Below are 56812 nucleotides of genomic sequence, written 5' to 3'. Positions count from 1 at the left end.
CCTGTTCATCGTGCCCAAGTGCCTGCCGAACGAAGACGGCTCCGCTGGCGAGCGCAATGCGGTGTCCTGCGGTTCCATCGAGCACAAGATGGGTATCCACGGTAACGCCACTTGCGTAATGAACTTTGACGGCGCCAAGGGCTGGCTGATCGGGCCGGAGAACAAGGGCCTGAACTGCATGTTCACGTTTATGAACACTGCCCGTATCGGTACTGCCATCCAGGGTCTGGGTGCCGCCGAGCTGGGCTTCCAGGGCTCCCTGGCCTACGCCAAAGAGCGTCTGGCGATGCGCTCCCTGAGCGGTCCGAAGAACCCGGAAGGCATTGCTGACCCGATCATCGTGCACCCGGACGTGCGTCGCATGCTGCTGACCCAGAAGGCCGTTGCCGAGGGCGCCCGCGCGCTGATCTACCTGACCGCGCAGCAGGCCGACATTGTTCACAGCGGCAAGACCGACGAAGAGCGTCGTGCAGCGGACGAGGCACTGGGCTTCCTGACCCCGATCGCCAAGGCGTTCCTGACCGAAATCGGTTACGAGGCAGCCAACCTGGGCATGCAGGTGTTCGGTGGCCACGGCTTCATCGCCGAATGGGGCATGGAGCAGAACGTTCGTGACGCCCGTATCGGCATGATCTACGAGGGCACCACCGGCATCCAGGCGCTGGACCTGCTGGGCCGTAAGGTACTGATGACCCAGGGCGAGTCTCTGCGCGGCTTCACCAAGCAGGTGCACCTGTTCTGCAAGGAAAACGCCGAAAACGAACAGCTGAAGGAATTCATCGAGCCGCTGGCCGCCATGAACAAGGAGTGGGGCGAGCTGACCACCAAGATCGGTATGTCGGCGATGAAGAACCGCGAGGAAGTGGGTGCGGCGTCTGTCGATTACTTGATGTACTCCGGCTACGCCGTGTTTGCCTACCTGTGGGCCCGTATGGCCAAGGTAGCGCTGGACCGGATGGTTGAGGGCACCTCCGAGGAGATGTTCTACAACGCCAAGGTGCAGACCGCGCGCTTCTACTTCAAGCGCATGCTGCCGAAGGCCCGGGGCCATGCCGAGAGCATGCTCGCTGGTGCCGACAGCCTGATGGATATGCCTGAGGAAGCCTTCGCCATCTAAGGCGCGGGCACCGAAGGACAGTTCAGAAGGACACAAAGCCCGCGCTCTCCGGAGGCGGGCTTTCTTCATGAGTTAGGGTTCGCTTTTAGGGTAGAATAGGCGCCCATAAAAATAATCTTCAGCGGACACATAGCCCGAACAGGTGTCATCGGTTGCACAGCGATCGACAGGTCACCTGAACTGACTGACAGAATTTTTTGGAGAGTTTCGATGGCTGATTATCAGGCACCCCTGCGTGACATGCGCTTCGTTCTTAACGAAGTATTCGATGCCCCGGCACTGTGGGCCTCTCTGCCCAAGGTTGCCGAGAATGTTGACCCGGAAACCGCCGATGCCATTCTGGAAGAGGCAGGCAAGATCAGCGGTGGCGTACTGGCGCCTCTGAATCGCGAGGGCGATGAGCAGGGTTGTAAGTGGAACAACGGCGAAGTGTCCACTCCCGAGGGCTTCAAGGAGGCCTACCAGACCATCCTTGAAGGCGGCTGGAACGGCCTTGGCGGCAACCCCGAATTTGGTGGTATGGGCATGCCGAAAACCCTGGTGGCCCAGTTTGAGGAAATGATGCAGGGCGCCAACATGGCCTTTGGCCTGGCTCCGATGCTGACCGCCGGCGCCTGTCTGGCCCTGGACGCCCACGGCAGCCAGGAGCTGAAGGAAAAATACCTGCCCAACATGTACTCCGGCGTCTGGTCCGGTGCCATGGACCTGACCGAGCCGCACGCGGGTACCGACCTGGGCATCATCCGCACCAAGGCCGAGCCCAACAGCGATGGTTCCTTCAACGTCACCGGTACCAAGATCTTCATCACCTGGGGCGAGCACGACATGGCGGAGAACATTATCCACCTGGTGCTGGCCAAGCTGCCGGACGCACCCAAGGGGCCGAAGGGGATCTCCCTGTTCCTGGTGCCCAAGTTTCTGGTAAACGACGACGGCAGCCTGGGTGAGCGCAACAGCTTCAGCTGCGGCTCCATCGAGAAGAAGATGGGCATCAAGGGTTCTGCCACCTGCGTCATGAACTTCGATGGCGCCAAGGGTTGGCTGGTTGGTGAGGAAAACAAGGGCCTCGCTGCCATGTTCACCATGATGAACTACGAGCGTCTGGGTGTTGGCATCCAGGGCATTGGCGCCGCTGAAGCCTCCCTGCAGAGCGCCCGGGAATACGCGCTGGACCGTATCCAGAGCCGTGCGCCGACCGGTGCCCAGCAGCCCGAGAAGGCGGCAGATCCGATCCTGGTACATCCGGACGTGCGTCGCATGCTGCTGACCATGAAGAGTTATGTAGAAGGCGGTCGTGCCTTCTCCACATACGTGGCCCAGTGGCTGGATATTTCCAAGTACGCCGAGGATGACGAGCGCCGCAAGCATGCCGAGGGCATGGTGGCGCTGCTGACGCCGGTGGCCAAGGCCTTCCTGACCGACCGCGGTCTGGAAACCTGTATCCTCGGTCAGCAGGTATTCGGTGGCCACGGCTTTATTCGCGAGTGGGGCCAGGAGCAACTGGTTCGTGACTGCCGTATCACCCAGATCTACGAGGGTACCAACGGTATCCAGGCGCTGGACCTGATGGGCCGGAAGGTGGTTGGCAGCCAGGGTAAGCTTTATGAACTGTTCGCCCAGGACGTGGCCAACTTCCTCGAGGAAAACAGCGCTGACGAGCACCTGCGTCCGTTCCTGGAACCATTGGCGGCGGCCGTTGAGCGTCTGGACGACGTAACCGAGCACGTCATCAAGCAGGCCGGGGACAACCCCAACGCCATTGGTGCCGCCTCTGTGGACTACCTCGATCTGTTCGGTCTGACAGCACTTGGCTACATGTGGGCGAAGATGGTTAAAGCGGCGGCTCCCCAGGCCGAGTCGGACACCTCCGGGTTCTACAGTGGCAAGCTCAAGACAGCGCGGTTCTACTTCGATCGACTGTTGCCGAAGACTGTCTCTCTCGCGGAGGGTATCCGCAGTGGCAGTGAGTCCATGATGGCGCTGACCGCCGAAGAGTTCTGAGGCTGAACGCAGAGCTCTGACGCAAAAAAAACAGGCCTTCGGGCCTGTTTTTTTGTCTGACCGTTATATCGGCCGGCCGCTGGGTGGCACGCCGGAGCCCGGTTGCTCAGAGTTGTTCCATGCGCCCGGGATCGGTAATGAACGGGTTATCGTTGCCCTGGATCTCGGCAATTCGACGGTGGCGCGTCAGCTCGCCGTCATCGGGAGGGTCCAGTCGGTTCCAGCCCTTGAACAGGGCAGTGGAGCCAAGCCAGGGCAGGTCGTACGTATCGACCATGTAGGCAACAGTGCGGGCGACATCACCCTTTACCCGAACCGGTGGCTCGAAGAACTGTGCGCTCTGGCGAATGCCGCATTCATCGGGCTTCGCGCCTTCACCCAGATCCTCATACCGTGCGTTACGCCGGCCCATTTCAGTGCGGCTGCGTACCGGAATCATGTTATGGAGATCCGAGGCAATCTGCCGGTACCGGTTGTCCTGCTCGCACTGCCGTGACGTTCCGCAGTTCAGGGCGCTGCGCACGTCGGCCAACGGGTAAACATAACCGTCGGTGAGAACGAAACCCTTGCTGGTGAACGCCTGGTCGCAGAAGAACGACCGGCCACCGTCCGCGTAAAGGTTGCCCCAGAAGTGCTCGGAAACCACCGTTTCGGGATCGCTGAACCGGATGTTCTGGCCGATCACCAGTGTGGTGGTCAGCAGCAGGCCGAGTGTTGTGAGAAGCAGTAAGATTCGTTTCATACGCCTTTTATACCTCGCAGTGTGCACAAACGCCCTGGCATATAGGGCCTTACTGGTCACAATCTGATCAGGTGGTCAAAACTATGACGGTTTGTTCACTAATACTGTGAAGTATGACACAGAGACTCCGGGGCATAGAGTCTCTGTGGTAGAGATTTGTGGCGTAGTGTTAACGAGTTAACAGTTTTACTTCAGTTTGTTGCGAATGTTCTGGTATCCGGTTTTAAGATCCTCGCCGAGCTTTTTTGCCGTCTGACGAGCCTCCTGCGAAGCGTCTTCGGCATCGTGCAACACCTGGTCAATCTTGGTCCGGAAACGATCCCAGTCCTGTTCAAGATCATCCCATTCGTCCTTCACGTCTTCCCGGGCCAGATGCAGCTGGACGCGCGCTTCGTCCCGGTACTGTTTCACCTTTTCCGACAGCTTTTTGAGTTCTTCCTGCAGACTCATTGCATGCACCTCCTTGGAGTGTTGGTCCGATTACAATGCAGCCAATTGCAAAAAACTGTCAAGGGGGAGTATGGGCCACAGGAAGCGCCACATGAAGGGAGTTTGATCCAGATCAGGAACGGGCAGCCAGCAAGGCCGCCATGTCTCGCAGGTAGTGCCAGGGCGGCAATGCATCGAAGCCTTTGGCGGCCCGGTCAATCTGACTGCAGAGGGCGATGGCCTCGTGCAACTGCCTCCGGTTCAGCCGGCGGGCTGCTTGCTCGAGGGCTCGCGCCCGCTGGGGCTGGAAAACGCCGCGTTTTTTCAGAAATGCCGCAGGATTGTCGGCCTGGTTGGCCGGAGACTTCATTTCCAGCAGCAGGTTGAGGTCGCGGCCAAGGACCGTCAGCAGACCCAGCGGATTTTCGCCTTCCTGCTGCAGCACGGTGATCATCTTGCTGGCGTGAGGGGCGCGACCGCTGATCAGTTCGGTCACCAGCTCGAAACCGTTGAAGCGGGAGCTGTCCTGCACCGCCTGCTCGACCGTTTCCTCATCAATGGTGGTGCCGTTGGCCAGCAACGAAAGTCTGTCCAGCTCCTGGCTGGCCGCCAGCAGGTTGCCTTCCAGTCGCTCGGCCATGATTGCCAGGGCACCACGGGTAAGGTTCAGGCCCTGGTTGGCGGCTCTTTGCTGCAGCCAGCCCTGAAACTTGTCGGCATCCACCGGCCAGACCGGCACATGCACACCCTTGCCCTGAAGTTCCTTGTACCACTTGCGGCGGGTTTCGGCGGCATCCAGGCGGGTGCTGATCAGCAGCAGGATAATGTCTTCCGGCGGATCCGGAAGTACCTGCTCGAGGACAGCGCGGCCGTCGCCCAACTTGCCGGTTGGCAGGTGGATTTCGATGCGCCGCTTTTCCGCGAACAGAGACATGGCGCTGAATTCGTCGGCGACGGCGTTCCAGTCCAGTTGATGGTCGGCATGAAAGGTCAACCGGTCATGGAAGCCGGCATCCCGGGCGGCCTTGCGTACCAGGTCACAGGATTCCTGAACCAGCAGAGGCTCGTCGCCGGACACAAGGTAGACCGGCGCCAGGCCTTTTTTCAGCAATTGTGGCAACTGCGCCGGCGTGGTCTTCATGGCTCGCCCGGGGCTGCAGCGCTCTTGTCCTGGCTGCTCTGGTAGTCCTGACGGATGGCTTCTATGCGCTCCGAAGTCAACGGGGCAAGGCGGAAGATGATCTGTTGGGCCAGGCGGTCGTCCATCTGCTGGCGGAGGGTTTCCTCTTCACGCTGCTTGGCCAGCACGTTGGTTTCGTCGTAACGGTAGCTCTCGGTGGTATTGAGCTCTGTAGTTGCCACGAGAGGAACGCCGTCTGCGCTGACAACTTCCAGATCCACAGCGTGGCGCAGCGTGTATTCTGCGGCAGCGGCCTGGGCCGTGATGGCCGAGGCGCGCCGGTCTGATTCAAAATTGCTCAGGCGAAGCACGTAGTCGGCGGCCTCGCGATCGGTGAGCTGCACCTGCCCCAGCGTAAGCTGTTCCCGCACCGACTGGCACAGGGTGTCGGGAACATTGGCGGCGCAGATTACGGCCAGAGGCTGCAAGGCGGAGGAGACCGGCGGCGCACCACGGAGCTGGAAGCCACAGCCGGCTATCAGCATCGAGAGAGCCCCGGCCAGGGCCAGGCCTTTTATCGGGCCGGTCCAGCCTTGCATTGGCATATCAGTTGGCCACCACGTTCACCAGCTTGCCAGGAACGACAATCACCTTGCGCACCGTGGCCCCCTCAATGAATCGCATCACATTCTCGTTCTCGAGCGCGAGCTTCTCCAGATCGGCCTTGCTGATATCCGCCGGCACGTCTTCCTTGGCCCGCACCTTGCCGTTTACCTGCAGAACCACCTGGATCTGGCTGCGCACCATGGCGCTTTCGTCGGCTTTCGGCCAGTTGGCATCGACGACAGGCTCTTGGTGCCCCAGGGCCTGCCACAGGGTATGGCAAATATGCGGCACAATGGGGGACAGCACCAGAACTGCAGTGTCCAGGGCCTCCTGGCGCACGGCACGGGTCTGTGGCTCCTCGCCCTGAAGCTTGCTGACATCGTTCAGCAGCTCCATCACCGCGGCGATGGCGGTGTTGAAGGTCAGGCGACGGCTGATGTCATCGCTCACCTTGGCGATGGTTTCGTGGGTCTTGCGACGCAGGTCTTTCTGGGCATCGTTCAGGGCGGCGTTGTCCAGAGCAGGGGCGGCACCGCCGGCAGCGTGCTCATTCACCAGGCGCCAGAGACGCTTAAGGAACCGGTGGGCACCCTCCACGCCGCTGTCAGACCACTCCAGGGACTGCTCGGGGGGCGCGGCAAACATCATGAAAAGGCGCACGGTATCGGCGCCGTGCTGGTCGATGATTGCCTGCGGGTCAATGCCGTTGTTCTTGGACTTGGACATCTTGGTCACGCCGCCGGACACCACCGGCTCGCCGTCGGCCTTGTGCAGGGCGCGAATGGGCTGGCCTTTCTCGTCCCGCTCCACGGTGACGTCGGCAGGGGAAATCCACACCTTGCCGCCCTTGTCGTCCTCGCGGTAGAAAGTCTCGGCCAGCACCATGCCCTGGCACAGCAGGCGGTTGAACGGCTCGGAGCTGGTTACCAGCCCGACATCCCGCAGCAGCTTGTGGAAGAAGCGGGCGTAGAGCAGGTGCAGGATGGCGTGCTCAATGCCGCCGATGTACTGGTCCACTGGCAGCCAGTAGTTGGCGGCAGCCGGGTCCAGCATGCCCTTGTCGTAATTGGGGCTGCAGAACCGGGCGTAGTACCAGGACGATTCCATGAAGGTGTCGAAGGTGTCGGTTTCCAGGGTGGCCGGCTGACCGTTGAACTCCGCCTTGCACCACTCCGGATCGGCCTTGATGGGGGACTGCACGCCGTCCATCTGCACGTCCTCAGGCAGGCGCACAGGCAGCTTGTCATCGGGTACCGGCATCTCAGTGCCGTCTTCCAGGGTCATCATCGGAATGGGTGCGCCCCAGTAACGCTGGCGAGAAACGCCCCAGTCGCGCAGGCGGTAATTCACCGTGCGCTTGCCGATGTTCTGGCTCTCCAGATAGCTGGCAATTTCGTCGAAGGCTTCATCGCTGCTCAGGCCGCTGTACTTGCCGGACGATACCAGGATGCCTTTCTCGGTGAAGGCCTGTTCCTGCACATCAATCTCACGACCGTCGCTGGCCGCGATTACCTGCTTGATCGGCAGCTTGTACTTACGGGCAAACTCATGGTCACGCTCGTCGTGGCCGGGCACCGCCATCAGGGCGCCGGTGCCGTAATCCATCAATACAAAGTTCGCCACCCAGACCGGGATCTCTTCCTGGGTGAGCGGATGAACTGCCTTGAAGCCGGTGTCGATACCGCGCTTCTCCATGGTGGCCAGCTCCGCCTCGGCGACCTTGCTGTTGCGGCACTCATCCACAAACTCGGCGACATCGCGGTGGCGCTCGGCGGCTTCCTTGGCCAGCGGATGCTCGGCGGCAACGGCCATGTAACTCACGCCCATCAGCGTGTCCGGGCGGGTCGTATAGACGGTCAGGCCGGTGTCGCGATCCTTGAGCGGGAAGGTCAGTTCGGTGCCCACGGATTTGCCGATCCAGTTGCGCTGCATGGTCTTGACCTGTTCCGGCCAGTCTTCCAGCGCGTCCAGGTCGTTCAGCAACTCCTCGGCGTAGTCGGTGATGCGGATAAACCACTGGGGAATCTTCTTCTGCTCCACCAGCGCGCCGGAGCGCCAGCCCCGACCGTCCACCACCTGCTCGTTGGCGAGTACGGTCTGATCGACCGGATCCCAGTTCACCGTGGACATTTTCTTGTACACCAGCCCCTTCTCATACAGGCGGGCGAAGAACCACTGTTCCCAGCGGTAGTAATCCGGCTTGCAGGTGGCCAGTTCCCGATCCCAGTCGTAGCCGAAGCCCAGCTGCTTGAGCTGGTTCTTCATGTACTCGATGTTGGCGTAGGTCCACTTGGCAGGGGCGGTCTTGTTGGCAATGGCGGCATTCTCGGCAGGCAGGCCGAAGGCGTCCCAGCCCATGGGCTGCATCACGTTCTTGCCCTGCATGCGCTGGTAACGGGAAATCACATCGCCAATGGTGTAATTGCGGACGTGGCCCATGTGCAGCTTGCCGCTGGGGTAGGGGAACATGGACAGGCAGTAGTACTTGGGTTTGCCCGGCTCTTCTCGAACCGCAAAGGTCTTGTTCTTCTCCCAGAAATCGCGGGCATTCTGTTCTACATCACGGGGGGAGTATTGCTCGTCCATTCCTGCCATTACCAAAGTTACCCTGTATCAAAATGATGTTCGGAGCGGCCGCACATTCTAACGCACACGAGCGTTTACAGGTAGTCTGCCAATTTTCCGTTCTTGTGCCAGACTCTCGGTATGGGGGAAGCGCCGGTGGTGGATGTCTTCCCGGGACACGCCGTAAATACATCCTTGTAGGCTTGATCGCAGCATCCCTGCTGCTCACAGTCCCGGGAAGACATCCACCACCCGCGCCCGAGCATCGGCAATGTAGTCTGAACGTCCTATTCGGACGTTGGGGAGACGGGGTGCGGGCCGGCTTTCCGGGACTGTCTGCAGCATGGATGCTGCAGTCAAGCGTACAGGGACGTATTCACAGCGTGTCCCGGAAAGCCGGCCCGGACCACGGCTCCTGCACCTCAGCCCAGTAACAGTTGGGTAAGCCCGAACGGGCCATAAGGAGTCAACATGACAGAACCGGAAAGAAGCCATCTCTCAGGTAAGGCCCTGGAAGTGTATGACCGCATGCTGGAGCGTGTGCAAACGCGGCTGCGGGAATTCGAGAATACCTCATTGCAGACCCTGGAGGACGAGGTCCGCAAGGCTGTAGAGTTCGAGTACGAACTGGAGGAGATGACCCGGGAAGAAGCCGACCTGCTTGGTGAATACCTCAAGAGGGATCTGGAGCACTTGTTGAACTTCGTCGGTGAAACCGGCGAAGGGCTGGGGGAGTGGCTGCAGTTGGACATCGCCCTGCTGGAGCATCAACTGGCCGACAGCCTGCTTTCGGTTGCCGACAAGACCCTGATCGATACCCTGGAGCTGAAACAGAAGCTGGAAAACAAGGAAGTGGGCCAGTATATCTCGGGTGAAGTGGCCACGGCGGGCATGTTCCAGTGCCTGAATTGCGGGCACATGCGGTGCCTCACCGCCACCAGCCACCTGGAGCCCTGCGAGGCCTGCGGCTCACACTACTACGAGCGGGTTACGAGCCGCTGGCCGAAACAGGAGGAATAACGCGCTCGCGCACGAACACGATCAGGATCACGGCGAGAGTCAGTACCGGCCAGGAGCCGGTTTGCATATAGGGCGTGCTTCCGCTGGCGGTGAACACCTCACCGGTGAGCGTGGCGCGCTCGAACTGCGGGATGGTCTGCGTCAGCTCGCCCCGATGGTTGATGATCGCGGTCACGCCATTGTTGGTACCCCGGACCATGTAACGGCCGGTTTCCAGGGCGCGCATCCGGGCGATCTGCAGGTGCTGCAGCGGGCCGATGGAATCGCCGAACCAGCCGTCGTTGCTGATGGTCAGCAGGAGGCCCGAGCCTCGGGCGTTGAAGGCCACGAAATCCGGATAGGCCACCTCGTAGCAGATAAACGGCATCACCTTGACGCCATTGGCGAGCAGCGGGTCTTGCCATTCCGGGCCGCGGGTGAAATCGCTCATGGGCAGGTCGAAGAACCCAATCAGCCCTCGCAGCACACTCTGCAGCGGCACATACTCCCCGAAGGGCACCAGCTTCTGCTTGTGGTACATGCCTTCGCCATTGCCGATGGCCATGATGCTGTTGTGGAAGGTGAAATCCTCGATGCGGTCGCTGAAGCCGTACCAGGGAATGCCGGTGATCAGGGTACTGTTCTCGCCAAGCTGTTCATCGATGTGATCAATGATCTTGCCCGCCTGGTCCTGGGGAATCGGAATGGCCGTTTCTGGCCAGAGTATCAGGTCGGTGTTCCAGTGGTCCTCAGTCATGCCGAGGTAGGTGACGATCTGGTCTTTCAGAAACTCCGGGTCCCACTTGATCTGCTGGGGAATGTTGCCCTGCATGGCAGCGAAGCTTGTGGGCTCCGAGGCCAGCTCGGTCCACTGGATGCGGTTCATGGCGGGGGCTGCCAGCCAGGGAATCAGCGCCACGACAACCGTGATGCCCGCAGCCACGGGCCGCCGGTCCCGAATCAGCCACCAGACACCGTAAAGCGCTGCGCCGGAGACCGCAATCCAGAAGGTGATCCCATGCACGCCGGTCAACGGGGCGAGGCCAGCCAGCGGACCGTCGGTGTGGGCCGTGCCCAGGTAGAGCCAGGGAAATCCGGTCAGCAGCCAGCTCCGGAGCCAGTCTCCCAGAATCCAGATGGCCGGGAACAGGATAAGGCGGCGAACCGGGTTCTGCTTTGCCAGTTTGCCCCAGAACCAGAAGGCCAGGCCGTGGAACAGGGCCAGGCCGGCCACGAAAATCACCGTCAGCAACACCGCGATCGGGATCGCGGTGTTGCCGTGTTCACTAATGCTGACGTAGACCCAGCTGGCGCCGCTGGCAAACAGACCCAGTCCGGTAAACCAGCCGGCCCGGAAAAGCTTTTCCGGGGCCTGGGGCACCGTTACCAGCAGGATGAGCACCATGGAGACAGGCCCCAGCCACCACAGGTGAAAGGGCGAGAACGTCAACGTCTGCAGGGCGCCGGCCAGCAGAAGCGTGGCGGCACCCAGCCAGCCGTTCGATGACAGGGGTGTGCTCAGGGATTGACGCGTGGTTTCACTGCTCACTGCGGGTTACCTGCAACAGACGGATAACACGGTTGTCAGCGTTGGCAATGGCAAAATTCAAACCGCCAAACTCCACCGACTCGCCCCGTCTGGGCAGGTGTCCGAATTCCTTGAGTACCAGGCCGCCGATGGTGTCGAACTCCTCCTCATCCAGCTCGGTCTCGAAAAACTCGTTGAAGTCATCAATCGGAGTTACCGCCTTGACGGCGTAACTGCCATCACCCCGGGCCTTGATATTGGTTTCTTCGTCGAAATCGTGTTCGTCCTCGATCTCGCCGACGATCTGCTCGAGCACATCCTCAATGGTAATCAGACCAGCGGTGCCGCCATACTCATCCACCACGATGGCCATGTGGTTGCGGTTTTCCTTGAACTCCTTGAGCAGCTGGTTGAGACGCTTGCTTTCGGGCACAAAGTTGGGTGGTCGCAGGATCTCGCGGATGCGGTTCCAGTTCAGGTCGTTGTTCAGGGCGAGGGGAAGCAGATCTTTGGCGAGCAGGATGCCAATCACATCATCCTGGCTGTCACCAATTACCGGGAAGCGGCTGTGAGCGGATTCCATGATCTCTCCCAGGAATTCCTTGGGCTCCTGGGACGCTTTGACGGTGACCATCTGTGAGCGGGGAATCATGATTTCATCCACGCGCATGTCGATCACCTGCATCGCACCTTCGATAATGCTCATGGCATCGGTGTCGATGATATTCTGGGACTCAGCGTCCCGCAGGATTTCCAGCACGTCCTCGACGGACTCAGGCCCGCTGGAAAAGGCCTGTGATATACGATCCAGCCAGGACTTGCTGCCCTGACTGCGACTCGACTGATCGTCGCTCATGAGTCTTGTTCCGTTTCCTCTGCTTCGTAGGGGTTGCCATATCCAAGCTGCGCAAGCAGCCGGATTTCGAGGGCTTCCATGACCTCGGCATCTTCATCTTCAATGTGATCGTAGCCCTGGAGATGCAGCATGCCGTGGATCACCATGTGGGCCCAGTGGGCCTCCAGGGTTTTTTGCTGCTCCCGGGCCTCGCTTTCCACGACCGGTGCGCAAATCACCAGATCGCCGGCCAATGGCACCGTTATACCGGGTGGCGCCTCAAATGGGAAGGACAACACGTTGGTCGGGTAGTCCTTGCCCCGGTATTGATGGTTCAGCGCCTGGCTCTCTTCAGACCCGACAATACGGATCGTCACCTCGGACGGATCCTCTCCTTGCCAGGCTAACTGTGCCCAGTCACGAACCAGCTCTTCCCGGGGCACGCCACGGCCCTCGAACACAGGCTGGAAATCAACGGTCAAATTGCTCATTGGCCCGTTGCACTCGTATCGTCAAACGAATCATAGGCTTCCACAATTCGCTGAACCAGCGGATGACGCACTACGTCTTTGGCCTCAAACCGGGTAAACCCGATGCCCGGCACCTTGCTGAGCACGGTGGCCGCGTGAATCAACCCGGAATTCTGCCCCCGCGGCAGGTCCACCTGGGTGGTATCACCGGTGATCACCGCGGTGGAGCCAAAACCGATCCGGGTCAGGAACATCTTCATCTGTTCCCGGGTGGTGTTCTGGCTCTCATCCAGGATGATGAACGAATTGTTCAGGGTTCGCCCACGCATGAACGCCAGGGGCGCAATCTCGATCACACTCTTCTCGATCAGACGGGTGACCTGGTCAAAACCGAGCATCTCGTAAAGCGCGTCGTAAAGGGGCCGCAGGTACGGGTCCACCTTCTGGGCCAGATCCCCGGGCAGGAATCCCAGTTTCTCCCCGGCCTCCACGGCCGGCCGCACCAGCAGAATCCGCTTCACCTGCTCGTCTTTCAACGCCTCCACGGCACAGGCCACCGCGAGCCAGGTTTTGCCGGTACCGGCCGGGCCGATGCCGAAGTTGATGTCGTGGGTGCGTATGTTGTGCACATACTTCTGCTGATTCGCCCCGCGCGGCTTGGCGGTGAGCTTCGGCGTCTTGATCACGGTGACCGCGCCGTTGTAGGGCACATCCTCGGGGAGGCGCTCAAAGCCGGTTTCCCGGATGAAGAGATGCACGGTGTCTGGCGGAATATCGTCCGTGGCCTCGGTTTCCCGATACAGATGACGAATCACCTCCACGGCAGCCGCCACATGCTCGGTTTCCCCTTCCACCCGAAAATGATGGCCCCGACGGCCGACCTTCACCTGAAGGCGTTTCTCGATCATCTTCAGGTTGTCATCAAACTGGCCGCAAAGGGCTGCCAGCCGACGCTGGTCCACCGGGTGTAGATCAAATTGTCTGTGATCGTTGGCGTTCAAAAGTGCTCCGTTTTCGTTTACTCCGCGGGTTTTGGTTCCGGGAGTACGAGTTTCTGGATTGGGTTGGGGTGTTTGGCAGGTGGCGCTTCCCAAAAAGCGCCCGCAAGTACGTCCCTGTAGGGCTCGGTCGTGCCATCCCTGGCACTCCACGTTTTTGGGAAGCGCCACCTGCCAAACACCCGTCAGACTATTTGCAGGCCCGAACGTTAAAAAACAAGTAGGTCGGATTAGCCGGAGGCGTAATCCGACAGAGTTCCCAAGTTACGGGTTCATCGTTGGATTACGAATTCGTCTAATCCAACCTACAAACTCACCTGTGTCTTGCTTTTGCATGCAAGGGAGTAATCAGCGGAGAGTGGTGGGGCCTTCTTCCCAAAAATGTCTGTGGCCAGGGATGGCCACAGCCAAGCGCACATGGATGTGCTCGTAGCGGTTTTTGGGAAGAAGGCCCCACCACTCGCCATACTCCCAGACCGGACGAATTCCGAGCGAGGCCTAAAATAACTCTGAAGTCACAGGCACACCACGAAGAGAATTGGGATAAGCCTCGACAATCTCGACATCAATAAAGTGCCCAACCACCTCCGGATTCTCATGCCGGAAGTTCACAATCCGGTTGTTCTCCGTCCGCCCCGCATACTCGCCAGGGTCCTTCTTCGACAACCCGGTCACCAGAATCCGCTGGGTGGAGCCCACCATTTTGCGGCTGATGTCCATCACATTCTGGTTCAGCCGGTCCTGCAGGATGCTCAGGCGCTGCTTCTTGACCTCCATCGGCGTGTCGTCCGGCAGGTCCGACGCAGGCGTGCCCGGGCGGGCGCTGTAAACGAAGCTGAAGGACATGTCGAAGCCGATGTCGTTGATCAGCTTCATGGTGTCCTCGAAGTCCTTTTCGGTTTCGCCCGGGAAGCCAATGATGAAGTCCGAGGAGAAACTGATGTCCGGGCGGATCTTGCGCAGGCGGCGGAGTTTGGATTTGTACTCCAATGCCGTATGGCCACGCTTCATGGCGGCCAGGATGCGGTCGGAGCCGCTCTGGACCGGCAGGTGCAAGTGGCTGACCAGTTCCGGCACGCGCTCGTAGACCTCGATCAGGGCATCGGAGAACTCCACCGGGTGGCTGGTGGTGTAGCGGATGCGATCAATGCCGTCGATGGTGGCGATCAGTTCGATCAGCTCGGCCAGGTCCATGGTGTCGCCGTCGTGGGTCTCACCCCGGTAGGCGTTCACGTTCTGTCCCAGCAGGTTCACTTCGCGCACGCCCTGGCTGGCCAGGTGGGCCACTTCGGCAATCACGTCATCCGCCGGGCGGCTGACTTCCTCGCCGCGGGTGTAGGGCACCACGCAGAAGGTGCAGTATTTACTGCAGCCTTCCATGATGGATACAAACGCGGAGGGGCCGTCGGCGCCGGGCTCAGGCAGGTTGTCGAACTTCTCGATCTCCGGGAAGCTGACGTCCACCACGCCCACGCCATTACCCTTGGCGCGGACTTCGGTAATCATGTCCGGCAGGCGGTGCAGCGTTTGTGGGCCGAACACCATGTCCACGTAGGGTGCACGGTCGATGATGGCCTGGCCTTCCTGGGAGGCCACGCAGCCGCCAACGCCGATGATCAGGTCGGGTTTCTTGCTCTTGAGTCCTTTCCAGCGGCCAAGCTGGTGGAATACCTTCTCCTGGGCTTTTTCCCGGATGGAGCAGGTGTTCAGCAGCAGGATGTCGGCGTCATCGGGCGAGTCGGTCATTTCAACGCGCTCGCCGGTCTTGAGCAGGTCTGCCATGCGGGCAGAGTCATACTCGTTCATCTGACAGCCGTGGGTTTTGATGTACAGCTTCTTGGCCATGGGTCTCACGTGGTCTGGTGCGTAACGGGTGGATGGTGCGCCGGGTATCGGGTGCTTCTAGCGTAGGCGCCAGCAAAAAGGAACTGCGTATTATAACGGGGTGCTCATTCTTCAACCACCTCTGTCTCGGGTTGTTGCTAGCCTGGTTGTGTTACTATTCCGCGCCTCAGGCAAACTCTTACTATGAAAAACCAATGAATCCCGAACGTCTCGCCCGAATCAAACAGACCCTCGACACCCGGCAACCGGACCTGAGTGTCCTCACCGACCAGGTCCACAAACCGCGGAACCTGTCCGCCATCATCCGCTCCTGCGATGCCTTTGGTCTGGCCAACATGCACGTGGTGTGGCCCCGGGAGGGATTCCGCGCATTTCGAAAGACGGCTGGCGGCAGTTTTAACTGGGTGACCACGCACACCCATCGGAGCATGGATGACGCGATGGCGTCGCTGAAGGCGCAGGGGCACAAGCTTTATGCCGCCCAGCTTTCCGACCGGGCCATTGATTTCCGGGAGGCGGATTACACGGTGCCGTGCACGGTGATTATGGGGAATGAGGTGGATGGCGTCAGTGCCGATGCGGCGGCCCAGGCTGACGAGCACATCGTGATTCCGATGATGGGGATGGTGGAGTCGCTGAACGTGTCATCCGCCTGCGCGATCATCCTGTCGGAGGCCCAGAGGCAGCGGAAACTGGCGGGTCTGTTTGATCAACGGCGGTTGCCAGAGGACGAATACAATCGTCTGCTGTTCCGCTGGTGCCAGCCCACCGTCAAGCGCTATTGCGACGACCGGAATCTGCCGTACCCGCCGATTGATCCGGAAACCGGTGAATTGGTCGACGGGGTGGGCTGGATGCAGGAGGTGCGTAAGCTGCGGGCCAAAAAGCGCCAGAATCTCACTCCTCGCGAGCTTCCAGATACCGCTGAAGCTGCTCCCGCAGGGCCTTCGGAAGCCGGGTGATGGTCAGGGCGTCCTTGTCCCGGTCGTAGTACACCGCCTGGTTCACCAGGTCCGATGAGAAGGACACGCTCATGCCGCCGCCGGAGCCGGCGATGCGCACCAGCTTCTTCACCTTCCGGTGGTCCGGGTGCAGCACGCCGCTTTCCGGCAGTTCCGCGGTTTTCGAAGCGAATTCCTTGAACCGCTGCGGCTCGTTCTCATCCAGATAGCCGGACAGCGCCTCGATTTCCACCGGCTCGCCGAGGGCGTGCTGCTCCTTGCAGAATTCGTAGGCCTTGTTGCGCACCTCGCCTGCTTTCTCCGGCTCGGAAGACTTGGCGAAGGCTTCCACGGCGTCCAGGAAGGTGAGGGTCTCTTTTTCCACGTCCACCTGATTGGTGAACCCGCACAGGCGGATGAACAATTCGCCCGGCTCGCCGGTGCCGCGACCGTGCACCAGGGTGAGGTAATTTTCCGCCGGGTTGTTGCTGCGCCAGTCATCCAGTTCGATGCGTACCGCCAGGTTCAGGCGGGACAGGCTCAATACATCCGTGGCGTCCAGGGACTGTTTGCCATCGAACCGCAGGGCGCTGTCCGTCTCCAGAATAAACAGGTAGACCACCTCGGAATCCGCCAGGGCGTCGTGCACGATCATCAGGTGGCCGTCGAACTCTTCCTGGCTGCCGGTCAACAGCTCCTGCCATTGGCCGAACAGGCGATCGGTCATGGCGCCAAAGCTCTGCTTGTCTTCCAGATAGTCCTTGAGCCAGGCGCTGAACGGGCATTCGCCCAGGTCTTCGGAGAACCGGCCGTATTTCTTGCCCGGTTTGCTGTTGAACAGGCGCTTCATCTGCTTGTGCAGGCCCTCGTAATCGCCACCGGGCTCCTGCAGGGCCTCGCCGGCGACAAGGCGGGCGGGTTGGCCCGGCTGGTACTGGCTGGCGAAGGCAGTGCGGAGGTGTTTGATGGCCATTTTTGGCTCCTGTTCGTTGTTTCGTTTAACTCAGAGGGGCGGGATTTTGCCATGGATTGGTGTTGGATTCATTTGTAGCCTTCCGGTTTGGTGCAGGGCCGCGGGGCAGGTGCGTATTTTTCTTACGAAAAAACAACTCGCTGCGCTCAGACATCTTTTTTCTAGAGAAAAATACGCACCTACCCCACGTCCACGGGCATCTCTGCGGTCCGCTGTAAAGCGCGCTTTATTTTTCAGGGGCTTTTACTTTCGCATATCTCCGGGCTTTGCCGGTGTTGGGGTGGGGGTATCTTTTTCTGCCGGAAAAAGATGTCTGAGCGCAGCGAGTTGTTTTTCCAAAGAAAAAGATACCCCCACCCCGGCGCCAGCCACCAAGGTAGGGGTATCCCGTGTCGAGTCGAAACGTCCGACTCAGATCCGCTTGCTGCGAACCAGCTCCTGCACCAGTTTGCTCACGGCCTCGGGAATCTCCTGTTCGGTGTCGGCGGTGGCCGAGGCATTGGCGACATCGGAGCCGAGGCTCACGGCAATGGCAACCAGGCCATGGGAGGTGAGCAGCTGGGCGATGTTGCGACGCTCGTCGGCATCGCCGCTGTTCTCCTCGGTGATCACCACGGAGGTCTTGCCCTGGTCGAACAGGGCGCGCTCAACCGCCAGTGCCAGGGCCGGGGCCTGCTTGCCGTTGCAGGCAATGATGGCGGGCTTCTGGGCCAGGCGACGCTCGCGCTCCTCGGCGGTGACCGGATCCAGTGATTCGCTGCCGTCGGCCAGGCCGGCGACCATGCCTGCGCCGATGGTCACGTTGCTCAGACGGTCGATCACGATGAAGCTACCGGTTGCGTGATTACGCTGGTAGGCGTCAAACGCGATCGGCTGGTTCAGGGTCAGCTCGCACAGGCCGATTTCGTTGAGCTGGAGTTTGCTCGGGTTGGCCTGCTGTTCCAGGGTGTTCACATCCGTCTGGTGGTGAATCTTCTTGACCGTGCCCGAGGTAAAGGTCGGGCCCAGCTTGATGTCGTAGAGGCGACCGGTCTCCAGCGGCGCGTCGGTCATCCACACGATGTTGGCGTTGAAGCGGTTGGCCACTTCCGGCTCGTCCTCCACCTTGACCAGCATGTCGCCCCGGCTGACGTCGATCTCGTCGGTCAGCGTCAGGGTGATGGCCTGGTCGATGTAGGCTTCCTCGAGCTTGCCATCGTAGGTGACGATTTCCTTCACCGTGCTGGTGCGTCGTGAGGGCAGGGCCATGACCTTTTCGCCCGGGCGGATCACGCCGGAGGCGATGGTGCCGCAGAAGCCCCGGAAATTCAGGTTCGGACGGGTGACGTACTGCACCGGGAAGCGGAAGTGCTCCAGGTTCTTGTCGCGGCCCACTTCCACGGTTTCCAGGATTTCCATCAGAGGCTGGCCGGTGAACCAGGGCGTGTTCTCGCTCTTGTTCACCACGTTATCGCCTTCCAGGGCGGAGATCGGTACAAAACGGATGTCCTTCAGCCCCAGCTTGGCGGCGAACGCCAGGTAGTCGTCCTTGATTTCGTTGAAGCGCTCTTCACTGAAATCCACCAGGTCCATCTTGTTCACCGCCACCACGATGTGGCGAATGCCCAGCAGGGAGGCGATGTACGAGTGCCGGCGGGTCTGGGTCAGCACACCGTGGCGGGCGTCGATCATCAGGATCGCGACCTGCGCGGTGGAGGCGCCGGTGGCCATGTTGCGGGTGTACTGCTCGTGGCCCGGGGTATCTGCGATGATGAACTTGCGCTTGTCGGTGGAGAAGTAGCGGTAGGCCACATCAATGGTGATGCCCTGTTCCCGCTCCGCCTGCAGGCCGTCCACCAGCAAGGCAAGGTCCAGCTTCTCGCCGGTGGTGCCCATCTTGGCGCTGTCGGTCTTCAGGCTGGCCATGTGATCTTCATAGATCATCTTGGTGTCGTGCAGCAGGCGACCAATGAGCGTGCTCTTGCCGTCGTCCACGCTGCCGCAGGTGAGCAGGCGCAGGAGTTCCTTGTTTTCGTGCTGCTTCAGGTAGGCCTGAATATCTTCTGCAATCAGATCAGACTGGTGTGACATCTTAGAAATACCCTTCCCGCTTTTTCTGTTCCATGGAGCCGGCTGAATCGTGGTCGATGACCCGGCCCTGACGCTCGGAGCTCTTGGCCAGCAACATTTCCTGGATAATGTCCGGAAGTGTGGCCGCCTCGGATTCGATGGCGCCGGTCAGCGGGTAGCAGCCCAGGGTACGGAAGCGGACGGATTTCATCATGGGCTTCTCGCCTTCCTTAAGGGGCATGCGATCGTCGTCCACCATGATCAGCGTGCCATCGCGCTCCACCACGGGACGTTCGGCCGCGAAGTACAGGGGAACAATGTCGATGTTCTCGAGGTAGATGTACTGCCAGATGTCCAGCTCGGTCCAGTTGGAGAGCGGGAACACACGGATGCTCTCACCCTTGTTGATCTTGCCGTTGTATATGTTCCACAGCTCGGGCCGCTGGTTCTTCGGGTCCCAGCGGTGGTGTTCGTCGCGGAACGAGTACACACGCTCCTTGGCCCGGGACTTCTCTTCGTCACGGCGGGCACCGCCAAAGGCCGCGTCGAACTTGTACTTGTTCAGGGCCTGCTTCAGCGCCTGGGTCTTCATCACATCGGTGTGCTTGGCGCTGCCGTGAGTAAACGGGCCGATGCCCTGGGCCACGCCTTCCTGATTGGTGTGCACGATCAGGTCCAGGCCAAACTTCTCTGCCACATTGTCCCGGAACTTGATCATATCGCGGAACTTCCAGGTGGTGTCGATGTGCATCAGCGGAAAGGGCGGTTTGCCCGGGTAGAACGCCTTAAGGGCCAGGTGCAGCATTACTGCGGAGTCCTTGCCGATGGAGTAGAGCATCACCGGATTGTCGAACTCGGCTGCCACTTCCCGAATGATGTGGATGCTTTCGGCTTCCAGCTGTTTCAGATGCGTGAGGTTGTATGTGGTCATGGTTATCCATTGCCGCCGTGCGGGCCGTTATGGCTATGCGTGTGAATAGCGCAACTATACCAGAGGCGGCAAGGGCATAAGAAGGTGGCCAACTAGACATTGGCGTTATAACAATATAGCGCGCAACTGGCGCATGGCCGCGCAGATGGGAGTTGGAGGCGCTGGATCAGACTGGATTGCGGGAGTCGGCCAGCAGCTTGGAGACGTAGCGATCTACGTAATCGAAACCGTTGCCTTCGAATTCAGCGAACTGGATACCCACCTGGAATTCGTCCCGGGCGATTCGGCGCATGTGTACGATGTTGCCATCGGCGATGATGGACACAGGCTGCTTGGCCACCACCGGCACCGAAAAACGGGTTTTCACGGCAATCCAGTGGCCCGGCGCCGGTGCCCTCTGTTCGGGAATCAACTGCTTCACGATTTCCTGACTACAGGACACCATCACGCCCGTGCGCGAGAGGTTGGAAACCGAGCAGGTCAGGCAGCAGCCATCCGGTTTCTCGATGGTGATATCGGTGGCAACGTCCACCCTCTGTTGATTGCGCAGGTTCAGTTTCACGGCGACCGGTCTCATTTTCACTCTTTGAGCGTGTCTGGTTTCGAATGAGGCTGCCTTTCCCATAGTTCTCTTCCAGAAAAACACTTGAACGCACTATAAACGCATGAAAGTGTAGTTGTTTATTTTGTGATCAGCAAGAAGTCTGCCGTTAATTGTGGCAGTTTTATTAAATCTTTCTGAACAGGGTGTCACAAATTTTGATCCCTGTCGGTACAATTCGCGCATCTGGCCGGGCTGAGACCTGCTGCAGCCGCATCCTGCGTCGTGTAAAATCCCGGCTTTGACACTCTGTAGGGCGTGAAAAGCCCGGGGATACGCGCTTTCTATGACAGACACCACCCAAAGCCAGCCCACCGCATCAGGTAACGGCAAAGTCGGTTTCATCAGCCTTGGATGTCCCAAGGCGCTTGTGGACTCCGAGCGGATTCTCACCCAACTGCGGCTGGACGGTTACGATGTCGTGCCCACGTACGACGACGCCGACATCGTGGTGGTGAACACCTGTGGCTTTATCGACGCGGCCAAGCAGGAATCCCTGGACGCCATTGGCGAAGCCATCAACGAGAACGGCAAGGTGATCGTCACCGGTTGCATGGGCGTTGAAGCTGACAGGATTCGCGACACCCACCCGGGCGTGCTTGCCGTTTCAGGTCCCCATGCCTACGAGGAAGTGGTCGGCGCCGTCCACCAGTTTGTGCCTCCGAAGAAGCAACACGATCCTTTCACCGATCTGGTTCCGCCCCAGGGTATCAAACTGACACCCCGGCACTTCGCGTACCTGAAAATCTCAGAGGGCTGCAACCACCGCTGTACCTTTTGCATCATTCCCTCCATGCGCGGCGACCTGGTCAGCCGGCCCATCGGCGATGTCATGGACGAGGCAAAGCGGTTGGTGGATGCCGGTGTCAAAGAACTGCTGGTGATCTCCCAGGACACCTCCGCCTACGGGGTGGACACGAAGTACCGCACCGGCTTCTGGCAGGGGCGTCCCCTGAAGACCAAAATGCAGTCCCTGTGCGAGGCCCTGGGCGAACTGGGCGTATGGGTGCGCCTGCACTACGTGTATCCGTATCCCCACGTGGACGACGTTATTCCACTTATGGCCGAGGGCAAGATCCTGCCGTACCTGGACATCCCGTTCCAGCACGCGAGCCCGCGGGTGCTCAAGGCCATGAAACGCCCAGCCCACGACAGTAAGACCCTCGGGCGCATTCGCAAGTGGCGGGAAATCTGCCCCGAGCTGACCATCCGCTCCACCTTCATCGTCGGCTTCCCGGGCGAAACGGAGGAAGACTTCCAGTACCTGCTGGACTGGCTGGACGAAGCTCAGCTAGATCGCGTTGGCGCGTTCAAATACAGCGCCGTTGAGGGCGCCAAGGCCAACGAACTGGAAGGTGCGGTTCCGGAGGAGGTCAAAGAGGAACGCCTGGCCCGCTTTATGGCAAAACAGGCCGAGATCTCCGCGGCCCGCTTGCAGGCCAAGATCGGCAAGACCATCGAGGTGCTGATCGACGAGGTTGACGAGGAAGGCGCCATTGGCCGCTCCAAGGCGGATGCGCCTGAGATTGACGGCATGGTTTACCTCAACGACGAGACCGACCTGGTGCCTGGCGAAATCGTTCAGGCCGTGGTTGAACATGCCGATGAGCATGATCTTTGGGCTCGGCTTCTTTGATGGCTTTCGGCTTGGGCACCTAGCCTGTTGAATTCGGGGGTGAGCCTCGGCGGGAGGAGCCTTCCAAAAACCGCTACGAGCACCCGCAAACGGGTCCAGCCAGCAATCGTAGATTGCTGTCGCTCCGCGGCACGCGAAGCTTCGCTTCTAAAGCGTTTGCTCCGCCCATGTGCGCTTGGCGTCGGCCATCCTTGGCCGCCGACATTTTTGGAAGGCTCCTCCCGCCAAGGCTTTATGACTCTCGGGGGTAGGCAACAAGCGCCCACACTTGGCGCAGCCCAATCCGAAAAAAACGTCGGACCAGTAGGTCGGATTAGGCGAAGCCGTAATCCGACAAAGAAGTTAGCCACACCAACGATGTCGGATTACGCTCTGCTAATCCGACCTACGGTAGTTTCTTTCATGCGTTTTCCGGAGGGTATCAAGCCTTGGCAGGTGACTTCTCTCGAAAATGTCTGTGGCCAAGGATGGCCACAGTCAAGCGCACATGGGTGAGGCAGAGCGTTTATGAAGCGAAGCTTCATGCGATAGCCGAACGACAGCAATCTGTGATTGCTGGCTGGACCCCGCAGGGGTGCTCGTAGCGTTTTTCGGGAGAAGTCACCTGACAGGGCCGCCCCCGAACCAACCAAGCTAGGGCCGCAGCCAGAAACCACGACCCAAGCCAAAGGGGTCACCCCCCAAGCTTGCGAACGAGAATCTCGTTGAAGAGCTTCGGGTTGCCCTGGCCCTTGGAGGCCTTCATCAAAGGCCCCATGAACCCGCCGAGCATCTTCTTGCGCTTCTTCGGGTCTTCCTCATTCTGGTACTGCGCCACCTGATCCGGCATGCCGGCCAGAACTTCGTCCACCATGGCCTCCAGTGCTCCGGTGTCGGACACCTGCTTCAGGCCCTTGGCCTCGATGATGGCATCGACGTTGTCGTTCTCACCGGTCCACAGAGCTTCGAACACCTTCTTGGCGCCGGCGGAAGAGATGGTGTTGTCGGCAATGCGCACCACAAGGTCACCGAGTTGAGCGCCGGTGATGGGAGAGTCGGCCACAGATTTCTCTTCTGCATTCAGGCGGGCGGAGAATTCGCCCTGGATCCAGTTGGCTACCAGCTTGGCGTCTTTACCGTGGCTGGCGGCTTCCTCGAAGAACGTGGCCAGTTTCGAGTCGCCGCTGAGCAGGCCGGCGTCGTAGTCGTTCAGGCCGTACTGGTCCATGAACCGCGCCTTACGGGCGTCTGGCAACTCCGGCAGGCTGTTGCGGGCCTCTTCGATGAAGGAATCGTCGATTTCCACCGGCAGCAGGTCCGGGCAGGGGAAGTAGCGGTAGTCGTTGGCTTCTTCCTTGGTGCGCATGGACCGGGATTCGTCCCGATCACCGTTGTACAGGCGGGTTTCCTGGATGATGCGGCCGCCGTCTTCCAGAATGTCCATCTGCCGCTCCACTTCGTGGGCGATGGCCTGCTCCATAAACCGGAACGAGTTCAGGTTCTTGGTTTCGGTGCGCGTGCCCAGGGTGTCGGAGCCTTTGGGCTTCAGCGAGATGTTCACGTCAAAGCGCATGGAGCCCTGGGACATATCGCCGTCGCAGATGCCCAGCGAGGTCACGATGCTGTGCAGCTTCTTGGCAAAGGCCACCGCTTCCTCAGCGCTGTTCATGTCCGGCTCGGTGACCACCTCAATCAGCGGCGTGCCGGCCCGGTTCAGGTCGACGCCGGTCATGCCGTGAAAGTCCTCATGCAGGGATTTGCCGGCATCTTCTTCTAGGTGGGCGTGATGAATGCGCACCCGCTTGGTCTGTCCGTTCGGCAGATCAATGTCCACGAAGCCAGGGCCGACAATCGGGCGCTCCAGCTGGGTGGTCTGATAGCCCTTGGGCAGGTCCGGATAGAAGTAGTTCTTACGCTCGAACACCGACCGGCGCTCGATCTCGGCGTTCACGGCCAGGCCGAACATTACGGCGTAGCGGAAGGCCTGCTCGTTGGGCACCGGCAGCGTACCGGGCATGGCCAGGTCAACCGCGTTGGCCTGGGTGTTGGGCTCGGCGCCGTAGGCGGTGCTGGAGCCGGAAAAAATCTTGGTCTTGGTGGCGAGCTGAACGTGAATTTCCAGCCCGATCACAATGTCCCACTGCATACTCTTTCTCCTGTCCCGGGCTTATTGCGGTTCACGCTGGTGCCAGTCGGTCACCTGCTGGAATTGATGGGCGGCGTTCAGCAGGCGGGCTTCTGAGAAATAATCCCCGATGATCTGCAGGCCCACCGGCAGTCCGTCCACGAACCCCGCCGGTACCGACATGGCCGGAACGCCCGCCAGGTTAATGGCGATGGTAAACACGTCTTCCAGGTACATGGTCACCGGGTCGCTGGTCTTCTCGCCCTGGATAAAGGCGGGCGAGGGCGTGGTCGGGCTCATCAGCACGTCCACTTCCTTGAAGGCATTGATGAAATCCTGCTGGATCAGCCGACGAACCTTCTGGGCCTTGAGGTAGTAGGCATCGAAGTAGCCGGCGGACAGGGCATAGGTGCCCACCAGGATCCGACGCTTCACCTCGGCGCCAAAACCTTCGGCCCGGGTGCGGGTATAGAGATCCATCAGATCCCTGGGATCTTCACAGCGATAGCCGTAACGCACACCGTCGAAACGAGACAGGTTCGCTGAAGCCTCTGCCGGAGCGATGACGTAGTAGGCGGCAATGGCTAGTTTCGCGTTGGGCAGGGACACCTCTTTCACCGTGGCGCCCAGCTTCTCGTATTCCTTCACCGCATTACGAACCTGCTGCTCCATGGCAGGGCTCAACTGGTCGCTGAAGTACTCCTTCGGCAGGCCAATCTTCAGGCCCTTCAATGGCTCGTTCAGAGTAGCGGTGTAATCCGGCACTTCCCGGTCGATCGAGGTGGAGTCTTTCTGATCGAAACCGGCCATCACGTTCAGCATCAGCGCGTTGTCTTCCGCCGTGCGGGCCATGGTGCCGCCCTGGTCCAGGCTGGAGGCGAAGGCAATCATCCCGTACCGCGATACCCGCCCGTAGGTGGGCTTGAGCCCGGTAATGCCACACAGCGCCGCCGGCTGGCGGATAGAGCCGCCGGTATCGGTCGCGGTTGCGGCCGGCACCAGACGAGCGGCCACGGCTGCGGCGGAACCACCGGAAGAGCCGCCCGGCACTCGCTTCTCACCGGAAGACAGGCCCCAGGGGTTGGTTACGGCACCGAAGAAGCTGGACTCATTGGAAGAGCCCATGGCGAACTCATCCATATTGGTTTTGCCCAGGCACACCGCGCCGGCGTTGTGGAAATTCGCCGTTACCGTGGCGTCGTAGGGCGGTACGAAATTCTCGAGCATCTTCGAGCCGCAGGTGGTGCGAACGCCGTTGGTGCAGAAAATATCCTTGTGCGCGAACGGAATGCCGGTCCAGGGCGTGGCGTTACCTGCTGCCCGACGCTCATCCGCTGCCCTGGCTTCGGCCAGGGCCTGCTCTTCGGTGACGGTAATAAAGCTGTTGTACTTGCTGTCTTCCTGCTTGATGCGCTCAAGGAACTGCTGGGTCAGCTCCACGCTGGACACCTGGCCGCTCTCCAGGTCCCGGGAAAGCTCTGCTACGGATTTGTTATGCATGATGAATCCTGAAATCGCTGTTCGTCTGATCGCTCGCTACCGGCGAATTGCTCACTCAATAACCCGGGGAACCAGATACAGCCCGTTCTCCGTCGCCGGAGCAATGGCCTGGAACGATTCCCGCTGATTGGTCTCGGTAACCTCATCGGCCCGCAGCCGCTGGACCGCATTCAGCGGATGGGCCATGGGTTCCACCGACTCGGTATCCGCGGCCGCCAGTTGATCCACCAGATCCAGGATATTGCCCAGATCCTTCTCAAGCGCCGAGACCTGCTCCTCGTCCACACGGATGCGGGCGAGCACAGCGACTTTCTCAATGTCCTCACGGGAAATGGTCACGCATTGCCTCCCAGGTATATGAAATGTCGGTAATAAAGTAAGCCGGAATTTTGCACGGAATCCGGGGGCGGTTGGAAAAGGCTGTCCAAAACTGTTGAGGGCCATGGACGGCCCGAAACAAGCGCACAGGGATGTGCTTGTAGCGTGTTTTGGACAGCCTTTTCCAACCGCCCTTCCACCCAAATAAAATTAAAGGGCGATATGGTAACAGATTCGAACAATGGCGGGAGGCCCCAAACCACCCGCCAAATGTGTGAACGGTAAGGCGCGGGGCCCGATAGCGCCTTGCCTGTGGGGGTGCTCACTGCTAAAGTTGCCGCATCTTTTCTCTGCGACTGCAACTCTCAGGTTGAAACTACACGAATGTTGATTAAAAGACTCCGAGGCTTATTCTCAAGCGATCTGTCCATCGACCTGGGCACCGCCAACACCCTTATTTACGTTCGCGAACGCGGGATCGTGCTGAATGAGCCTTCGGTTGTGGCCATCCGCACCAACAACTCCCAGAAAATGGTGGCCGCCGTCGGCTCCGAAGCCAAACGCATGCTTGGTCGTACCCCAGGCAATATCACCGCCATCCGCCCCATGAAAGACGGCGTGATCGCGGATTTCGTGGTGACTGAAAAAATGCTCCAGCACTTTATCCATAAAGTGCACGAGAACAGCTTTATTACCCCGAGCCCCCGGGTTCTGGTATGCGTGCCGAGCAAGTCCACCCAGGTAGAGCGCAAGGCCATCCGTGAGTCGGCCCTGGGTGCTGGTGCCCGGGAAGTGTTCCTGATCGAAGAACCCATGGCGGCAGCCATCGGTGCCGGCCTGCCGGTGGAAGAAGCCAGCGGCTCCATGATTGTGGATATCGGCGGTGGCACCACCGAGATCGCCATTATCTCCCTCAACGGCATTGTCTACGCCGAGTCGGTCCGCGTGGGTGGTGACAAGTTCGACGAAGCGATTGTTACGTATGTGCGTCGCAACTACGGCAGCCTGATTGGTGATTCCACGGCCGAGCGCATCAAACACGAAATCGGCTGTGCCTACGAGGGCCTGGAAATCCGCGAAATAGACGTGCGCGGACGCAACTTGGCCGAGGGCGTGCCCCGGGCATTCACTCTCAATAGCGAAGAGATCCTGGACGCGCTCCAGGAATCCCTGGCGCAAATCGTACAAACCGTTAAGAGCGCGCTTGAGCAGTCGCCGCCCGAACTGGCCTCCGACATTGCCGAGCGCGGTATTGTCCTGACCGGTGGCGGCGCACTGCTGCGCGGGCTGGACAAGCTGATCAGCGAGGAAACCGGCCTGCCGGTGATTATTGCAGAAGACCCGCTGACCTGTGTTGCCCGTGGCGGCGGCAAGGCACTGGAAGTTATTGATCGGGGTGGCATCGGAATGTTCTCCCAGGAGGGATAATCCTGTGGGGAGGGCTCGCCATTAAAACCATCTTTGTCCAGGGGCCTGTTCCCGGTTTCAGACTCCTTCTTGTTGTTCTCGTATCGGCAGCCCTCGTGGTTGCCGATGCGCGTTTCGACAAGCTCTCAACCGTGCGCAGCACCATTGCCACGGGGCTGGCACCCGTGTACTGGCTTGGCAATGCGCCTTACGAGTTCACCGACTGGTTCGCCGGCCTGTTCGAGAACAAACAGGACCTCCAGGAAGAAAATGACGATCTGCGGGCCCGCCTGCTGATTCTGGAGCGCCGTGCCCTGAAATACGCCGCCCTGGCGTCTGAGAACAACGAACTGCGCCGGCTGATGAATTCCTCCGAAGTGCTCGACGACCGGGTGATTGTTGGTGAGGTTGTTGGTGTCTCTCCGGATCCGTTTTCCCACGAAGTGATTATCAACAAAGGCCGCAGTGACGGCGTCGCGCCCGGCCAGGCCATTCTCGATGCCCATGGCCTGATGGGGCAGGTGGTTCAGAGCAGTCAGATTACCTCCCGCGTGCTTCTGGTCTCTGACAGCAGCCATGCCGTGCCCGTGGAGGTGGTGCGAAACGGTTTGCGCGCCATCCTTCTTGGCACCGGCGACACCGACACCCTGGATCTGGTTCACGTGCCGGATACCGCGGACATTCGCGAGGGCGACCTGCTGGTCAGCTCTGGCCTGGGTGGCCGATTCCCAAGGGGCTATCCGGTTGCGGAAGTGAGCCGGATCACCAAGGAACCGGGCGAGCCCTTTGTCTCCATTGAAGCCACGCCCAAGGCTCAGCTCAATCAAAGCCGCCTGGTGCTGGTGGTGTTTCCACCGGAAGGTGTCGGCACGGACATTGAGTCTGCGGGCGACGACGCTCCGGCTTCCGGCGAGGAAGAAGCCGGCACTGGCGCGACCAACGAGGGAGGGCAGGGCTGATGCTGTCGGTAATCAGTTATCCGGTGTTCGTGCTTTCGGTCATTGTGGCCCTGGTGTTCAGTATTTCCCTGTTCCCCGTGGGCTGGTTCGAGTTCCGCCCGGAGTGGTTGGGGCTGGTGGTGTTCTACTGGACGTTCCGGGCACCGGCGCAGTTCGGTATCCTGCTGGCCTGGTGCCTGGGGCTGTTGCTCGATGTGCTTGAGGCGACGCCTCTGGGCGTCAATGCCATGGCCATGGCGTTGATCGCATTTCTGGTGCTGACCATTCACCAGCGCCTGCGCATGTACCCCATGCCACAGCAATGTCTCATGGTCTTCCTCCTGCTCGGCATCAACCAGATGTTGGTGCACTTTGTGAAACAGTTGCTCGGCGCCGAAGACGCGGGCTTCAGCTACCTCTGGCCGGCCCTGACCAGTGCCGTAGTCTGGCCGGTGTTCTGCGTGCTCCTGGACAACATCAACCGCAAGCTGGGTTAGTCATGCCTTCGATCATACTGGCCTCGGCCTCACCTCGCCGGGTCGTGCTGCTTGAACAAATCGGTCTGGCATTCTCGGTTCAGCCGGCCGACGTGGACGAAACACCGAAAAACGGCGAGCCGCCCGAGCAGTACGTGCAGCGGCTGGCCATGGATAAGGCACTGGCAGTGTCCGCATCGGAGCCGGATTGTCTGGTGCTGGGCTCCGATACCACGGTGGTGCTGGATGGCCGAATTCTGGGTAAGCCCGCCGATGCGAACGACGCCAGGGCCATGCTTGGCCGGCTCTCCGGCGCCACCCATCAGGTCATGACGGCCGTTGCCCTGGCGCGAAACGGGCGCAGCCAATGCCGCCTGGTGATCACTGAGGTGTGTTTTCGGGAACTGTCTGCCGCCGAAATTGACGCCTACATCGCCACCGGCGAGCCCATGGACAAGGCCGGCGGTTATGGGATTCAGGGGCTTGGTGGTATTTTTATCAATGAACTCCGGGGTAGCTACAGTTCGGTGGTTGGTCTGCCTCTGCAGGAAACAGCCGCCTTGCTGGAAGACGCCGGTTACCCGGTGTGGAAAAACTGGCCGAGCAGTCTGGAGAGTTCTGGCTCATGAGTGAAGAGATTCTGATAAACGTTACCCCTGTGGAAACCCGCGTGGCGCTGGTGGAAAACGGTATGCTGCAGGAAGCCTACATCGAGCGTACCAGCCGCAAGGGCATTGTCGGGAATATCTACAAAGGCAAGGTGGTACGTGTGCTTCCGGGGATGGAAGCGGCGTTCGTCGATATTGGTCTGGAGCGGGCGGCGTTCATCCACGCCTCCGATGTGGTTCCGAGCCAGTCCAATGGCGATGAGGCCACCGATGCCCCGAAAACCGTACCCGATATCCGCAGCCTCCTGCGCGAGGGCCAGTCCCTGGTCGTTCAGGTTACCAAAGACCCCATCGGCACCAAGGGCGCGCGCCTGACCACTCAGCTGTCGATACCGTCCCGGTACCTGGTTTTCATGCCAGGGGTCAGCCATGTGGGCATTTCCCAGCGCATCGAGGATGAAAACGAACGTGCCCGGCTCAAGACGCTGGTTGAAGAGGCTGCGGCGGAGGATCCGGAGGTTCAGGGCGGTTACATCATCCGCACCGCGGCGGAGGCTGCCTCACCAGAAGACCTCATTGGTGACATGAAGTACCTGCACCGGCTGAGCGTCTCGATAAAGGAGCGCATCGCCAGAGTCCAGGCACCCTCGGTGGTGTACCAGGACCTGCCCCTGTTTATCCGCACCATTCGCGACCTGATTCGACCCCAGACAGAGAAAATTCGAATCGACAGCCGCGAGAGCCACCAGCGGGTGATGGAGTTTGTTCAGGAGTTTGTCACCGAATTCGCCGACAAGGTCGAATACTACCCGGGCGAGCGCCCGATTTTTGATCTTTACTCGGTGGAAGACGAGATCCAGAAAGCCCTGAGTCGCAAGGTGCAGCTCAAGTCCGGCGGTTATGTCATCATCGACCAGACCGAGGCCATGACGACGATTGATATCAACACGGGCGCGTTCGTGGGCCACCGAAATCTTGAGGAAACCATCTTCAAGACCAATCTGGAAGCGGCCAGGGCCATCAGCCGACAGCTTCGTCTGAGAAACCTCGGCGGTATCATCATCATCGACTTCATCGACATGGAAGACTCGGAGCACCAGCGCCAGGTGCACCGCATGCTGGAGAAAATGCTGGAGCGGGACCACGCCAAAACCAAGATTACCGGCGTTTCCGAACTTGGTCTGGTGGAAATGACCCGCAAGCGGACCACCGAGAGCCTGGGGCAGGTATTGTGCGAGCCTTGCCCGGTCTGCGATGGCCGGGGCTTCCTGAAGACCACAGAGACCGTCTGCTACGAGATTTTCCGGGAAATCCTTCGGGTGAACCGTGCCTATGATGCCGAAAGCTACCTGGTAATGGCTTCCCAGAGCGTGGTGGATCGCCTGCTGGACGAAGAATCCGACAACGTGGCGGACCTGGAGACTTTCATCAGCAAGACCATCCGGTTCCAGGTAGAGCCCTTTTACAGTCAGGAGCAGTACGATGTGGTCCTGCTCTGATTCCGGGGCGCCTGACCGGCTGGCCAGGTGAGGTTGAGGCGCACTGATGTCCTCCGCCGATCAACAGCCGCCCTATTCGGATAATCTTCCGGAAAGTCCGCCGGTGCGCCTGTTGGCACGCCTGGCGAGCCTGGTGTGGTGGCTGCTGCTGTTCCTGTTGGTCCTGCTTGCCCTCTATGCCGGGCTGGGCCGCCAACTGACCCAGAACATTGATCAGTTCCGGGACGACCTGGCCATGGAACTCTCCCGCCAGCTGGGCCATGAAGTCAACATTGGCGCCATTTCTTCCCGCTGGTACTGGCTGGACCCCGCCTTCACCGCAACAGATATACGTGTCAGTCATCCGGAAACCGGCATTCCGGTGGCCGATCTGCAGTATCTGAACATCCGCTTTGATGCCTTGGCCTCGCTCCTGCGCATGCGAATTGTCTTCGAGGATTTCGAGGCTGACGGACTGGAGCTGACGATCAACCAGGAGCGCTCCGGTGAAGTGGCCGTACGCGGCGCCGAGTTCCCTGAGCCGGTCAGCAATCAGTTGCAGGAGTGGCTGGAGCTGGCCGGCAACTGGCTGTCGGACCCCTACGTGAAGATTACCCGGGTCAGCCTTGGGATCCGCGATAACCAGGGCAACCTGAGACACCTGGACATTCCCCAGCTGGACCTGGATTACCGACGCGGGCTGTTCCACGCGTCCGGTCGGGCCCTGCAATCCGGAACCACGCAGCAGCTCGCCAGCTTTGCCCTCGTGGGCCAGCATTTTTTCCGGGGCGATTTTACCGGCCAGATCTATCTGGATGTGGCTTCCGGTCGGCTGTTCGATGGTCTCGTTGATGAGTATCAGTGGCGATCCTTGCGGGTGGAGGGGTTTGATCTGGGCGGCGAGGCCTGGCTGACGTTCCGGGGCGGTCAGTTGCAGCAGGTGACCGGCTCGGTCCAGACGCCATACCTGCAGCTGGGCGTGGGGCAGCAGTCCTTGGCCCCGCTGGAGGATATCCGGGCACAGTTTGGCTGGCGTCGCCATGACGATGCGTTGACCGATCAATCGCCGGCTGAGGCGTCCGGCCTTGTTCCGGGCGAGTGGCATCTCAAGCAATTGCAATGGCGATGGGACGGTGACGAGGTGACTCCTTTCAGCCTGCGCCTGGCACCCTCCGATGGCGGTATCACGGTCATCGCCGACGCCTTTCCCCTCGCGCCGACCCGCCGTCTGGTGGCCGCCCTGCCGATCCTGCCCGACATTGCCACCCGGGCGCTCAGAAACTACCGTCCCGGCGGCTTTCTCGATGACCTCGAGCTACACCTGCCCGATCAGGCACCCGCCCGTTTCCGGCTCTCTGGCCACCTGCGGGACGTACGGGCGAGGGCCTACGGAGGCGCGCCTGGAGTCAACGGGTTACAGGGCGATCTGGTGATGGATCGCTACGGTGGACGGGTCCGGGTGGCGGCGGGTGAGGGGCCGGTCTCCCTGGTGTTTCCCCAGCTGTTCCAGGGCCCCTGGTCGTTCCGGGCCTTTGAGGGTGAGGTGGGCTGGTCCCTAGAAGGTGATATTACCCGCGTGTATTCGGACGGTATCCGCATGTTGTACAGCGAGGACACCCGTCTGGATGGTGCGTTTGAGCTGAGGATGGACCAGCAGGGCGAAGACAATCTTGGGCTGAAGGTCGGCGTACAGAATGGCGAGGCCGGGATGCTGGCCGACTTTGTGCCCGCCCGGATCGTCAGTCCGGGCCTTTACGAATGGCTGACCACCGCCATTTCAGAGGCGAACATCACCTCAGGCACCTATTACGGTCACGGCCAGATCGGGTCAGACGCGCCTCCGGGGTCGTTCGTATCATCGATGGCCTACCGGTTTGAAGCGGCCTCGGTACGCTACCAGGAGGATTGGCCGGAAGTTACGGGGGCGAGCGGACAGGTCTATGTCCACAATGGCGATACACTGGTTGAGCTTGAGGCGGGATCTACCGGCGGCCTTACCCTCAAGCCAAGCCAGGTTCGGGTGATTCCCGAGAGCGGACAGACCCGTATCCGGGTAGACGCGTCGGCCTCGGTGCCCGGTGAAGCCGTGGATTTCTGGCTCAGGCAGAGCCCGCTGGGCGAGATGGCAGGTACCGAGGTGCGAAAACTCGACTTCGCCGGCCAGTATGCGCTCGATCTGGGGGTTGATTTGCCGCTGGACACCGACAGGCCACCTGTCGTGGACGCCCGGATTGAGGCGTCTGACGGTTCGGTCTCCTATGCCGCCGCTGGCCTGAAGTGGCAGAAGATACGCGGCAAGCTTGCTTATCACAGTGAACGCGGCTTCTCTGGTGGCCCTCTGAACGCCGCGTTTTTCGGCGATCCGGTTGCTATTTCCTTCAGCCGCGCCCGGAGCGGCGATGCCCTGACCATTCGCCAGTCGGGTGTTCTGCCGATGCCCGGTGTACTCGCCCGTGCCGGTCTTTCCGGCGATACCGGCTTTGGCCTGAAGGGAACTTTGCCCTACACCGCCGAACTGGAAGTGGGGGCTGAATCCAGTTCCGGGATCCGCGTGCGCTCAACGCTGGAAGGGCTGGCGGTGGACTGGCCGGAGCCCCTGTCCAAGCAGCCCGGGGAAATAGCACCGTTGCAGGCCACCATCAACCCATCGGCGCAGGGCGGCATCGGCATTGCCGGGGAATGGGAAAACCGCGCGGCGTTTGATCTGCTCTGGACCGATTCCGGGTTCGATCTGAGTCTGGACCGCCTTCACCTGGGAGCGGAAATCCTGAGGGACATCGAGATCAATGCGCTCGATCTGGGCGACCGTTGGGTGGTGGCCACGCAATCGCCAAGGGCCCGTGGCCGCCTGGTTTTCCCCGAAAGCGAGGATCCGGTGATCGCGGATTTTGAAATGCTGAGTCTGGTACGGGGCCCAAACACAGCCCCGGAGCCCCGGGAGGTGCTGACGCTGGAAGAGCAGCTGCGTGCTTTCCGCAAGCTGGATATGGGAAGCTGGCCAGATATCGACGTTACCATCGCCAATCTGCAAATGGATGAGGAATCCCTCGGGCAGTGGGCTTTCAGCCTCCGCCCAGAGCCCTACCGCCTGGAAGTGAGCGACATCGAGGGGCGCCTGAACTCCCTGACGCTGCTCGGTAATATGACCTGGAGCATCATTGGAGACAGGGAAACCAGCCGCTTCTCCGGATCAATTTCCGGTGGTGCGCTGGCCGATCTGAACGACCTGCTGGACGCCGAGATTCCGGTAAACAACGAGTCCACCACCATAGAACTGGATCTCGACTGGCCAGGGCGACCAGACCAGATTGCGGTACCGGATCTCAGCGGATCAGTCAGCCTGCGACTGGACCAGGGGGTGATTCTTGAGAGCAACAACACCGCCCAGCTGTTCCGGGTGTTCAACCTCCTGAACTCCGACACCCTCTGGCGGCGCCTGAAGCTCGATTTCTCCGATCTTTATGAGCGCGGCGTCGCATTCGACGCCATATCGGGCAAGGCGCAGATCATTAACGGCCTGATGACCATGGATCCGGAACTGCAGGTTGTGGGGCCTTCCGGGGCCTTCAAACTCAGTGGCAGCACCGACATGGCCAGCGAAGAGCTGGATATGCGCCTGGTGGTCGTGCTGCCGCTCACCCAGAACCTGCCGTTGGCAGCTCTGCTGATGGGCGCGGGCGCGCCGATTGGCGGTGCCCTGTTTGTACTCGACAAGATTCTGGGCGATCCTCTGAGCAGGCTGACCAGCGCAACCTACAGCGTTACGGGCACCTGGGAGGCGCCGGAAGTGGACCTGCAGCGGGTATTTGATACCGGCGGCTAATGAAGGAGGCTGTCATGACTGAAACTGTCGCCAATCGAGTTGCGGCCATCCAGATGGTCAGTACCCATGACATAGACGCCAACCTCGATGACGCACGGCGTTTGCTGGCTGAGGCGGCGGCCCAGGGTGCCTCGGTGGCGGTACTGCCGGAGAATTTTGCGATTCTGGCAACCCGCCAGATGCCGGATTGTGGCCGTCGGGAGGCGGGGCCAGACCCACAGATTCGCGCTTTTCTGGCGCAGCAGGCCCGCTCACTGGGGCTCTGGATTGTCGGCGGCTCCATGCCATTGGCGCAGCGACCTGATGGCTCGGACATTGCCGACCGGGTGCGGGCCACCTGTCTGGTATTCGATGATCAGGGCACGGAGGTTGCCCGATACGACAAGATTCACCTGTTCGACGCCATGGTGGAGGACGCCCATGGCCAGTACCGGGAATCAGACACCTTCGAGCCGGGCGATCAAGTGGTAACGGTTGATACCCCGGCTGGCAAGCTGGGGCTTGCCATCTGTTACGACCTGCGATTCCCGGAGCTGTTCCGGGCACTCAGGGCCAAGGGGGTGGACTGGATTTGCCTGCCGAGCGCGTTCACCTGGCAGACTGGCGATGCGCACTGGCACCCGTTGATCCGGGCCCGGGCCATCGAAAATCAGGTGTGGGTTGTGGCGCCGGGGCAGGGCGGCCAGAACAGCAGTCGCCGGCGCACCTATGGCCACAGTCTGATCTGTGATCCCTGGGGCCGGGTCGTTGCGGAAATTGGTGAAGGACCGGGCGTGGTGTCTGCGGAGCTGGACACAGCTCAGGTCGAGAACCTGCGCACCCGCATGCCGGTGTGGGAGCATCGGCGACTCAGCTGAGCGCCTCGGCATCGTCGATGCACTCGCGCAGATACCGGAACAGTTTTCGGGACTGGCCGGTGTTCTTCTGCTTCTCCACGTCCTTGCGGGCATTGCGCGCGAGATTACGCAGGTGCTGCAGATCGGCGCTCGGGCAATAGTTGAAAAACTCCCCGACCACCGAATCCCCCTCTGCGATGATCCGGTCACGCCAACGCTCGGCGAGGTGGTGGCGCCGGGTGTGCTCTTCACTCCCTGCATCGAAGGCGTCGATGGCTGTGGCAAGCGCCTCCGGATCGTCTTCCTGACGGATCACCTTGCCAATGTACTGGAGATGCCGACGCCTGGCTTCGTTCTGACGGATGCGCCGGGACTCTTCGATGGCCGCCCGGAGGGTGTCGCTGATGGGCAGGGTGGCCAGCTGGTCATTGCTCAGATCCAGCATGCGTTTGCCCAGGTCCTGCAGCGCGTGCATCTCCCGTTTGAGCTGGGATTTGCTGGGGCCGTCGTATTCGGGCGTGTCGTTGTCTTGATGGTCTTTCATAAATCCGGCATCCGCTTAAGCATAGAAAATCGTGGCGAGGCCAAGAAAGGCCATGAACCCGACCACGTCGGTCACGGTGGTGAGAATCACGCTTCCCGCCAGCGCCGGGTCGATGTTCCGTGACTTCAGGAACAGTGGTAGCACGGTACCCACGAGTGCTGCCGCCACGAGATTAATAACCAGCGCGGCGGCGATAATGGCGCCAATCAGCATGTCCTGGAACCAGAGCATGGCGGCCCCGGCGACCACGGCCGCCCAGAGCAAGCCGTTCAGGATGCCAGACAGAAACTCACGGTTCAGCAGCCAGCCCACATTGGCACCGCTGATCTGGCCTACGGCCATGCCCCGGATGACCAGGGTAAGCGTCTGGCTGCCGGCGATGCCACCCATGCTGGCGACAATGGGCATGAGCACGGCGAGTGCAACCACCTTGGCAATGGTTTCTTCGAACAGGCCGATCACCGCCGAAGCGGTGAGGGCGGTAATCAGGTTGATGCCCAGCCAGACCGCCCGCCGCCGGGATGTTTTCCATACCGGCGCGAAGGTGTCTTCATCCTCGTCCAGGCCCGCCATGCTCATCAGGGAGTGGTCGGCGTCTTCCCGGATAACGTCCACCACGTCATCGATGGTGATGCGGCCCAGCAGCCGGCCTTCCTCGTTCACCACCGGCGCCGAGATCAGATCGTAGCGTTCAAACAGGGTGGCTACCTTGGTGTCGGACAGGCTCACGGGAATGGGCTCGATGTCGGTATCCATGACCTCGCGCACGGTGGCGGCCGGGTTGGAGACCAGCATCTTGGTGATGGGCAGCATGCCAATGAACTCATCCCGCCGGCTCACCACAATCAGGCTGTCGGTCATCGGGGGCAGGGTCCGGTGCCGGCGCAGATAACGCAGCACCACGTCAATGCTGATGTCCGGACGCACCGTAATGGTGTCCGTGTTCATCAGACCGCCGGCGGTGTCCTCGGGGTAGGAGAGAACCTCCTCGACCCGCTGGCGATCCTGTTCGTCCATGGTGTCCAGGACTTCCTGAATCACCGTATCCGGCAGCTGTTGCAGCAAGTCGGCCAGGTCGTCCGACTCGAAGTCCTCGATGATGTCCGCCAGCTCCTGGGCATTCAGCTGGCTCAGGAAGTAACCCCGGATATCGTCGCTCAGATACTGGAGAACTTCCCCCTCGAGCTGCTTGTCGACCAGATTCCAGAGCAGGGCACGCTGTCGGGGTGGCGAGGACTCGAGCAGGTGGGCAATATCACTGGGGCTCAGGCCGCCATTCAGGATGCGGGCAACCTGCTTGAGCGCACCACTGTCCAGTGCTTCACTCAGGGAGCGAAGGCGCTGGCGGGCCTGGCTTTTTTCCAGAATATCGGTCATGAGTCACCCGGCGTCAGAAAACGCCTGCATTATAGCGGAGTTAGGCGCTGTCGGTGAGGATGAGTTGTAGGTGAATGCCGTACGGCAGTCGACTTATTCGCCCTCGCCGAAATAGTCGTTGATCAGGTCGGCCAGGGCCTCGACCGCCTGCTCTTCGTCGGGGCCCTCGGCAATGATCTCCACTTCGGTGCCCTGGCTGGCAGCCAGCATCATCACCTGCATGATGTTCTTGGCATCCACGTCCCGGCCCTTGCCACTGATGCGCACACTGCTGTCGAACCCGGACGCCGTGGCAACGAGCTTTGCAGTGGCGCGAGCGTGCAGGCCAAGTTTGTTGATGATGGTAATGGGGCGACGAATCATGGCTGGGTCAGATCTCTTCCCTTGCCTGGAGGTGTGGCAGCTCCGTGTGCCGCACCTGCACATTGCTGTATTTCTGCCGGAAATAGGCGCCCAACTGCTCACACATGTAGACCGACCGGTGCTGGCCGCCGGTGCAGCCAATGGAGATGGTCATATAGCTGCGATTGCTGTCGGCGAAGGATGGCAGCCAGCTATCCAGGAATGTGGTCAGGTCTTCGATCATTTTCCGTGAGGACGGCTCCCGTTCGAGGAAATCAATAACCGGCTGGTCGGTGCCTACGTACTTGCGCAGGCTGGTGTCCCAGTAGGGGTTGGGCAGGCAACGGACATCAAAAACGTAGTCCGAATCCAGGGGAACCCCGTGCTTGAAACCAAAGGACTGGAACAGCAGAGCCAGTTCCTGATCCTTGCGACCCACCACCCGTTGCTTGACCATGTCCCGCAGTTCGTACATGGACATGCCGGTGGTGTTGATGTAGAGGTCTGACAGCTTGGACAGTGGCTCCAGCAGTGTTTTCTCGCTGCTGATGGCTTCCCGCAGCGAGGTTTTGTCGTCGCTCAGCGGGTGTTTGCGGCGTGTGGCGTGGAAGCGCTGCAGCAGGGACTGTTCGTCGGCGTCCAGAAATATGATTTCCACGGTAACGCCGGTACCCTGAAGGCTGCGGTAGATGTCCTCGAAATTCGCCAGTTCTCCCGACAGGTTGCGGGCGTCTATGCTCACCGCCATCTTGCCCAGCCGGCCCGGACTGGCCTGGCCTGCCGCCTCCCGGGTAAGCGGAAACAGTAGACCGATGGGAAGGTTGTCGATGCAGTAGAAGCCAAGGTCCTCAAGCACATGAAGTGCCGTACTCTTGCCCGAGCCGGATCTGCCACTGACGATGATCAGCTTCATGCCCAAACGTCCTCTGCTGTGGTAGCTCTCATCCGCCTGTAACGGTCATGCGTTCGTATAGCGTCCGGGCATCCTGGCACTGCCGGAGTCGGTCACAGAACGACCGCTCATTGAACTTTTCGGCCAGTTGGCTGAGCAGTTCCAGGTGCTCGCTGGTGGCCTCCTTGGGCACAATCAGCGCAAAAATCAGGTCGACCGGCTGGTTATCAATGGCGTCGAAGTCGACGCTTTCCTCCAGGGTCATCAGCACGCCCACCACGTGATCCAGGCCTTCAAGCCGACAGTGCGGGATGGCAATACCCTGGCCAATGCCGGTGCTGCCCAGGCGCTCACGTGCAATCAGATTGTTGAAAATCTGGGTTTCGCTGAGCGTGTTGTCCTGCTGGTTTATCTGCTCGGCAATAAACTCCAGGGCCCGTTTCTTGCTGGAGGCCGCAACCCGGCAAAGGGTCAGCTCCGGCGCAAGAATGTTGTCTATGGTCAGGGATGTGTCGCTCATGGATCGACTGGGTTTCCGTTAAAAAAAAGGCTGCGACACGTCGTTCGTGTCGCAGCTCGTTTGTGTGACTTACACGATAACGGCCGGTTAACGAGAGCCGTTTCCGTGCATCCGGTCTACATTCTTTTCCTTGTGCTTGAGGATCTGGCGGTCCAGCTTGTCGATCAGGGCATCAATGGCCGCGTACATGTCCTCGTTTTCCGCCTTTGCGTGAATCTCACCACCAACCACGTGCAGCGTGGCTTCCGCGATCTGGCGTACCTTTTCCACTTCCAGGGTCACCTGGCAGTTGCTGATGTGGTCAAAGTGACGCTCGAGCTTCTCGAACTTCTCTGAAACGTAATCCTTGAGTGCGGGAGTCAGTTCTACGTGATGGCCTGAAATATTGAGTTGCATAGGCGTCTCCTGTTGTCATCGTGCCGGCTCCGGAGAGCCGGTCTGTGTGCTGGCGCCCTCGGCGCCGGCGAATACCGTGTTGCGTGCCGCTCCCATTAAGGGGATCAGACCAGCCGCTTGCGCTCGTTGGAAGGCGGAATGTGCATCGCCTCCCGGTATTTGGCAACGGTGCGTCGCGCAACCTTGATTCCCTGTTCTCCTAGCATGGCTGCAATTTTACTGTCGCTCAACGGCTTTTTGGGCGTCTCCGCAGCAATCAATTTCTTGATCATGGCCCGGATTGCCGTTGAGGAGCATTCTCCGCCCTCGTCGGTGCTTACGTGGCTGGAGAAGAAATACTTCAGTTCGAAAATGCCCCGTGGGGTGTGCATGTACTTCTGGGTGGTGACCCGCGAGATCGTGGATTCGTGCATCTCCACCGCCTGGGCAATGTCCGAGAGTATCAGAGGCTTCATGGCCTCCTCCCCGTGGTCCAGGAACCCCTGCTGGTGCTCGACAATGCGCGTGGCCACCTTCAGCAGTGTTTCGTTCCGGCTTTGCAGGCTCTTGATAAACCACTTCGCCTCCTGCAGCTGGTCCCGCAGATAGGTGTTGTCGGCGCTGCTGTCTGCACGCCTTATAAGTGAAGCATAGCTCGCATTTACCCGAATGCGCGGGGCAATTTCCGGATTCAGTTCCACCCGCCAGCGGCCGTTGTGCTTGCGCACAATCACGTCCGGAATCACGTAGTCCGGCTCGGCGCGGTCAATGACATCGCCCGGGCGCGGGTTCAAACCGGTAATCAGGGCCAGCACTTCCCGCAGCTGGTCTTCCTTCAGTCGGCTGCGTCGCAGCAGCTGGGCGTAATCACGATTGCCCAGCAGATTGATGTAGTGCGTGATCACCAGCCGGGCCTGTGCCAGCCATGGGGTTTCCGGCGGTAACTGGTTGAGCTGGATGAGCAGGCACTCCTGAAGGTCCCGGGCGAAGACGCCTGGTGGGTCGAAGTGCTGCAGGCGGTGCAGCACCGCTTCCACTTCATCCAGTTCAAGGGGGTCTTCCTCAGCCTCATCCAGCAGGCCGGCGTGAATGTCTTCCAGGGAGCTGGTCAGGTAGCCGCGTTCATCTACCGCATCCATCAGGGCGTGAGCAATGGCCTGGTCCCGCTCGCTCATGGGCGTGAGGTTCAGTTGCCATTCCAGGTGATCCTGCAGGGTTTCGGTCGGTGAGTTGCGGGTCTCGAAGTCGTGGTCGTTTTCGTCGTCGTTACGGGCCGCCGGCGCAGGCGCGGACTGGTAAATGTCGTCCCAGGCGGTGTCTACCGGCAGATCATCGGGGATGTTGTCGGGGATGTCGTTTTCCGACGCCCAGTCCGGGCCGTTCTCGCTTTCGTCCCAGTCGGTCTGGGTTTCGGTCGGGGATTCGGCGGTGTGTTCGGAGGATTCGGATTCGCCCGATTCCGGGCCCTCGGAGGAGGCGTCAGGGTGGTCATCGTCCTCGGAGGTTTCCAGCATCGGGTTGGATTCCAGCGCCTGCTGGATTTCCTGCTGAAGGTCCAGGGTGGAAAGCTGTAGGAGCCGGATCGCCTGTTGCAGCTGGGGCGTCATGGTCAGGCTCTGACCCAGCTTTAACTGTAAAGAGGCTTTCATAACCATGGTTCAGGATCCGTCACTCATCAGCGCTTCGTGCCTTAGCCAGTAAAAAAGTCGTTATATGCCGGTCACTTGCCTTGGGTTATATTTACCCTAGCAAGTTCTTTGCCGAGTTTACTTGCTGCAGGTCATCAAAACAATCCGCACTTCGTATCACAGCCTGAATTCGTCGCCCAGATACACTTCCTTAACCTGTTGATTGGCCAGGATGGCATCGGCGTTGCCGGAGGCAATAATGTGGCCGCCGGAAACGATATAGGCATTCTCGCAGATATCGAGGGTCTCACGCACGTTGTGGTCGGTGATCAGAACCCCGATGCCCTTGTCACGCAGGTGGCGAATGATGTGCTTGATGTCGCTGACCGAAATCGGATCGACGCCCGCGAAGGGTTCGTCCAGCAGAATGAACGCTGGCTCCATGGCCAGAGCCCGGGCTATTTCGACCCGGCGCCGTTCGCCACCCGACAGCGCCATGCCGACGCTGTCGCGGATGTGGGTGATGTGAAATTCTTCCAGCAGCTCCTCCAGTTTCTGCTCCCGCTCGGCGCGGCCCATGCCCCGGCGGGTTTCCAGGATGGCCATGATGTTGTCGCGAACCGACAGCTTGCGGAACACCGAGGCTTCCTGGGGCAGATAGCCAATGCCCTTGCGGGCGCGACCGTGCATCGGCAGGGGCGTGATGTCGCGGCTGTCGATGGTGATGCGGCCCCGGTCGGCCGGAACCAGCCCGACGATCATGTAGAAGCAGGTGGTTTTTCCCGCTCCGTTAGGGCCGAGGAGTCCGACAATTTCCCCACTGCGGATTTCCAGGGAAACGTCAATGACCACCTTCTTCTGCTTGTAGCTTTTTGCCAGGTTGCTGGCTCTCAGAACTGCCATCGGAATCCTGTTTACTCAGTGCGGCTGTCGGTACTGCGTGGCTGTATGACCATTTCGACCCGGCCCGGTCCGGAACCAGTGTCAGTGCCACCTTCGGCAGTGACCACGCGGTCCTGGGTATCGTAATGAATGATGTTGCCCCGGAACAGGTTGCCATTCTGTTCAATGATGGCCTCCCGTTCAAAGGTGATGCGCTGGTCGGTCGCAGACCAGGTGATGTTCAGGGCCCGTGCGTCGGTCTCGCCCTTGCCGTCGCGGGCTGGCTGGCGGTACCTGGCCGGTTCGCCGGAGGCTTCGATCCGGCTGAGCCCGTTGGCATCCCGGTACAGAACCACCCGCTCGGCATCGAGTCGGGTCTGGCCCTGTTCCAGCTCGACATCGCCGGTGTAGGTTGCGATGCCCTTGGCATCGTCCAGGCGCGCGTTATCGGCCGTTACCTTGATCGGCGTGTCGGAGTTGAGGTCGAAGGCGGCAGCGGGGGCCATGATCGCCAGTGATACCAGCGCGGCCGCCAGGCGCCGACGTACATTAGTTTCCGGTGTCATAATATCCTTCCACCTGGGAGTTCAGTTCCAGAATGCGCTCGTCTATCCATGCCTTCATGCCAACGGCGGTGGTGATGCCGGTGACATCCCGGATCTCCACTGGCGCGTCGGTGAACACCACGCCTTCGTTATTATCGAGGGTCAGGGTCCGGGTTGTCAGTGTGGTGTCCCGCCCACTTACGCTGCGCAGCACCTGCACGTTGCCGGTGAGATGCACCAGTTCCTGGTTCTGTATCAGCCGGCCCCGATCCGCTTCCACAATCCAGGGCTGGGTGTCGGCATCGCCGTAGAGTTCCGCGCGCGGCGAATCCATGGTCGCCAGGTTGTTTTCTTCAAACTGCTCTATCCGCGGGCTGGCAAACCGGATCTCGAGGTTCCCGGTTTCATCAAACGACCGGTAGTTGCCGTTGACCACAAAGCCGTCGGGCTCGGCATCGCCCCGCAACGCGGCCGCTTCCTGGTCGACAACCGGCGCTTCGTCACTGCGCCAGAGCAGGAAAATTGCCGCCACAACCGTGCCGCCCAACGCCAGCATTCTCAGCCAGGGCCGATCGGCAAACCCGTTCATGGCTGCGGCTCCAGATAGGGTTCCAGTGCGGCGTCGAGCTTGCCCTGGGCGGCCAGGATGAGATCGCAGGCTTCGCGTACGGCCCCGGCACCGCCGTTGGTCCGGGTACAGTAATCAGCATGCTGTTTCACCAGCCAGTAGCCGTTGGGCACCGTAAGACCGAGGCCGGCGAACCTCAGCGCCGGCAGGTCCGGCAGGTCGTCGCCCATATAGGCGATGGCGTCGGGGGTGATGTGCATGGTGCTCACCAGCTCCTGCAGCGCCACTTTCTTGTCTTCACGGCCCTGCATCAGGTGCCGGATGCCGAGGTCGCGCATCCGCTTTTCCGTCAGTGGTGACTGGCGGCCAGTGATGACTGCCACGGTGATGCCCGCGCCCATCAGCTGTTTCAGGCCCAGCCCATCAAGAATGTTGAACGCCTTGAGTTCGTCGCCGGCGGCACTGAAATACAGCCGCCCATCGCTCATGATGCCATCGACGTCCAGGGCAATCAGCCGGATCCTGCGGGCTTTCTCCAGCAGGTCCTCGGGCCATTCGGGCATCATCGGGTGGGATATCGGGGCTCTGGTGCTGCCGGCCATCAGATCACACCCGCTCGCAACAGGTCGTGCATATTGATTGCTCCCACGAGGGCGCCGCCTGCATCGAGCACGGGCAGGGCATTGATCTTCATCTCTTCCATGATGTTCAGGGCTTCTGCCGCCAGGTGGTCGGCCTCGATGGTTTTGCCGTGCCGGGTCATAACCTCGCGGATGGGGGTATTGTGAATATCCACCGAGCGATCAAGCGTCCGACGCAGGTCGCCGTCCGTAAATATCCCGGTAAGCTTGCCCTGATCGTCCACCACGGTGGTCATGCCGAGGCCCTTGCGGGAGATTTCCAGAAGGGCGCCGCTGAGAGGCGTGCTCTCATTGACCACCGGAATGCGATCGCCGGAGTGCATGATGTCGGAGACTTTCAGCAAAAGCCTTCGGCCCAGGCTGCCGCCGGGGTGCGAGAAAGCAAAGTCCTCGGCACTGAAACCGCGGGCCTCGAGCAGGGCCACGGCCAGCGCATCGCCCATGACCAGAGTCGCGGTGGTGGATGAAGTGGGCGCCAGGCCCAGCGGGCAGGCTTCCACCGCCACGCTCACATCGAGGTTGGCCACTGCCTCCCGGGCGAGGGTCGAATTGGCGTTGCCGGTCATGCTGATCAGCGGCGCACCCATGCGTTTGATCAGTGGCAGGATGGTAACCACCTCGCTGGTGTTGCCGCTGTTGGAGATCGCAATGACCACATCCTGGGGAGTGATCATGCCCATGTCGCCATGGCTGGCTTCGCCCGGATGCACAAAAAATGAGGGCGTGCCCGTGCTGGCCAGGGTGGCGGCGATCTTGTTGCCAACGTGGCCGGACTTGCCCATGCCGGTAACCACAACCCGGCCCTTGCAGGCCATGATAACTTCGCAGGCACGGTCGAACTGTTCGCCAATGCGGCCTTCGAGTGCGTCGATGGCGTCCCGCTCAATGCGGATGGCACGCAGGGCGGAGGTACGAAAGTCGGTTGCAGTCTGGTCGGTCATCGGGCTTGGGGCCTGGCTGTCGCGTCTCTGGAAAATGCCGCTGAAAAGTGACATCGAAAATTGTTCCCGGAGTATATCATTTTCAACGGCTAACGATGCCCGGTGATCGAAAGATCAGTCAAACTGATCATGGCGGTCAGTGGATTTCGGGTAGTATTTCCCCACCATGGATTGAGCTTGCAGGCTCCTTGGCATAATGTAGCCACACTTCGAAAGGTAAGGACTATGGATTCGCCGGCTTACATTACACTCAAGGATGTCGTTTTTTCCCGTTCCGGACGCCGTATTTTCGATGGGATAACGCTGAGCATTCCCCGTGGCCGCATCACCGCCATCATGGGCCCCAGTGGTACCGGTAAAACCACGCTGCTGCGCCTGATTGGCGGGCAACTCAAGCCGGATTCCGGCCAGGTGGTGGTGGACGGGCACGAGGTGCCCCGGCTCAAGCGCAAGGCACTCTATACCCTGCGTGAGAACATGGGCATGCTGTTCCAGAGTGGGGCCCTGTTCACGGATCTTTCTGTGTTCGAGAACGTGGCCTTTCCGCTGCGAGTTCACACCCGGCTGCCGGAAGACATGATTCGTGACATAGTCCTGATGAAGCTCGAGGCGGTTGGCCTGCGCGGAGCTCGTCATCTGATGCCCTCGGAACTGTCCGGCGGGATGACCCGCCGGGTCGCGCTCGCCCGCAGTATCGCCCTGGACCCGGAACTGATCATGTACGACGAGCCTTTCGCCGGCCAGGATCCCATTGCCATGGGTGTGCTGGTGAAGCTGATTCGCGATCTGAACAGCTCCATGGGTCTCACCAGTGTGCTGGTGTCCCACGATGTGCCCGAATCCCTGAGCATCTGCCACTACGCCTGCATCATCTCCGACGGCAAGGTGATCGGTGAGGGAACGCCCGAGCAGTTGCGGGAACACCCTTCTGAACAGGTCCAGCAGTTCCTCCAGGGGCAGCCGGACGGGCCCGTCCCCTTCCATTATCCCGCCGATGATGCGGGCCGGGACTTCGGTCTCTCCGGGGGTGGTGTGTGATCGACAGAGTTGCCGCCCTTGGTCGCCTCGGGCTGAATATTGTCGCCTCCTTCGGTCGGTCTGGCCGTTTCCTTATGGGCGTCCTCGGAGGTGTGCCCAAGCCCGCCACCGGGTTCCCGTTGCTGGTACGTCAGCTTTACGCCGTGGGGGTGTTGTCCCTCGCCATTATCGTGGTGTCCGGGCTGTTCATCGGCATGGTGCTGGGGCTGCAGGGCTACACCATTCTCAGTGACTATGGCTCAGAGTCTGCCATTGGCCAGATGATTGCCCTCACTCTGGTCCGGGAACTGGGCCCGGTGGTGACCGCGCTGCTGTTTGCCGGAAGGGCTGGTTCCGCGTTGACCGCCGAGATTGGGCTGATGAAAGCCACCGAACAATTGTCCAGTATGGAAATGATGGGTGTGGATCCGTTGCGTCGGGTAATTGCACCGCGCCTGTGGGCCGGATTTATTGCCATGCCGGTGCTGGCCGTCATCTTTTCGATGGTTGGCATCTGGGGCGGCATGCTCGTGGGTGTCGACTGGCTGGGCGTGTTCGAGGGGTCCTTCTGGGGCAACATGCAGTCCTCGGTCGATTTCGTGGACGATGTCCTCAATGGCGTAATCAAGAGCATCGTTTTCGGCTTTGTGTGTGCCTGGATTGCGGTGTATCAGGGGTATGATTGTGTTCCGACCTCTGCAGGCATCAGTTCAGCGACTACCAAGACCGTGGTGTACTCCTCGCTGGCTGTTCTGGGGCTGGATTTTGTTTTGACCGCCGTGATGTTTGGCGATTTCTGAAACCATCGATAACGGGATTTCAACGGAGCCGGAAATGGCACAGAGAACCACTGAAATCATTGTTGGCCTGTTCATGATTGCAGGCTGTGCGGCGCTGCTGTTCCTGGCGTTACAGGTAAGTGGGCTGTCACCCAAGTCTGCCGGTGACACCTATACCATTTACGCCAACTTCAACGACACCGGCGGCCTGACGCCGCGCGGCAGGGTGTCCATGGCGGGTGTCACGGTGGGCACCATCGAGTCCATCGCCCTCGACAAGGATACCTTTCAGGCCCGGGTGACCATGTCCATCGATTCGAACGTGGATAACATTCCCGCCGACAGTTCCGCAGTTATACGTACATCCGGCCTGCTGGGGGAGCAGTACATTGATATCTCCATTGGCGCGGATATGGAGTCTCTCAAAGAGGGCGACACCTTCTACTCAACCCAGTCGGCCATGAACCTTGAGCGGCTGATCAGTAACTTCGCATCGGGTCGTTGATACCGGCCGGAAAAGACTACACAGGAGATCGGGATGTTTGTTTTCAGAATCCACACGCTGCTGGGCCTGGTGTTGGCCCTGTTCCTGGCATCGGCCGCCCACGCCGGCGAAGCCGAAGACCTGCGCGAATATGTGGATACCAACACCCAGAGTCTGGTGGACAAGCTCAATCGTGAGCGCGGTCTGTACGAAAAGGATCCGGAAGCCTTTTACCGGAAAATGGACGAGGCGCTGTCGGATTTTGTTGATTTCCGGCGGATTGCCGCCCGGGTGATGGGCCGGTACGCGCGGCAGACGACTCCCGAGCAGCGCGACGAGTTCGTGGTCAAGTTCAAGCGCAGCCTGTTTGACAGTTACGCCCAGGCGCTTGTCAGCGCCGAGGAATTCGAGATCAACGTGCAGGATGCCACCATCAACCCTCAGGACAGCGGCCGGGCCTCCGTGCAGATGGAAGTGGTCACCGCGTCGGGTAACCGCTACCCGGTGACCTATTCCATGTACAAGACCGACAGCGGCCAGTGGATGATGGAGAACGTGATCGTTGAGGGCGTGAACATTGGTCTGGCCTTCCGCGACCGTTTCAGTCAGGAAATGGAAGAGAACCGCGGCAGGATCCAGGCGGTGATCGACGGCTGGAGCGACGCTGTCCAGTCCCTCAACCTGGAGCAGGAAGTGGACAAATCATGAGCCAGTCCGCGCCGCTGGCCCGGCTGTCAGACGGTGTTCTGGTGGTCTCGGGCTATGTGGACTTCGACAGCGTTGTCGCCCTGCGCAGGCAGGGTGAAGCGCTCATTGCCAGTTGCTCCCGGGCGCTGACGATAGACCTGGAGGCTCTGGAAAACGCCCACAGCGTCGTTCTGTCGCTACTGCTGTGTTGGCGCCGGCTGGCGGCAGGGCGGAATATCGAGCTGTCTTTCCGTGGTGTCAGCGACAGGCTGGCGTCACTGGCCGCCCTCAGTAATCTGGAAGATGAGTTGCCCGGTTTTGCACCGGGATCCGAGATCCCCACTCACTGAAAGCTCAGGGTTTCGACGCCCCGCATTACTGCATGGTAAAGCTGACCCGGGCGCCGTAATTGGTTACAATCTCGCCCCTGATTTCCAAACACCCGAGGTTTTTCTATGGATGCCAACCAAGTCACCGAGCTGGTCAAGGAATCCTTTCCTGACTGCGACGTGCAGGTACAGGTTGACGGTACCCATTATCTGGTTGTTGTTGTGGGCGATGTGTTTGAAGGGCTATCCACCATCAAGCGCCAGCAGCTGATCAACAAGGCGCTGTTCCAGCAGGTAATGGATGGCACAATCCACGCACTTCACCCGCGCGCCTTCACGCCGGCCGAATGGGCAGATCGCCAGGGCTGAAACGCCCGAACAAGACAGGATATTCATTGTGGACAAACTTCTGATCAGGGGCCGCAAGCCCCTGGATGGTGAAATCCGGATTTCCGGTGCCAAGAACGCCGCGCTGCCAATCCTGGCAGCAACCCTGCTCGCGGACGAGCCGGTGACCGTCGGTAACCTGCCGCACCTGAACGACATCACCACCATGATCGAGCTGCTCGGCCGCATGGGCGTGGAGCTGATGATTGATGAGAAAATGAGCGTGGAGATCCACGCCAACACCATCAAGCATTTCCACGCGCCCTACGAGCTGGTGAAAACCATGCGCGCCTCCATTCTGGTGCTGGGTCCACTGGTCGCGCACTTCGGTGAGGCGGAAGTGTCCCTTCCCGGTGGCTGTGCCATCGGCAGCCGGCCAGTGAACCTGCACATCCACGGCCTGGAAATGATGGGCGCGGATATCAAGGTTGAGAACGGCTACATCAAGGCGAAGACCAACGGTCGCCTCAAGGGCGCCCACATCTTCCTGGACACGGTCACCGTTACCGGCACCGAGAACCTGATGATGGCCGCGGCCCTCGCTGGTGGTAAAACCATTCTCGAAAACGCTGCCCGTGAGCCGGAAGTGGTGGATCTGGCAGAGTGCCTGATTGCCATGGGCGCCGACATCAAGGGCCACGGCACCGCCACCATCGAGATCAACGGCGTTGAGCGGCTGCACGGCTGCCACTACAACGTGCTGCCGGACCGTGTTGAAACCGGTACCTATCTGGTGGCTGCCGCCGCTACTGGCGGCCGGGTCAAGCTCAAGGATACCCGCGAGGACCTGCTGGAAGCGGTTCTGCTCAAGCTGGAGGAAGCCGGCGCACACATCAGTACAGGTGCCGACTGGATCGAGCTGGACATGAAGGGCAACCGCCCGAAAGCAGTGAGCCTGCGTACGGCCCCGTATCCGGCGTTCCCGACCGACATGCAGGCCCAGTTCGCCGCCATGAATGCGGTGGCGGAAGGCTCCGGAACCATTGTCGAGACGGTGTTCGAGAACCGCTTCATGCATCTGCAGGAACTGATCCGCATGGGCGCCGACATCACCCTGGAAGGCAACGCCGCCATCATCAAGGGTGTGGGCCACCTGACCGGTGCACCGGTGATGGCCACTGACCTGCGGGCGTCAGCCAGCCTGGTGATTGCCGGCCTGGTGGCCGACGGCGACACCATCGTCGATCGCATCTACCACATTGACCGTGGTTACGAGTGCATTGAAGAGAAGCTTCAGCTGCTGGGCGCCAGCATCCGCCGACTGCCGGCCTGAGGCACCCAACCAGACATTACAGGGAAACCGGAAGAACTGATGACAGATTCCATCACCATCGCCTTGTCGAAGGGACGAATCCTGGAGGAAACCCTGCCGTTGCTGGCAGAGGCGGGCATCGAGCTGGTCGACGACGTCAAGAAATCCCGCAAGCTGGTGTTCCCGACCACCGATCCTCAGGTGAGGGTGCTGATCCTGCGCGCCACGGACGTACCCACCTACGTTCAGTACGGTGGCGCCGACCTGGGCGTGACCGGCAAGGATGTTCTGATGGAGCATGGTGGCGAGGGACTTTACGAGCCGCTGGATCTCAACATCTCCCGGTGCCGGTTGATGACCGCCGGGCCGAAGAACCAGACCCCGCCTGCCGGTCGTATCAAGGTGGCGACCAAATTCGTGAACCTGGCTCGTCGTTATTATTCGGCCCAGGGCCGCCAGGCGGACATCATCAAGCTGTATGGCGCGATGGAGCTGGCACCGATCCTCGGGCTGGCGGATGAAATCGTCGACATCGTGGACACCGGTAACACCCTCAAGGCCAACGGTCTGGAGGCCCGGGAGCTGATTGAGCACATCAGCAGCAGGCTGGTGGTTAATCGCGCGTCCATGAAGATGAAACACGCCCGGATTAACCCCATAATCGAAAAGATGTCGGCAGCCGTTGAAAAACGACGAGAGCCGCAATAGAGCCCTGTTTACAGGATGAGAGATATGACCGTAAGCATCAAACGACTGAACGCCTCACAAAGTGACTTCGACCGCGCCCTGGCCAGACTGCTGGCCTGGGACGACAGCGTTGATCATCAGGTGAACGAGTCGGTGCGTCATATCCTGCATGAAGTGAAAACCCGGGGTGATCAGGCGGTTCTGGAATTTACCGAGAAGTTCGACCGCCTGAAGGTCGGCTCCGTGGCCGAGCTGGAAAAGGATCAGGCCCGGTTACAGCAGGCGCTGGAGACCATTCGCCAGGACCAGCGGGTGGCGCTTGAAAAAGCGGCCGAGCGGATTCGTAACTATCACGAACGGCAGAACCAGACTTCCTGGCAGTACGAGGACCAGGACGGCACGGTGCTGGGCCAGAAGGTAACGCCGCTGGATCGCGCCGGTCTGTACGTGCCCGGCGGCAAGGCGGCGTACCCCTCCTCGGTATTGATGAACGCCATTCCGGCGAAAGTGGCTGGTGTGAGCGAAGTCATCATGGTGGTGCCCACACCGGATGGTGTGGTGAACGACATGGTACTGGCCGCGGCCGGTATCGCCGGCGTTGACCGGGTATTCACCGTGGGTGGCGCCCAGGCGGTTGCCGCGCTGGCCTACGGTACCGAGACCATCCCGGCGGTCGACAAGATCGTGGGCCCGGGCAACATCTTCGTGGCTACTGCCAAGCGGGAAGTCTTTGGCGTGGTCGGCATCGACATGATCGCCGGCCCCTCCGAGATCCTGGTGATCTGCGACGGCAAGACCGACCCGGACTGGATCGCCATGGACCTGTTCTCCCAGGCCGAACACGACGAACAGGCCCAGTCCATCCTGATCAGCCCGGACGCGGCGTTCCTGGATGCGGTGGAAGCGAGCATCAACAAACTGCTGCCGACCATGGAGCGTGCGGACATCATCCGCACCTCCATGACCGACCGGGCTGCACTGATCCAGGTGGCCGACATGAAAGAAGCGGCCGCCGTCTCCAACCGGATTGCCCCCGAGCACCTGGAGCTTTCCGTGGAAAATCCTGAGGCCCTGCTCGAGGACATCCGCCACGCCGGCGCCATCTTCATGGGTCGCTACACCGCCGAAGCCCTGGGTGACTACTGTGCTGGCCCGAACCACGTGCTGCCCACCAGCGGCACGGCCCGGTTCTCCTCGCCACTGGGCGTTTACGACTTCCAGAAGCGGTCCTCCATCATCGGCTTCAGCGCCGCGGGTGCGGATCGGATGGGGCGCGTGGCGTCGGTTCTGGCGAGAGGCGAGGGGTTAACGGCCCACGCCCGGTCGGCGGAGTATCGCGTTAAAGGCTAGCGGCGGTTGTCGGATTACGACTTTGTCTAAGCCGACCTACGGACTGTATCTCTGATCTACGCAGGCAGGTGGGAGAGGCTTTGCCCGGGAATGTCGTCGGCCATGGATGGCCGGCGCCAAGCGCACATGGATGTGCTCGTAGCGTTTCCCGGGCAAAGCCTCTCCCAGCTGCCGTCAACTCGGAGCAAAACATGAGCAAGTTCTGGAGCCCCCTAGTCAAAGACCTGGTTCCATACGTCCCGGGCGAGCAGCCCAAGATGGCCAATCTGGTGAAGCTGAACACCAACGAAAACCCGTTTGGCCCATCCCCAAAGGTCATCGAAGCCATCCAGGCCGAACTGAATGACAGCCTGCGCCTCTATCCGGACCCGGAAGGCGAAAGCCTGCGCCAGACCGTAGCGGCTTACCACGGCGTTCAACCAAACCAGATCTTCCTGGGCAACGGTTCGGACGAAGTGCTGGCGCACATCTTCTACGGCCTGTTCCAGCACGGCGAGCCGATTCTGTTTCCAGACATCACCTACAGCTTCTACCCGGTGTACTGCGGCCTCTATGGAATTCCGAGCAAGGTGGTGGCACTCACCGACAGCTTCGAAATCAATCCGGCGGACTTCACACAGCCCAATGGGGGCGTGATCTTCCCCAACCCGAATGCGCCTACCGGCCGGTATCTGGGGTTGGAGCACGTTGAAGAGATTCTGGCGGCCAACCCGGATCGCGTGGTGGTGGTCGACGAGGCCTACATCGATTTTGGCGGTGAAACGGCCATTACCCTGGTGGACAAGCACCCGAATCTGCTGGTCTCCCAGACGCTCTCCAAGGCCCGCTCTCTGGCCGGCCTGCGAGTTGGCTTCGCTGTTGGGCACCCGGATCTGATTGAGGCCCTGAATCGAGTCAAGAACAGTTTCAACAGCTACCCGCTGGATCGCCTGGCGCTGGCCGGCGCCAAGGCCGCTTATGAAGACGAGGCCTGGTTCCGCAAGTGCTGCGAGGGCGTGATTTCCGAGCGTGAGCGGGTGACTGCCGCCCTCGAAAATCTGGGGTTTGAGGTATTACCGTCCAAGGCGAATTTCATATTTGCCCGGCACAAAGAGCAGTCCGGCGAGGCTTTGGCTCGAGGCCTTCGGGAGCAGGGCATTATCGTTCGGCACTTCAATAAACCTCGTATTAGTGAATTTTTGCGAATCACTATAGGTACTGCGGATCAGAACGACGCTTTGATTTCTGGTCTGGAATCGCTCTAGCCTTTTAGGCATGGGGCTGAGGGAGGGAGGCACCCCTTTCCGGGAAACGCTACGAGCACCCGCAAGCGGGTCCAGCCAGCAATCACAGATTGCTGTCGCTACGCGGCGCGCGAAGCTTCGCTTCTAAAACGCTTGCTTCGCCCATGTGGGCTTGACGTCGGCCATCCATGGCCGCCGACATTCCCGGAAAGGGACGCCTACCTTCCTCGTCACACATCTCAGAATTAGTCGGGAGCGACGTTTTATGGCGAATCGAAACGATATCCTTCGAAAAATCAACGAATGGCTCCAACCGGAGAACTTCCAGGATTACTGCCCCAACGGACTGCAAGTAGAGGGCAAATCCGACGTAAAAACCATCATCTCCGGAGTAACTGCCTCCAAAGCTCTCATCGAAGCCGCCATTGACGCGAACGCCGACATGATTCTGGTGCACCACGGCTATTTCTGGAAAGGCGAGGATCAGCGCATTCAGGGCATGAAGCGCGAGCGCCTGAAGCAGCTTCTGGATAACGACATCAATCTGGTGGCCTACCACCTGCCGCTGGACGACCACCCGGAGTATGGCAACAACCGCCAACTGGCCGACGTTCTGGATATCCGGAATGCGCGACCGCTGGGCGGTCTGGTATGGGAAGGCGAACTGGCAGAACCTATGTCGCCGGAGGCATTCGGTCGGCACATCGCCGAACAGCTCCATCGCGAACCGCTGTGGGTGGGCGAGGGCCCATCGATGATCAAGCGAGTAGGGTGGTGCACCGGCGCGGCCCAGGGGTTCATCAATAACGCTCTGGATGCCGGACTGGATGCTTACATCAGCGGCGAGATCTCCGAACCGACGACCCATACCGCCAGGGAGTGCGGTATCCACTACTACGCTGCTGGCCATCATGCGACAGAGCGTTATGGTGTCCAGGCGCTCGGCAGGGCATTAGCAGAAGAGTTTGGAGTGACTCACAAGTTTATCGACTGTGACAACCCGGTCTAACAGGTATTTGGAAATTTTGCTTGCCGAGGATTGCACAGTAGTTTGCGGAGCTGGGCAGGCACCCCTTTCCGGGAATGTCGCCGGCCAGGGATGGCCGGCGTCAAGCGCACATGGATGTGCTAGTAGCGGTTCCCGGAAAGGGGTGCCTGCCCAGCGCCCTCTCCGAAAGTCTCAGTCCTGAGGAAATCGAACTTCCCAGTTTAAAGACCAGCTCAGGCCTGCTGAGCCTTGTCACCCTTCTTGAGTCCGAAATCCTCAGCGAGAGTGCCCGCAGCCTTGGGGTCAGTCTTCGGCGCATAATCCCGCGGTGGCTCGGCGGCGTCCTCGCGGACCTCTTCCAGGCGCTTCTTGGACGTTTCCTGAGCCAGCTCTTCCATCCACTCCTCGTCGTTACACAGACGATTCGCACCGCGTGCCATATGCTGGTTCACATCACGGTAGGCATCATTGAACCGGCGCAGCAGATGGGCCGACTCCATGAAATGCTCGTTCACCTGGGCCTGGTAGCGGGTGTACTCGCTTCTCAGTTCCTCAATCTGCTGTTCCGCCCGGCGCTGCCGGAGCGTCGTTCCCTGACCGGAACGGCCAACAAATACCCCGATGACAATGCCAACAACCAAAGCGGCAATCGCTGCCAGAATCAGGTTTGTCATATGCTGTGTCGTCCTTTTACCTAGAAGTGAGCCAAGCTCCAGTACCACGAGTATAACGCCCCGGGCTCCATCATCCCATGATTGCCGGCTGCGCCTATCGTCGTATTGCTCCTGTCAGTGCCCAACGTGGCGAAAAATCGCCAAATGCGAGACAATACGGCGCCCAAATTCACCACCAACCTCCGGGAACTTCTTGATGACAGCTGCGATGTCCTCCGAAACCAGTGCGAACCTGACCCCCTGGCAACGTTACCAGAAGGATCTTGAACGCCCGGATTTCCAGAAGGACGCAGCCCAGGAAGATGCCGTCAAACGCCTGCAGTCACTGTACGACAAACTCGTGGAAGCCGAAAGGGATCGTAACAAGCCCATGGCCAAGCTCCGCCGCAAACTGAGCAAAGGGCGCGAGGAACCGGTCAAAGGCCTCTACTTTTGGGGCGGAGTGGGCCGAGGCAAAACCTACCTCATGGACACGTTCTACGAATCTCTGCCGTTTGACCGCAAGATGCGGGTTCACTTTCACCGGTTCATGCAGCGGGTCCATAACGAACTGAAAAGCCTCAAGGGCGAAAAGAACCCTCTGGAGCTGGTGTCGAAGAAGTTTGCCGATGAAACCCGGGTGATCTGCTTCGATGAATTCTTTGTCTCCGACATTGGCGACGCCATGATCCTGGCCACCCTGATGGACGGCCTGTTCAGCCGGGGCGTCACCCTGGTGTGTACCTCCAACATTGTGCCCGACGGCCTCTACAAAGATGGCTTGCAGCGCGCACGCTTTCTGCCGGCTATTGATCTGGTAAAAAAGCACACCGAGGTGGTGAACGTTGATGGTGGCGTGGATTACCGGCTACGTACTCTTGAGCAGGCTGAGCTGTTCCATTCGCCGTTGGACGAAGAAGCCGATGTCAGCCTGCGCAAGAGCTTTGACGCCCTGGCGGTAGAAGCCGGTAAACACAGCAAGACTATGGAGATCAATGGCCGCAAGATTCCTGCCCAGGCTCATGCGGACGACGTGGTCTGGTTCGATTTCAAGGACGTGTGCGACGGCCCCCGAAGCCAGAACGATTACATCGAAATGGCTCGGCAGTTCCACGCGATCATTATCAGCAATGTGCCGGTGCTGGGTAATGAAAAGGACGACCAGGCCCGCCGGTTCATCAACATGATCGACGAGTTCTACGACCGCAACGTCAAGGTGATTATCTCGGCTGCCGCGCCGATTACCGAGCTTTATGCCGGTGGCCGACTGGGCTTTGAATTCGAGCGTACCGAATCCCGGTTGCTGGAAATGCAATCCCGGGAATACCTCGAAGCACCTCATAAACCATAAGAAAAGACCCCTGAGAACCGATTGTTCCAGACAAACGACAGAGAGATTCATTTATGAGCAGTGACAACGTAGTGATTGTGAGTGGCGTACGAACGCCGATGGGCGGGTTCCAGGGCAGCCTGGCGAGCGTTACCGCCCCCGACCTGGGTGCTATTACCATCGCCGAGGCCGTCAAGCGTGCCGGTCTTCAGCCGGCTGACGTTCAGGAAGTGATCATGGGCAACGTACTGCCCGCGGGCCTGAAACAGGGCCCGGCCCGCCAGGCCATGCGCAAGGCCGGACTTCCGGACCATACTGGCGCCACCACGATCAACAAGCTTTGCGGCTCCGGCATGAAGGCCGCCATGTTCGCTCACGACCTGATCAAGGCCGGCAGCAACGACATCATGGTTGCCGGCGGCATGGAAAGTATGTCCAACGCGCCCTATGTTCTGCAGGGCGTTCGCAGCGGCTACCGCATGGGGCCTGGCCAGGCGCCGCAGGACCACATGTTTCT

Annotated in this window: 55 protein-coding genes (2 of these 55 running past the window's edge); 25 read left to right on the top strand and 30 right to left on the bottom strand. The window is 60.2% G+C overall.

The features are described 5' to 3' along the window. Positions 1 to 1117: the 3' portion of an acyl-CoA dehydrogenase C-terminal domain-containing protein gene (locus tag AC0J1C_RS12310; RefSeq protein ID WP_091990814.1), read on the top strand. The gene continues 683 nt to the left of window position 1, outside the view; 1117 of the gene's 1800 nt are visible here — the last part of the coding sequence; the start codon falls outside the window, past its left edge; the stop codon is at positions 1115 to 1117. Positions 1118 to 1327: 210 nt separating this feature from the next. Further along, positions 1328 to 3118, top strand: a complete 1791-nt coding sequence (locus AC0J1C_RS12305) for an acyl-CoA dehydrogenase C-terminal domain-containing protein (RefSeq protein WP_473044139.1) — start codon at positions 1328 to 1330, stop codon at positions 3116 to 3118. Positions 3119 to 3224: 106 nt separating this feature from the next. On the opposite strand, the gene AC0J1C_RS12300 is transcribed toward AC0J1C_RS12305, so the two are convergent. The 5 genes from AC0J1C_RS12300 to leuS form a co-directional block, all read right to left on the bottom strand. Next, complete coding sequence (locus tag AC0J1C_RS12300; protein WP_473044138.1) at positions 3225 to 3860, bottom strand: endonuclease; 636 nt, start codon at positions 3858 to 3860, stop codon at positions 3225 to 3227. A gap of 186 nt (positions 3861 to 4046) precedes the next feature. Continuing rightward, a complete protein-coding gene (locus AC0J1C_RS12295) occupies positions 4047 to 4310 on the bottom strand; it encodes a hypothetical protein (RefSeq protein ID WP_091986749.1) in 264 nt (87 codons plus the stop codon). A gap of 112 nt (positions 4311 to 4422) precedes the next feature. After that, positions 4423 to 5430 (bottom strand): DNA polymerase III subunit delta, encoded by a 1008-nt coding sequence (gene holA, locus AC0J1C_RS12290; protein ID WP_473044137.1) that lies wholly within the window; start codon positions 5428 to 5430, stop codon positions 4423 to 4425. Beyond that, positions 5427 to 6008, bottom strand: coding sequence for an LPS-assembly lipoprotein LptE (locus AC0J1C_RS12285; protein ID WP_473044136.1), 582 nt, complete (start codon positions 6006 to 6008; stop codon positions 5427 to 5429). The genes holA and AC0J1C_RS12285 overlap by 4 nt, the downstream gene beginning before the upstream one ends. Before the next feature lie 7 nt (positions 6009 to 6015). Next, positions 6016 to 8601, bottom strand: a complete 2586-nt coding sequence (gene leuS, locus AC0J1C_RS12280; RefSeq protein WP_473046545.1) for a leucine--tRNA ligase — start codon at positions 8599 to 8601, stop codon at positions 6016 to 6018. A 450-nt stretch (positions 8602 to 9051) separates the two neighbouring features. Between leuS and AC0J1C_RS12275 the strand changes: the two genes are divergently transcribed. After that, the gene (locus AC0J1C_RS12275) at positions 9052 to 9600 is read left to right on the top strand and encodes a zinc ribbon-containing protein (protein WP_473044134.1); all 549 of its coding nucleotides are present in this window, start codon (positions 9052 to 9054) and stop codon (positions 9598 to 9600) included. Here the strand turns inward: AC0J1C_RS12275 and lnt are convergent. The 5 genes from lnt to miaB all read right to left on the bottom strand — a co-directional run bounded on the left by lnt (position 9569) and on the right by miaB (position 15255). Further along, positions 9569 to 11128: an apolipoprotein N-acyltransferase gene (gene lnt, locus AC0J1C_RS12270; RefSeq protein ID WP_375194011.1), complete on the bottom strand. Its 1560-nt coding sequence runs from the start codon at positions 11126 to 11128 to the stop codon at positions 9569 to 9571. The genes AC0J1C_RS12275 and lnt overlap by 32 nt on opposite strands. Continuing rightward, positions 11118 to 11963: an HlyC/CorC family transporter gene (locus AC0J1C_RS12265; RefSeq protein WP_473044133.1), complete on the bottom strand. Its 846-nt coding sequence runs from the start codon at positions 11961 to 11963 to the stop codon at positions 11118 to 11120. Before AC0J1C_RS12265 ends, lnt begins: the two co-directional genes overlap by 11 nt. Next, positions 11960 to 12433, bottom strand: a complete 474-nt coding sequence (gene ybeY / locus AC0J1C_RS12260) for an rRNA maturation RNase YbeY (RefSeq protein WP_375194013.1) — start codon at positions 12431 to 12433, stop codon at positions 11960 to 11962. The genes AC0J1C_RS12265 and ybeY overlap by 4 nt, the downstream gene beginning before the upstream one ends. Next, on the bottom strand, positions 12430 to 13413 hold the full coding sequence (locus AC0J1C_RS12255; protein ID WP_473044131.1) for a PhoH family protein: 984 nt from the start codon (positions 13411 to 13413) through the stop codon (positions 12430 to 12432). Before AC0J1C_RS12255 ends, ybeY begins: the two co-directional genes overlap by 4 nt. Before the next feature lie 495 nt (positions 13414 to 13908). After that, positions 13909 to 15255 carry a tRNA (N6-isopentenyl adenosine(37)-C2)-methylthiotransferase MiaB gene (gene miaB / locus AC0J1C_RS12250; RefSeq protein WP_473044130.1) on the bottom strand — a complete coding sequence of 449 codons (1347 nt, stop codon included), beginning with the start codon at positions 15253 to 15255 and terminating at the stop codon, positions 13909 to 13911. Between the two features lie 194 nt (positions 15256 to 15449). Here miaB and trmH point away from each other — a divergent pair, with 194 nt between their 5' ends. Then, positions 15450 to 16217: a tRNA (guanosine(18)-2'-O)-methyltransferase TrmH gene (gene trmH / locus AC0J1C_RS12245; RefSeq protein WP_473044129.1), complete on the top strand. Its 768-nt coding sequence runs from the start codon at positions 15450 to 15452 to the stop codon at positions 16215 to 16217. Here trmH and AC0J1C_RS12240 read toward each other — a convergent pair. The 4 genes from AC0J1C_RS12240 to AC0J1C_RS12225 form a co-directional block, all read right to left on the bottom strand. Further along, on the bottom strand, positions 16153 to 17169 hold the full coding sequence (locus AC0J1C_RS12240; RefSeq protein WP_473044128.1) for a nucleoid-associated protein: 1017 nt from the start codon (positions 17167 to 17169) through the stop codon (positions 16153 to 16155). The two genes, trmH and AC0J1C_RS12240, sit on opposite strands and share 65 nt — an antisense overlap. 411 nt (positions 17170 to 17580) lie before the next feature. Next, positions 17581 to 19239, bottom strand: a complete 1659-nt coding sequence (cysN, locus tag AC0J1C_RS12235; protein WP_473044127.1) for a sulfate adenylyltransferase subunit CysN — start codon at positions 19237 to 19239, stop codon at positions 17581 to 17583. 1 nt (position 19240) lies between these two features. Continuing rightward, complete coding sequence (gene cysD / locus AC0J1C_RS12230; RefSeq protein WP_091986720.1) at positions 19241 to 20149, bottom strand: sulfate adenylyltransferase subunit CysD; 909 nt, start codon at positions 20147 to 20149, stop codon at positions 19241 to 19243. Positions 20150 to 20315: 166 nt separating this feature from the next. After that, a complete protein-coding gene (locus AC0J1C_RS12225) occupies positions 20316 to 20726 on the bottom strand; it encodes a PilZ domain-containing protein (RefSeq protein ID WP_375194020.1) in 411 nt (136 codons plus the stop codon). A 310-nt stretch (positions 20727 to 21036) separates the two neighbouring features. Between AC0J1C_RS12225 and rimO the strand changes: the two genes are divergently transcribed. Beyond that, positions 21037 to 22386: a 30S ribosomal protein S12 methylthiotransferase RimO gene (rimO, locus tag AC0J1C_RS12220; RefSeq protein ID WP_473044126.1), complete on the top strand. Its 1350-nt coding sequence runs from the start codon at positions 21037 to 21039 to the stop codon at positions 22384 to 22386. Positions 22387 to 23059: 673 nt separating this feature from the next. Here rimO and gatB read toward each other — a convergent pair. Genes gatB through gatC form a run of 3 tightly spaced genes read right to left on the bottom strand, consistent with a single transcriptional unit; the run spans position 23060 to position 26329 of the window. Further along, positions 23060 to 24511, bottom strand: a complete 1452-nt coding sequence (gene gatB / locus AC0J1C_RS12215; protein WP_473044125.1) for an Asp-tRNA(Asn)/Glu-tRNA(Gln) amidotransferase subunit GatB — start codon at positions 24509 to 24511, stop codon at positions 23060 to 23062. A 21-nt stretch (positions 24512 to 24532) separates the two neighbouring features. Next, positions 24533 to 25990 (bottom strand): Asp-tRNA(Asn)/Glu-tRNA(Gln) amidotransferase subunit GatA, encoded by a 1458-nt coding sequence (gatA, locus tag AC0J1C_RS12210; RefSeq protein WP_473044124.1) that lies wholly within the window; start codon positions 25988 to 25990, stop codon positions 24533 to 24535. A gap of 51 nt (positions 25991 to 26041) precedes the next feature. Beyond that, entirely contained in the window at positions 26042 to 26329 is a 288-nt protein-coding gene (gene gatC / locus AC0J1C_RS12205; RefSeq protein ID WP_375191641.1) for an Asp-tRNA(Asn)/Glu-tRNA(Gln) amidotransferase subunit GatC, read from the bottom strand. 366 nt (positions 26330 to 26695) lie between these two features. On the opposite strand from gatC, the gene AC0J1C_RS12200 reads away from it, so the two are divergent. From AC0J1C_RS12200 to AC0J1C_RS12170, 7 genes are read left to right on the top strand one after another with little or no spacing between them, the layout of a single operon-like run. After that, positions 26696 to 27736, top strand: a complete 1041-nt coding sequence (locus AC0J1C_RS12200; protein WP_091990808.1) for a rod shape-determining protein — start codon at positions 26696 to 26698, stop codon at positions 27734 to 27736. A 29-nt stretch (positions 27737 to 27765) separates the two neighbouring features. Continuing rightward, positions 27766 to 28674, top strand: coding sequence for a rod shape-determining protein MreC (gene mreC, locus AC0J1C_RS12195; protein WP_473046544.1), 909 nt, complete (start codon positions 27766 to 27768; stop codon positions 28672 to 28674). Beyond that, positions 28674 to 29150 (top strand): rod shape-determining protein MreD, encoded by a 477-nt coding sequence (mreD, locus tag AC0J1C_RS12190; RefSeq protein WP_375191642.1) that lies wholly within the window; start codon positions 28674 to 28676, stop codon positions 29148 to 29150. Before mreC ends, mreD begins: the two co-directional genes overlap by 1 nt. Positions 29151 to 29152: 2 nt before the next feature. Further along, entirely contained in the window at positions 29153 to 29758 is a 606-nt protein-coding gene (locus tag AC0J1C_RS12185; RefSeq protein WP_473044123.1) for a Maf family protein, read from the top strand. Next, a complete protein-coding gene (rng, locus tag AC0J1C_RS12180) occupies positions 29755 to 31236 on the top strand; it encodes a ribonuclease G (RefSeq protein WP_375191644.1) in 1482 nt (493 codons plus the stop codon). The genes AC0J1C_RS12185 and rng overlap by 4 nt, the downstream gene beginning before the upstream one ends. A 46-nt stretch (positions 31237 to 31282) precedes the next feature. Next, positions 31283 to 35038, top strand: a complete 3756-nt coding sequence (locus AC0J1C_RS12175) for a YhdP family phospholipid transporter (RefSeq protein ID WP_473044122.1) — start codon at positions 31283 to 31285, stop codon at positions 35036 to 35038. Positions 35039 to 35052: 14 nt separating this feature from the next. After that, positions 35053 to 35895, top strand: a complete 843-nt coding sequence (locus AC0J1C_RS12170; RefSeq protein ID WP_473044120.1) for a carbon-nitrogen hydrolase family protein — start codon at positions 35053 to 35055, stop codon at positions 35893 to 35895. Here the strand turns inward: AC0J1C_RS12170 and yjgA are convergent. The 12 genes from yjgA to AC0J1C_RS12110 form a co-directional block, all read right to left on the bottom strand. Beyond that, positions 35888 to 36418 carry a ribosome biogenesis factor YjgA gene (gene yjgA / locus AC0J1C_RS12165; RefSeq protein ID WP_473044118.1) on the bottom strand — a complete coding sequence of 177 codons (531 nt, stop codon included), beginning with the start codon at positions 36416 to 36418 and terminating at the stop codon, positions 35888 to 35890. The two genes, AC0J1C_RS12170 and yjgA, sit on opposite strands and share 8 nt — an antisense overlap. 15 nt (positions 36419 to 36433) lie before the next feature. Next, positions 36434 to 37795, bottom strand: coding sequence for a magnesium transporter (mgtE, locus tag AC0J1C_RS12160; protein WP_375191648.1), 1362 nt, complete (start codon positions 37793 to 37795; stop codon positions 36434 to 36436). Positions 37796 to 37888: 93 nt separating this feature from the next. Next, positions 37889 to 38158: an HPr family phosphocarrier protein gene (locus tag AC0J1C_RS12155; RefSeq protein ID WP_473044117.1), complete on the bottom strand. Its 270-nt coding sequence runs from the start codon at positions 38156 to 38158 to the stop codon at positions 37889 to 37891. Positions 38159 to 38165: 7 nt separating this feature from the next. Beyond that, positions 38166 to 39050, bottom strand: a complete 885-nt coding sequence (gene rapZ, locus AC0J1C_RS12150; protein ID WP_473044116.1) for an RNase adapter RapZ — start codon at positions 39048 to 39050, stop codon at positions 38166 to 38168. Positions 39051 to 39078: 28 nt separating this feature from the next. Beyond that, a complete protein-coding gene (gene ptsN / locus AC0J1C_RS12145) occupies positions 39079 to 39549 on the bottom strand; it encodes a PTS IIA-like nitrogen regulatory protein PtsN (protein WP_375191650.1) in 471 nt (156 codons plus the stop codon). An 87-nt stretch (positions 39550 to 39636) separates the two neighbouring features. Continuing rightward, entirely contained in the window at positions 39637 to 39945 is a 309-nt protein-coding gene (gene hpf, locus AC0J1C_RS12140; protein ID WP_008170154.1) for a ribosome hibernation promoting factor, read from the bottom strand. Positions 39946 to 40049: 104 nt separating this feature from the next. Further along, on the bottom strand, positions 40050 to 41579 hold the full coding sequence (locus AC0J1C_RS12135; protein ID WP_375191651.1) for an RNA polymerase factor sigma-54: 1530 nt from the start codon (positions 41577 to 41579) through the stop codon (positions 40050 to 40052). Between the two features lie 150 nt (positions 41580 to 41729). After that, a complete protein-coding gene (gene lptB / locus AC0J1C_RS12130; RefSeq protein ID WP_473044115.1) occupies positions 41730 to 42455 on the bottom strand; it encodes an LPS export ABC transporter ATP-binding protein in 726 nt (241 codons plus the stop codon). A gap of 11 nt (positions 42456 to 42466) precedes the next feature. Continuing rightward, positions 42467 to 43000 carry a lipopolysaccharide transport periplasmic protein LptA gene (gene lptA, locus AC0J1C_RS12125; RefSeq protein WP_473044114.1) on the bottom strand — a complete coding sequence of 178 codons (534 nt, stop codon included), beginning with the start codon at positions 42998 to 43000 and terminating at the stop codon, positions 42467 to 42469. Beyond that, entirely contained in the window at positions 42984 to 43568 is a 585-nt protein-coding gene (lptC, locus tag AC0J1C_RS12120; RefSeq protein ID WP_473044113.1) for an LPS export ABC transporter periplasmic protein LptC, read from the bottom strand. The genes lptA and lptC overlap by 17 nt, the downstream gene beginning before the upstream one ends. Beyond that, positions 43565 to 44149 (bottom strand): 3-deoxy-manno-octulosonate-8-phosphatase KdsC, encoded by a 585-nt coding sequence (gene kdsC, locus AC0J1C_RS12115; protein WP_473044112.1) that lies wholly within the window; start codon positions 44147 to 44149, stop codon positions 43565 to 43567. The genes lptC and kdsC overlap by 4 nt, the downstream gene beginning before the upstream one ends. Continuing rightward, complete coding sequence (locus AC0J1C_RS12110) at positions 44149 to 44970, bottom strand: KpsF/GutQ family sugar-phosphate isomerase (RefSeq protein ID WP_473046543.1); 822 nt, start codon at positions 44968 to 44970, stop codon at positions 44149 to 44151. The genes kdsC and AC0J1C_RS12110 overlap by 1 nt, the downstream gene beginning before the upstream one ends. A gap of 384 nt (positions 44971 to 45354) precedes the next feature. Here AC0J1C_RS12110 and AC0J1C_RS12105 point away from each other — a divergent pair, with 384 nt between their 5' ends. The 11 genes from AC0J1C_RS12105 (at position 45355) to AC0J1C_RS12055 (ending at position 54333) form a co-directional block, all read left to right on the top strand. Continuing rightward, the gene (locus AC0J1C_RS12105; protein WP_375191657.1) at positions 45355 to 46167 is read left to right on the top strand and encodes an ATP-binding cassette domain-containing protein; all 813 of its coding nucleotides are present in this window, start codon (positions 45355 to 45357) and stop codon (positions 46165 to 46167) included. Beyond that, positions 46164 to 46946, top strand: a complete 783-nt coding sequence (mlaE, locus tag AC0J1C_RS12100) for a lipid asymmetry maintenance ABC transporter permease subunit MlaE (RefSeq protein ID WP_473044111.1) — start codon at positions 46164 to 46166, stop codon at positions 46944 to 46946. Before AC0J1C_RS12105 ends, mlaE begins: the two co-directional genes overlap by 4 nt. Positions 46947 to 46980: 34 nt before the next feature. Then, on the top strand, positions 46981 to 47430 hold the full coding sequence (mlaD, locus tag AC0J1C_RS12095; protein WP_473044109.1) for an outer membrane lipid asymmetry maintenance protein MlaD: 450 nt from the start codon (positions 46981 to 46983) through the stop codon (positions 47428 to 47430). Between the two features lie 33 nt (positions 47431 to 47463). Continuing rightward, positions 47464 to 48117, top strand: coding sequence for an MlaC/ttg2D family ABC transporter substrate-binding protein (locus tag AC0J1C_RS12090; RefSeq protein WP_473044108.1), 654 nt, complete (start codon positions 47464 to 47466; stop codon positions 48115 to 48117). Beyond that, entirely contained in the window at positions 48114 to 48446 is a 333-nt protein-coding gene (locus tag AC0J1C_RS12085; protein ID WP_473044107.1) for an STAS domain-containing protein, read from the top strand. Before AC0J1C_RS12090 ends, AC0J1C_RS12085 begins: the two co-directional genes overlap by 4 nt. 105 nt (positions 48447 to 48551) lie before the next feature. After that, positions 48552 to 48794 (top strand): BolA family protein, encoded by a 243-nt coding sequence (locus AC0J1C_RS12080; RefSeq protein WP_091986651.1) that lies wholly within the window; start codon positions 48552 to 48554, stop codon positions 48792 to 48794. Between the two features lie 28 nt (positions 48795 to 48822). Next, on the top strand, positions 48823 to 50085 hold the full coding sequence (gene murA, locus AC0J1C_RS12075) for a UDP-N-acetylglucosamine 1-carboxyvinyltransferase (RefSeq protein WP_473044106.1): 1263 nt from the start codon (positions 48823 to 48825) through the stop codon (positions 50083 to 50085). A gap of 39 nt (positions 50086 to 50124) precedes the next feature. After that, positions 50125 to 50772, top strand: coding sequence for an ATP phosphoribosyltransferase (hisG, locus tag AC0J1C_RS12070; protein ID WP_091986646.1), 648 nt, complete (start codon positions 50125 to 50127; stop codon positions 50770 to 50772). Between the two features lie 24 nt (positions 50773 to 50796). Continuing rightward, on the top strand, positions 50797 to 52101 hold the full coding sequence (gene hisD, locus AC0J1C_RS12065) for a histidinol dehydrogenase (protein WP_473044105.1): 1305 nt from the start codon (positions 50797 to 50799) through the stop codon (positions 52099 to 52101). Between the two features lie 191 nt (positions 52102 to 52292). Then, on the top strand, positions 52293 to 53345 hold the full coding sequence (gene hisC, locus AC0J1C_RS12060) for a histidinol-phosphate transaminase (RefSeq protein WP_473044103.1): 1053 nt from the start codon (positions 52293 to 52295) through the stop codon (positions 53343 to 53345). Between the two features lie 244 nt (positions 53346 to 53589). Continuing rightward, positions 53590 to 54333 (top strand): Nif3-like dinuclear metal center hexameric protein, encoded by a 744-nt coding sequence (locus tag AC0J1C_RS12055; protein ID WP_473044101.1) that lies wholly within the window; start codon positions 53590 to 53592, stop codon positions 54331 to 54333. Between the two features lie 212 nt (positions 54334 to 54545). Here the strand turns inward: AC0J1C_RS12055 and AC0J1C_RS12050 are convergent, their stop codons facing one another. Continuing rightward, positions 54546 to 54986, bottom strand: a complete 441-nt coding sequence (locus AC0J1C_RS12050) for a YhcB family protein (RefSeq protein ID WP_375191665.1) — start codon at positions 54984 to 54986, stop codon at positions 54546 to 54548. Positions 54987 to 55218: 232 nt separating this feature from the next. On the opposite strand from AC0J1C_RS12050, the gene zapE reads away from it, so the two are divergent. Both zapE and AC0J1C_RS12040 read left to right on the top strand, forming a co-directional pair. Further along, on the top strand, positions 55219 to 56316 hold the full coding sequence (zapE, locus tag AC0J1C_RS12045) for a cell division protein ZapE (protein WP_473046542.1): 1098 nt from the start codon (positions 55219 to 55221) through the stop codon (positions 56314 to 56316). A 53-nt stretch (positions 56317 to 56369) separates the two neighbouring features. Then, a protein-coding gene (locus AC0J1C_RS12040) for a thiolase family protein (protein WP_473044100.1) crosses the window boundary here: on the top strand, positions 56370 to 56812 show its start. The gene runs 742 nt beyond the window's last position; the window shows 443 of its 1185 coding nt (coding positions 1-443); it begins with the start codon at positions 56370 to 56372; the stop codon falls past the right edge of the window.

Source organism: Marinobacter sp. E2, assembly GCF_055755345.1.
This window is presented reverse-complemented; position numbering and strand designations above follow the sequence as displayed.

Excerpts from the sequence above, each read along its gene's own strand:
- AC0J1C_RS12305 (WP_473044139.1), top strand. The coding sequence starts at position 1,328 with ATGGCTGATTATCAGGCACCCCTGCGTGACATGCGCTTCGTTCTTAAC.
- AC0J1C_RS12300 (WP_473044138.1), bottom strand. The coding sequence starts at position 3,860 with ATGAAACGAATCTTACTGCTTCTCACAACACTCGGCCTGCTGCTGACC.
- AC0J1C_RS12295 (WP_091986749.1), bottom strand. The coding sequence starts at position 4,310 with ATGAGTCTGCAGGAAGAACTCAAAAAGCTGTCGGAAAAGGTGAAACAG.
- holA (WP_473044137.1), bottom strand. The coding sequence starts at position 5,430 with ATGAAGACCACGCCGGCGCAGTTGCCACAATTGCTGAAAAAAGGCCTG.
- AC0J1C_RS12285 (WP_473044136.1), bottom strand. The coding sequence starts at position 6,008 with ATGCAAGGCTGGACCGGCCCGATAAAAGGCCTGGCCCTGGCCGGGGCT.
- leuS (WP_473046545.1), bottom strand. The coding sequence starts at position 8,601 with ATGGACGAGCAATACTCCCCCCGTGATGTAGAACAGAATGCCCGCGAT.
- AC0J1C_RS12275 (WP_473044134.1), top strand. The coding sequence starts at position 9,052 with ATGACAGAACCGGAAAGAAGCCATCTCTCAGGTAAGGCCCTGGAAGTG.
- AC0J1C_RS12265 (WP_473044133.1), bottom strand. The coding sequence starts at position 11,963 with ATGAGCGACGATCAGTCGAGTCGCAGTCAGGGCAGCAAGTCCTGGCTG.
- ybeY (WP_375194013.1), bottom strand. The coding sequence starts at position 12,433 with ATGAGCAATTTGACCGTTGATTTCCAGCCTGTGTTCGAGGGCCGTGGC.
- miaB (WP_473044130.1), bottom strand. The coding sequence starts at position 15,255 with ATGGCCAAGAAGCTGTACATCAAAACCCACGGCTGTCAGATGAACGAG.
- trmH (WP_473044129.1), top strand. The coding sequence starts at position 15,450 with ATGAATCCCGAACGTCTCGCCCGAATCAAACAGACCCTCGACACCCGG.
- AC0J1C_RS12240 (WP_473044128.1), bottom strand. The coding sequence starts at position 17,169 with ATGGCCATCAAACACCTCCGCACTGCCTTCGCCAGCCAGTACCAGCCG.
- cysN (WP_473044127.1), bottom strand. The coding sequence starts at position 19,239 with ATGTCACACCAGTCTGATCTGATTGCAGAAGATATTCAGGCCTACCTG.
- cysD (WP_091986720.1), bottom strand. The coding sequence starts at position 20,149 with ATGACCACATACAACCTCACGCATCTGAAACAGCTGGAAGCCGAAAGC.
- AC0J1C_RS12225 (WP_375194020.1), bottom strand. The coding sequence starts at position 20,726 with ATGAGACCGGTCGCCGTGAAACTGAACCTGCGCAATCAACAGAGGGTG.
- rimO (WP_473044126.1), top strand. The coding sequence starts at position 21,037 with ATGACAGACACCACCCAAAGCCAGCCCACCGCATCAGGTAACGGCAAA.
- gatB (WP_473044125.1), bottom strand. The coding sequence starts at position 24,511 with ATGCAGTGGGACATTGTGATCGGGCTGGAAATTCACGTTCAGCTCGCC.
- gatA (WP_473044124.1), bottom strand. The coding sequence starts at position 25,990 with ATGCATAACAAATCCGTAGCAGAGCTTTCCCGGGACCTGGAGAGCGGC.
- mreD (WP_375191642.1), top strand. The coding sequence starts at position 28,674 with ATGCTGTCGGTAATCAGTTATCCGGTGTTCGTGCTTTCGGTCATTGTG.
- AC0J1C_RS12185 (WP_473044123.1), top strand. The coding sequence starts at position 29,153 with ATGCCTTCGATCATACTGGCCTCGGCCTCACCTCGCCGGGTCGTGCTG.
- rng (WP_375191644.1), top strand. The coding sequence starts at position 29,755 with ATGAGTGAAGAGATTCTGATAAACGTTACCCCTGTGGAAACCCGCGTG.
- AC0J1C_RS12175 (WP_473044122.1), top strand. The coding sequence starts at position 31,283 with ATGTCCTCCGCCGATCAACAGCCGCCCTATTCGGATAATCTTCCGGAA.
- AC0J1C_RS12170 (WP_473044120.1), top strand. The coding sequence starts at position 35,053 with ATGACTGAAACTGTCGCCAATCGAGTTGCGGCCATCCAGATGGTCAGT.
- yjgA (WP_473044118.1), bottom strand. The coding sequence starts at position 36,418 with ATGAAAGACCATCAAGACAACGACACGCCCGAATACGACGGCCCCAGC.
- mgtE (WP_375191648.1), bottom strand. The coding sequence starts at position 37,795 with ATGACCGATATTCTGGAAAAAAGCCAGGCCCGCCAGCGCCTTCGCTCC.
- AC0J1C_RS12155 (WP_473044117.1), bottom strand. The coding sequence starts at position 38,158 with ATGATTCGTCGCCCCATTACCATCATCAACAAACTTGGCCTGCACGCT.
- rapZ (WP_473044116.1), bottom strand. The coding sequence starts at position 39,050 with ATGAAGCTGATCATCGTCAGTGGCAGATCCGGCTCGGGCAAGAGTACG.
- ptsN (WP_375191650.1), bottom strand. The coding sequence starts at position 39,549 with ATGAGCGACACATCCCTGACCATAGACAACATTCTTGCGCCGGAGCTG.
- hpf (WP_008170154.1), bottom strand. The coding sequence starts at position 39,945 with ATGCAACTCAATATTTCAGGCCATCACGTAGAACTGACTCCCGCACTC.
- AC0J1C_RS12135 (WP_375191651.1), bottom strand. The coding sequence starts at position 41,579 with ATGGTTATGAAAGCCTCTTTACAGTTAAAGCTGGGTCAGAGCCTGACC.
- lptB (WP_473044115.1), bottom strand. The coding sequence starts at position 42,455 with ATGGCAGTTCTGAGAGCCAGCAACCTGGCAAAAAGCTACAAGCAGAAG.
- lptA (WP_473044114.1), bottom strand. The coding sequence starts at position 43,000 with ATGACACCGGAAACTAATGTACGTCGGCGCCTGGCGGCCGCGCTGGTA.
- lptC (WP_473044113.1), bottom strand. The coding sequence starts at position 43,568 with ATGAACGGGTTTGCCGATCGGCCCTGGCTGAGAATGCTGGCGTTGGGC.
- kdsC (WP_473044112.1), bottom strand. The coding sequence starts at position 44,149 with ATGGCCGGCAGCACCAGAGCCCCGATATCCCACCCGATGATGCCCGAA.
- AC0J1C_RS12110 (WP_473046543.1), bottom strand. The coding sequence starts at position 44,970 with ATGGGCAAGTCCGGCCACGTTGGCAACAAGATCGCCGCCACCCTGGCC.
- AC0J1C_RS12105 (WP_375191657.1), top strand. The coding sequence starts at position 45,355 with ATGGATTCGCCGGCTTACATTACACTCAAGGATGTCGTTTTTTCCCGT.
- mlaD (WP_473044109.1), top strand. The coding sequence starts at position 46,981 with ATGGCACAGAGAACCACTGAAATCATTGTTGGCCTGTTCATGATTGCA.
- AC0J1C_RS12090 (WP_473044108.1), top strand. The coding sequence starts at position 47,464 with ATGTTTGTTTTCAGAATCCACACGCTGCTGGGCCTGGTGTTGGCCCTG.
- AC0J1C_RS12085 (WP_473044107.1), top strand. The coding sequence starts at position 48,114 with ATGAGCCAGTCCGCGCCGCTGGCCCGGCTGTCAGACGGTGTTCTGGTG.
- AC0J1C_RS12080 (WP_091986651.1), top strand. The coding sequence starts at position 48,552 with ATGGATGCCAACCAAGTCACCGAGCTGGTCAAGGAATCCTTTCCTGAC.
- hisG (WP_091986646.1), top strand. The coding sequence starts at position 50,125 with ATGACAGATTCCATCACCATCGCCTTGTCGAAGGGACGAATCCTGGAG.
- hisD (WP_473044105.1), top strand. The coding sequence starts at position 50,797 with ATGACCGTAAGCATCAAACGACTGAACGCCTCACAAAGTGACTTCGAC.
- hisC (WP_473044103.1), top strand. The coding sequence starts at position 52,293 with ATGAGCAAGTTCTGGAGCCCCCTAGTCAAAGACCTGGTTCCATACGTC.
- AC0J1C_RS12055 (WP_473044101.1), top strand. The coding sequence starts at position 53,590 with ATGGCGAATCGAAACGATATCCTTCGAAAAATCAACGAATGGCTCCAA.
- AC0J1C_RS12050 (WP_375191665.1), bottom strand. The coding sequence starts at position 54,986 with ATGACAAACCTGATTCTGGCAGCGATTGCCGCTTTGGTTGTTGGCATT.